The 56,996-nt window shown below is 64.9% G+C and carries 49 protein-coding genes and 1 tRNA gene (1 of these 50 running past the window's edge); 16 read left to right on the top strand and 34 right to left on the bottom strand.

Going from position 1 to position 56,996, the window contains the following annotated elements; genetic code table 11:
• The 4 genes from BMI01S_RS23185 to BMI01S_RS23170 all read right to left on the bottom strand — a co-directional run.
• Positions 1-2,604: the 5' portion of a ribonucleoside-diphosphate reductase subunit alpha gene (locus BMI01S_RS23185; protein ID WP_028231730.1), read on the bottom strand. Its footprint begins 384 nt before the window's first position; only the first 2,604 of its 2,988 coding nucleotides appear in the window; it begins with the start codon at positions 2,602-2,604; the stop codon falls past the left edge of the window.
• A 562-nt stretch (positions 2,605-3,166) separates the two neighbouring features.
• Positions 3,167-3,805, bottom strand: coding sequence for a 1,6-anhydro-N-acetylmuramyl-L-alanine amidase AmpD (ampD, locus tag BMI01S_RS23180; protein WP_042290715.1), 639 nt, complete (start codon positions 3,803-3,805; stop codon positions 3,167-3,169).
• A complete protein-coding gene (locus BMI01S_RS23175) occupies positions 3,802-4,110 on the bottom strand; it encodes a PP0621 family protein (protein ID WP_028231732.1) in 309 nt (102 codons plus the stop codon). The genes ampD and BMI01S_RS23175 overlap by 4 nt, the downstream gene beginning before the upstream one ends.
• Positions 4,111-4,132: 22 nt before the next feature.
• On the bottom strand, positions 4,133-5,062 hold the full coding sequence (locus BMI01S_RS23170; protein WP_028214042.1) for a cytochrome C assembly family protein: 930 nt from the start codon (positions 5,060-5,062) through the stop codon (positions 4,133-4,135).
• A 116-nt stretch (positions 5,063-5,178) separates the two neighbouring features.
• Between BMI01S_RS23170 and ffh the strand changes: the two genes are divergently transcribed.
• Together ffh and BMI01S_RS23160 are read left to right on the top strand one after the other, a co-directional pair.
• The gene (gene ffh / locus BMI01S_RS23165) at positions 5,179-6,546 is read left to right on the top strand and encodes a signal recognition particle protein (protein ID WP_028214043.1); all 1,368 of its coding nucleotides are present in this window, start codon (positions 5,179-5,181) and stop codon (positions 6,544-6,546) included.
• Between the two features lie 143 nt (positions 6,547-6,689).
• A complete protein-coding gene (locus BMI01S_RS23160; protein WP_028214044.1) occupies positions 6,690-7,241 on the top strand; it encodes a hypoxanthine-guanine phosphoribosyltransferase in 552 nt (183 codons plus the stop codon).
• A gap of 100 nt (positions 7,242-7,341) precedes the next feature.
• Here the strand turns inward: BMI01S_RS23160 and BMI01S_RS23155 are convergent, their stop codons facing one another.
• On the bottom strand, positions 7,342-7,941 hold the full coding sequence (locus BMI01S_RS23155) for a MarC family protein (protein WP_028214045.1): 600 nt from the start codon (positions 7,939-7,941) through the stop codon (positions 7,342-7,344).
• Positions 7,942-7,995: 54 nt separating this feature from the next.
• A complete protein-coding gene (locus BMI01S_RS23150; protein WP_028214046.1) occupies positions 7,996-9,732 on the bottom strand; it encodes a proline--tRNA ligase in 1,737 nt (578 codons plus the stop codon).
• A 269-nt stretch (positions 9,733-10,001) separates the two neighbouring features.
• Between BMI01S_RS23150 and BMI01S_RS23145 the strand changes: the two genes are divergently transcribed.
• Together BMI01S_RS23145 and BMI01S_RS23140 are read left to right on the top strand one after the other, a co-directional pair.
• A complete protein-coding gene (locus tag BMI01S_RS23145) occupies positions 10,002-10,682 on the top strand; it encodes an RNA pyrophosphohydrolase (RefSeq protein WP_028214047.1) in 681 nt (226 codons plus the stop codon).
• Between the two features lie 117 nt (positions 10,683-10,799).
• Positions 10,800-11,369, top strand: coding sequence for a CNP1-like family protein (locus BMI01S_RS23140; protein WP_028214048.1), 570 nt, complete (start codon positions 10,800-10,802; stop codon positions 11,367-11,369).
• A 101-nt stretch (positions 11,370-11,470) separates the two neighbouring features.
• On the opposite strand, the gene proB is transcribed toward BMI01S_RS23140, so the two are convergent.
• From proB to rplU, 4 genes are all read right to left on the bottom strand, one after another.
• Positions 11,471-12,589, bottom strand: coding sequence for a glutamate 5-kinase (gene proB / locus BMI01S_RS23135; protein WP_028231733.1), 1,119 nt, complete (start codon positions 12,587-12,589; stop codon positions 11,471-11,473).
• A gap of 85 nt (positions 12,590-12,674) precedes the next feature.
• Positions 12,675-13,778, bottom strand: a complete 1,104-nt coding sequence (gene cgtA, locus BMI01S_RS23130) for an Obg family GTPase CgtA (protein ID WP_028231734.1) — start codon at positions 13,776-13,778, stop codon at positions 12,675-12,677.
• A gap of 202 nt (positions 13,779-13,980) precedes the next feature.
• Positions 13,981-14,247: a 50S ribosomal protein L27 gene (gene rpmA, locus BMI01S_RS23125; protein WP_028214051.1), complete on the bottom strand. Its 267-nt coding sequence runs from the start codon at positions 14,245-14,247 to the stop codon at positions 13,981-13,983.
• A gap of 26 nt (positions 14,248-14,273) precedes the next feature.
• Positions 14,274-14,585 (bottom strand): 50S ribosomal protein L21, encoded by a 312-nt coding sequence (rplU, locus tag BMI01S_RS23120; protein ID WP_007180329.1) that lies wholly within the window; start codon positions 14,583-14,585, stop codon positions 14,274-14,276.
• Positions 14,586-14,868: 283 nt separating this feature from the next.
• On the opposite strand from rplU, the gene BMI01S_RS23115 reads away from it, so the two are divergent.
• From BMI01S_RS23115 to BMI01S_RS23075, 9 genes are all read left to right on the top strand, one after another.
• Entirely contained in the window at positions 14,869-15,861 is a 993-nt protein-coding gene (locus BMI01S_RS23115) for a polyprenyl synthetase family protein (RefSeq protein WP_028214052.1), read from the top strand.
• A 47-nt stretch (positions 15,862-15,908) separates the two neighbouring features.
• A tRNA-Pro gene (locus BMI01S_RS23110) sits at positions 15,909-15,985 on the top strand.
• Positions 15,986-16,187: 202 nt separating this feature from the next.
• The gene (locus tag BMI01S_RS23105) at positions 16,188-17,507 is read left to right on the top strand and encodes an HlyC/CorC family transporter (protein ID WP_028214053.1); all 1,320 of its coding nucleotides are present in this window, start codon (positions 16,188-16,190) and stop codon (positions 17,505-17,507) included.
• A 153-nt stretch (positions 17,508-17,660) separates the two neighbouring features.
• Positions 17,661-18,890, top strand: coding sequence for a GspE/PulE family protein (locus BMI01S_RS23100; RefSeq protein ID WP_036020427.1), 1,230 nt, complete (start codon positions 17,661-17,663; stop codon positions 18,888-18,890).
• Entirely contained in the window at positions 18,887-20,107 is a 1,221-nt protein-coding gene (locus BMI01S_RS23095) for a type II secretion system F family protein (protein ID WP_028231735.1), read from the top strand. The genes BMI01S_RS23100 and BMI01S_RS23095 overlap by 4 nt, the downstream gene beginning before the upstream one ends.
• Positions 20,108-20,135: 28 nt before the next feature.
• Positions 20,136-21,053, top strand: coding sequence for a prepilin peptidase (locus BMI01S_RS23090; RefSeq protein WP_036020416.1), 918 nt, complete (start codon positions 20,136-20,138; stop codon positions 21,051-21,053).
• A 4-nt stretch (positions 21,054-21,057) separates the two neighbouring features.
• The gene (gene coaE / locus BMI01S_RS23085; RefSeq protein WP_028214057.1) at positions 21,058-21,678 is read left to right on the top strand and encodes a dephospho-CoA kinase; all 621 of its coding nucleotides are present in this window, start codon (positions 21,058-21,060) and stop codon (positions 21,676-21,678) included.
• Between the two features lie 219 nt (positions 21,679-21,897).
• A complete protein-coding gene (zapD, locus tag BMI01S_RS23080; RefSeq protein ID WP_028214058.1) occupies positions 21,898-22,653 on the top strand; it encodes a cell division protein ZapD in 756 nt (251 codons plus the stop codon).
• 55 nt (positions 22,654-22,708) lie between these two features.
• A complete protein-coding gene (locus BMI01S_RS23075; protein ID WP_028214059.1) occupies positions 22,709-22,903 on the top strand; it encodes a DNA gyrase inhibitor YacG in 195 nt (64 codons plus the stop codon).
• A gap of 91 nt (positions 22,904-22,994) precedes the next feature.
• Here BMI01S_RS23075 and mutT read toward each other — a convergent pair whose 3' ends face one another.
• From mutT to secA, 4 genes are all read right to left on the bottom strand, one after another.
• Complete coding sequence (mutT, locus tag BMI01S_RS23070) at positions 22,995-23,435, bottom strand: 8-oxo-dGTP diphosphatase MutT (RefSeq protein ID WP_028214060.1); 441 nt, start codon at positions 23,433-23,435, stop codon at positions 22,995-22,997.
• On the bottom strand, positions 23,432-24,304 hold the full coding sequence (locus BMI01S_RS23065) for an ATP-binding protein (protein WP_028231736.1): 873 nt from the start codon (positions 24,302-24,304) through the stop codon (positions 23,432-23,434). The genes mutT and BMI01S_RS23065 overlap by 4 nt, the downstream gene beginning before the upstream one ends.
• A gap of 29 nt (positions 24,305-24,333) precedes the next feature.
• Entirely contained in the window at positions 24,334-25,575 is a 1,242-nt protein-coding gene (gene argJ / locus BMI01S_RS23060; RefSeq protein ID WP_028231737.1) for a bifunctional glutamate N-acetyltransferase/amino-acid acetyltransferase ArgJ, read from the bottom strand.
• A 121-nt stretch (positions 25,576-25,696) separates the two neighbouring features.
• Positions 25,697-28,501 carry a preprotein translocase subunit SecA gene (gene secA, locus BMI01S_RS23055; RefSeq protein WP_028214063.1) on the bottom strand — a complete coding sequence of 935 codons (2,805 nt, stop codon included), beginning with the start codon at positions 28,499-28,501 and terminating at the stop codon, positions 25,697-25,699.
• A gap of 394 nt (positions 28,502-28,895) precedes the next feature.
• On the opposite strand from secA, the gene BMI01S_RS23050 reads away from it, so the two are divergent.
• Positions 28,896-29,369, top strand: a complete 474-nt coding sequence (locus tag BMI01S_RS23050; protein WP_028214064.1) for a DciA family protein — start codon at positions 28,896-28,898, stop codon at positions 29,367-29,369.
• 89 nt (positions 29,370-29,458) lie between these two features.
• Here the strand turns inward: BMI01S_RS23050 and lpxC are convergent, their stop codons facing one another.
• The 18 genes from lpxC to coq7 all read right to left on the bottom strand — a co-directional run bounded on the left by lpxC (position 29,459) and on the right by coq7 (position 49,993).
• Positions 29,459-30,376 (bottom strand): UDP-3-O-acyl-N-acetylglucosamine deacetylase, encoded by a 918-nt coding sequence (gene lpxC, locus BMI01S_RS23045; protein ID WP_028214065.1) that lies wholly within the window; start codon positions 30,374-30,376, stop codon positions 29,459-29,461.
• A 256-nt stretch (positions 30,377-30,632) separates the two neighbouring features.
• Positions 30,633-31,142 (bottom strand): peroxiredoxin, encoded by a 510-nt coding sequence (locus tag BMI01S_RS23040; protein ID WP_028214066.1) that lies wholly within the window; start codon positions 31,140-31,142, stop codon positions 30,633-30,635.
• Positions 31,143-31,447: 305 nt separating this feature from the next.
• Complete coding sequence (gene ftsZ / locus BMI01S_RS23035; protein ID WP_028214067.1) at positions 31,448-32,650, bottom strand: cell division protein FtsZ; 1,203 nt, start codon at positions 32,648-32,650, stop codon at positions 31,448-31,450.
• Between the two features lie 140 nt (positions 32,651-32,790).
• Positions 32,791-34,023: a cell division protein FtsA gene (gene ftsA, locus BMI01S_RS23030; RefSeq protein WP_028207794.1), complete on the bottom strand. Its 1,233-nt coding sequence runs from the start codon at positions 34,021-34,023 to the stop codon at positions 32,791-32,793.
• Positions 34,024-34,050: 27 nt separating this feature from the next.
• On the bottom strand, positions 34,051-34,806 hold the full coding sequence (locus BMI01S_RS23025) for a cell division protein FtsQ/DivIB (RefSeq protein WP_028214068.1): 756 nt from the start codon (positions 34,804-34,806) through the stop codon (positions 34,051-34,053).
• A gap of 60 nt (positions 34,807-34,866) precedes the next feature.
• Positions 34,867-35,820: a D-alanine--D-alanine ligase gene (locus tag BMI01S_RS23020; RefSeq protein ID WP_028231738.1), complete on the bottom strand. Its 954-nt coding sequence runs from the start codon at positions 35,818-35,820 to the stop codon at positions 34,867-34,869.
• A 5-nt stretch (positions 35,821-35,825) separates the two neighbouring features.
• On the bottom strand, positions 35,826-37,220 hold the full coding sequence (gene murC / locus BMI01S_RS23015; RefSeq protein ID WP_028214070.1) for a UDP-N-acetylmuramate--L-alanine ligase: 1,395 nt from the start codon (positions 37,218-37,220) through the stop codon (positions 35,826-35,828).
• A complete protein-coding gene (murG, locus tag BMI01S_RS23010; RefSeq protein ID WP_028214071.1) occupies positions 37,217-38,320 on the bottom strand; it encodes an undecaprenyldiphospho-muramoylpentapeptide beta-N-acetylglucosaminyltransferase in 1,104 nt (367 codons plus the stop codon). The genes murC and murG overlap by 4 nt, the downstream gene beginning before the upstream one ends.
• Positions 38,317-39,594: a putative lipid II flippase FtsW gene (ftsW, locus tag BMI01S_RS23005; RefSeq protein ID WP_028214072.1), complete on the bottom strand. Its 1,278-nt coding sequence runs from the start codon at positions 39,592-39,594 to the stop codon at positions 38,317-38,319. The genes murG and ftsW overlap by 4 nt, the downstream gene beginning before the upstream one ends.
• Positions 39,591-41,108, bottom strand: a complete 1,518-nt coding sequence (gene murD, locus BMI01S_RS23000; protein ID WP_028231739.1) for a UDP-N-acetylmuramoyl-L-alanine--D-glutamate ligase — start codon at positions 41,106-41,108, stop codon at positions 39,591-39,593. The genes ftsW and murD overlap by 4 nt, the downstream gene beginning before the upstream one ends.
• 41 nt (positions 41,109-41,149) lie before the next feature.
• Positions 41,150-42,319: a phospho-N-acetylmuramoyl-pentapeptide-transferase gene (gene mraY / locus BMI01S_RS22995; RefSeq protein WP_028214074.1), complete on the bottom strand. Its 1,170-nt coding sequence runs from the start codon at positions 42,317-42,319 to the stop codon at positions 41,150-41,152.
• A 21-nt stretch (positions 42,320-42,340) separates the two neighbouring features.
• Positions 42,341-43,756: a UDP-N-acetylmuramoyl-tripeptide--D-alanyl-D-alanine ligase gene (locus BMI01S_RS22990; protein WP_028214075.1), complete on the bottom strand. Its 1,416-nt coding sequence runs from the start codon at positions 43,754-43,756 to the stop codon at positions 42,341-42,343.
• Positions 43,753-45,303, bottom strand: a complete 1,551-nt coding sequence (locus BMI01S_RS22985) for a UDP-N-acetylmuramoyl-L-alanyl-D-glutamate--2,6-diaminopimelate ligase (protein ID WP_028231740.1) — start codon at positions 45,301-45,303, stop codon at positions 43,753-43,755. The genes BMI01S_RS22990 and BMI01S_RS22985 overlap by 4 nt, the downstream gene beginning before the upstream one ends.
• A complete protein-coding gene (locus tag BMI01S_RS22980) occupies positions 45,300-47,186 on the bottom strand; it encodes a peptidoglycan D,D-transpeptidase FtsI family protein (protein WP_028231741.1) in 1,887 nt (628 codons plus the stop codon). Before BMI01S_RS22980 ends, BMI01S_RS22985 begins: the two co-directional genes overlap by 4 nt.
• Complete coding sequence (gene ftsL / locus BMI01S_RS22975; RefSeq protein ID WP_028214078.1) at positions 47,183-47,539, bottom strand: cell division protein FtsL; 357 nt, start codon at positions 47,537-47,539, stop codon at positions 47,183-47,185. The genes BMI01S_RS22980 and ftsL overlap by 4 nt, the downstream gene beginning before the upstream one ends.
• A complete protein-coding gene (rsmH, locus tag BMI01S_RS22970; protein ID WP_036020423.1) occupies positions 47,536-48,489 on the bottom strand; it encodes a 16S rRNA (cytosine(1402)-N(4))-methyltransferase RsmH in 954 nt (317 codons plus the stop codon). Before rsmH ends, ftsL begins: the two co-directional genes overlap by 4 nt.
• A gap of 16 nt (positions 48,490-48,505) precedes the next feature.
• Positions 48,506-48,934 (bottom strand): division/cell wall cluster transcriptional repressor MraZ, encoded by a 429-nt coding sequence (gene mraZ / locus BMI01S_RS22965; RefSeq protein ID WP_028214080.1) that lies wholly within the window; start codon positions 48,932-48,934, stop codon positions 48,506-48,508.
• A 396-nt stretch (positions 48,935-49,330) separates the two neighbouring features.
• The gene (gene coq7 / locus BMI01S_RS22960) at positions 49,331-49,993 is read right to left on the bottom strand and encodes a 2-polyprenyl-3-methyl-6-methoxy-1,4-benzoquinone monooxygenase (protein WP_028214081.1); all 663 of its coding nucleotides are present in this window, start codon (positions 49,991-49,993) and stop codon (positions 49,331-49,333) included.
• Positions 49,994-50,301: 308 nt separating this feature from the next.
• Here coq7 and BMI01S_RS22955 point away from each other — a divergent pair, with 308 nt between their 5' ends.
• The gene (locus tag BMI01S_RS22955) at positions 50,302-51,501 is read left to right on the top strand and encodes a porin (RefSeq protein ID WP_028214082.1); all 1,200 of its coding nucleotides are present in this window, start codon (positions 50,302-50,304) and stop codon (positions 51,499-51,501) included.
• A 149-nt stretch (positions 51,502-51,650) separates the two neighbouring features.
• Here the strand turns inward: BMI01S_RS22955 and BMI01S_RS22950 are convergent, their stop codons facing one another.
• Complete coding sequence (locus BMI01S_RS22950) at positions 51,651-53,324, bottom strand: long-chain fatty acid--CoA ligase (protein WP_028231742.1); 1,674 nt, start codon at positions 53,322-53,324, stop codon at positions 51,651-51,653.
• Between the two features lie 147 nt (positions 53,325-53,471).
• Positions 53,472-55,550, bottom strand: a complete 2,079-nt coding sequence (locus tag BMI01S_RS22945) for a molybdopterin-containing oxidoreductase family protein (RefSeq protein ID WP_028214084.1) — start codon at positions 55,548-55,550, stop codon at positions 53,472-53,474.
• A gap of 178 nt (positions 55,551-55,728) precedes the next feature.
• On the opposite strand from BMI01S_RS22945, the gene BMI01S_RS22940 reads away from it, so the two are divergent.
• Positions 55,729-56,922 carry a M20 aminoacylase family protein gene (locus BMI01S_RS22940; protein WP_028231743.1) on the top strand — a complete coding sequence of 398 codons (1,194 nt, stop codon included), beginning with the start codon at positions 55,729-55,731 and terminating at the stop codon, positions 56,920-56,922.
• Positions 56,923-56,996: the final 74 nt, after the last annotated feature.

The following is a 56,996-nucleotide window of genomic DNA, read 5'->3' as shown; positions in this document are numbered from 1 at the left end:
ACGCGAGGCCGCTTCGACGAGCCACGTCGGATCGACTTCGAACGCCGTCGCATACACAGCGCGTAGATCGGCCGGCACGCGGTCGATGCGCGAGAGCATGCCGTCGAAGTACTTGAGGTCGGCGACCATGACTTCGTCCCACAGGCCGCGTGCCTTCAGGTCGCGCACGAGGTAGTCGTTCACCACCGTGAATTCGCCCGAGAGGTTCGACTTCACATAGAGGTTCTGGAACGTCGGCTCGATGCAAGGCGACACGCCGATGATGTTCGAGATGGTCGCGGTCGGTGCGATCGCGATGCAGTTCGAGTTGCGCATGCCGTGCGTCGCGATGCGCTCGCGCAGCGAGGTCCAGTCCATCGACTCGCTCGAATCGACTTCGACGTAGCCGCCACGTGCTTCGGCGAGCAGCTTGAGCGTGTCCTGCGGGAGGATGCCGCGATCCCACAGCGAGCCGCGGTAGGTCGAGTAGCGGCCGCGCTCCTGCGCGAGTTCGGTCGACGCCCAGTACGCGTAGTAGCAGACGGCTTCCATCGAACGGTCGGCGAACTCCACGGCCTCTTGCGAAGCAAACGGCGTGCGCAGGACGTGCAGGCAATCCTGGAAGCCCATGATGCCCATGCCCACCGGGCGGTGCTTCAGGTTCGAGTTGCGCGCCTTCGACACCGCGTAGTAGTTGATGTCGATGACGTTGTCGAGCATGCGCATCGCCACGCTGATGGTGCGCTTGAGCTTGTCGTGGTCGAGCGTGAACGTGCCGTCGGCCTGCTCCACCATGTGCGCGACGAGGTTCACCGAGCCGAGGTTGCACACGGCGATTTCGCTGTCGCTGGTGTTCAGCGTGATTTCCGTGCACAGGTTCGACGAGTGGACGACACCCACGTGCTGCTGCGGCGAACGGATGTTGCACGGATCCTTGAACGTGATCCACGGGTGGCCCGTTTCGAACAGCATGCCGAGCATCTTGCGCCACAGTTGCGCGGCCGGCAGCTTCTTGAACAGCTTGATCTCGCCGCGCGCGACCTTCTCTTCGTAAGCCGTGTAAGCCTGTTCGAACTCGGCCCCGAACTTGTCGTGCAGGTCCGGGCAGGTCGAGGGCGAGAAGAGCGTCCAGTCGCCGCCTTCCATCACGCGCTTCATGAACAGATCGGGAATCCAGTTCGCCGTGTTCATGTCGTGGGTACGGCGGCGGTCGTCGCCGGTGTTCTTGCGCAGCTCGAGGAACTCCTCGATGTCGAGGTGCCACGACTCGAGGTAGGCGCACACCGCGCCCTTGCGCTTGCCGCCCTGGTTCACGGCCACGGCCGTGTCGTTCACGACTTTCAGGAACGGCACGACGCCTTGCGACTTGCCGTTGGTGCCCTTGATGTGCGAGCCGAGCGCGCGCACGCGCGTCCAGTCGTTGCCGAGACCACCGGCGAACTTCGAGAGCAGCGCGTTGTCCTTGAGCGCTTCGTAGATGCCGTCGAGGTCGTCGGCAACCGTCGTGAGGTAGCACGACGAAAGCTGCGAGCGGTGCGTGCCCGAGTTGAACAGCGTGGGCGTGGACGACATGAAGTCGAACGACGAGAGCACGTTGTAGAACTCGATCGCGCGCGCTTCGCGGTCGATCTCGTTGAGTGCGAGGCCCATTGCGACGCGCATGAAGAATGCCTGCGGCATTTCGATGCGCGTGCCGTGCACGTGCAGGAAGTAGCGGTCATACAGCGTCTGCAGGCCGAGGTAGCCGAACTGCAGGTCGCGATTCGCGTCGAGCGCGTTGCCGAGGCGCTTCAGATCGAACTGCTGGAGCTTGTCGTCGAGCAGGCCCGCTTCCACACCGCGCTTGATGAACTGCGGGAAGTAGTCGGCGTAGCGCATGGCCATTTCGGCTTGCGTCACTTCCTCTTCGAGAATTTCGCGACGGATCGTGTGCAGCAGGATGCGCGCGGTGACCTGGCTGTACGCCGGATCCTTTTCGATCATCGTGCGCGCAGCGAGGATGGCCGAGTCGTAGACCTGGCTCATCGGCACGCCGTCGTACAGATTCTTCACCGTCTCCGCGACGATCGGGTCGGCGTTGACGGCATCGCCCAGGCCATCGCACGACGAGACGATCAGCGCGCGCAGCGCGTTCATGTCGAGCGGGCGCGTGACGCCGTTGTCCGTGACGTTGATACCGGGCGCGGCGGTCGCTGCCGTTTCCGGCGCGTGTGCGCGCTCCTGGTTGCGCTTCTCGCGATACAGCACATAAGCGCGCGCGACGTTGTGCTCGCCGCCGCGCATCAGCGCGAGCTCGACCTGATCCTGGATGTCTTCGATATGGAACGTACCGCCGTTCGGACGGCTGCGCACGAGCGCACGCACGACGTTTTGAGTGAGCTGCTCGACGAGTTCGCGAACGCGCGCCGAAGCCGCGCCCTGGCCGCCATTCACAGCGAGGAAGGCCTTCGTCATCGCGATCGCGATCTTCGAAGGCTCGAACGCCACCACGCTACCGTTGCGGCGAATCACCTTGTGGTCGGCGAACTGCTGCGCGCTCGTCTGGCCGTCTTGCGGTTGGCCACCCAGTGCATGCGCGGCAGGCGCGCCTTCATACCGGGTCGAGACGTTATCGGTCGTTTGCATGTGCAAAGCTCCTGAGGTCCTGGAAAGGTGCGAAGAGAGTTCGCGGATTAAGACGGACGCCGACGGCGTGCCCCCGTGTGCACACTCGATCGGGCGGAGAAAAAAGACCAGCCTGGCGAGGCTGCCGGATGCGACAAGGCAGATGAAACACGGACTGCTGCGGTCTTCATCGTGGATGTCGCGATCATTGGCTGTACCTTCTCTCTCGATTACAGCCGGTGCGCCGGTTCTCTCGGCCGAAGGCACCGTACAAAGTTTCTCTTTTTTCTATGCCGGTAACGCGCGCGGCGCCTTGCTTCGTGTAGCGGGGCGCCGCGGTACAACACAACATATGGTGTGAGGCCTTGTTTCGGGTACCAAGTATAGTGGAAGATCTGAGGCGCTCAAATGGCTTTTTTTGCTGGTCCTATCTTGACAAGACCACAAGCCAAGCCGCGCGGGCCTTACCGCCGAATGGCCCTTCGAGTGGTCTGCGAGGAGAGCGCGAACAGCCCGCATTCGCGCGCGGGACATGCTTATTTCTTGTGCAGACAGAGGGAGGTTTGGCTTCGCTTCGCGCGAGTCATGAAGTCGCGTTCTGCGCGTCGTGCCCCTGGATATAGGGGAAGCTCGCTGCCCCGAGCTGCGTATCGCGTTGCAGGCGGGCCCAGTCGAAGTGCGGGCCTGGATCGGTCTTGCGCCCGGGCGCGATGTCCGAATGGCCAGCGAGCGCCTCGATCGGATAGCGCGCGACGAGCGCCTTCACGAGCGCCGCGAGCGTGACGTACTGCGCCGCCTCGAAGGCCGTCGTGTCACTGCCTTCGAGCTCGATGCCGATGGCGAAGTCGTTGCACCGCTCGCGCCCGAAGAAGCTCGATGCGCCCGCATGCCACGCACGCTCGTCGCAGGAGACGAACTGTTCGAGCGCGCCATCGCGATGGATGACGAAGTGCGCCGAGACGCGCACGCCGCGCAGATGCGCATCGAAGTACGGATGCGCGTCGCAGTCGAGGCGATTGAGAAAGAGATCGGCGATCTCGTTGCCGCCGAACACGTTGGGCGGAAGGCTGATGTTGTGGACGACGATGAGCGTCGGCACGGCGCCGGACGGACGCGCCTCGAAGTTCGGCGACGGCAGGTGGCGCGCGCCGGGCACCCAGCCTTGCGCATCCACTTCGTAAGCGGGCGATTGCGGCGAAGCCGTCGACGCAGCAGCGCTCATCGTGCGGGACGGTCCTGGGCGCTCGTGCGCGCGTCGTAAGCGCGTGCGTGCTCGGCGCTGCAGAACGAGCGCGTACCCACGTTCACCGACTCGCTACGCGGCGCGTGCACGCCGCACTCGGCGCAGCGCACCATCGGCTCGGGCAGCGCGCCCTTGCCGCTCGCGCGGGCAGCCGCGCCGCTGGCGCTGCGCGCGGCGCCCTGGCCCGGTTGCGAAGGACGCGCTTGCGTCTGCGCGCGGCGCAGCGCCTTGACGAACCACTGTCCCACCACGAACAGAAGGACGAGGAGAAGAATCTGTCTCATCGGAACACGCCACTCAAATGGCTCAAACCACGGGGCGGTGCAGCAGCACCTCGAAGACGAAACGGCTGCCCACATACGCGAGCAGCAAGGCGACGAACGACGCGATCACCCAGCGCAGCGCAGCGCGGCCGCGCCAGCCCGAGATCTTGCGCGCGGTGAGGAGCGCGCCGAACATCAGCCAGGAAAGAATCGCAAAGACGGTCTTGTGATCGAGCGAGAGCGGTCGGTCGATCAACTGCTCGCTGAACACGATGCCCGAGGCGAGCGTGGCGGTCAGCAGCACGAACCCCGCGCCGATCAGCCGGAACAGCAGCTTTTCCATCGTGAGAAGCGGCGGCAGCGTCTCGATCCAGTTCGACAGCCAGCCACCGCCACGCTGGCTCGCGTTGCGCTGGAAGCCGGCGCCCTTGAGCGCATGCAGGCGGCGCTCGACCGCCAGCATCAGCACCGCGTGCAACGCGGCAATCGCAAAGAGCCCATAGGCGACGTTCGCGATGACGAAGTGCAGCTTGAACATGGGCGCGGCCGCATAGGGCAGCACGCGCACGCCGCCGAACACGAGCGGCAGGATCGCCGCGAAAGCGGCCAAAGGCAGCAGCAGCAGACGCAGGCCGTCGAGCGCAAAGAAAAAGCTCTCGATCCAATAGATGCCCGCGCCCAGCCAGAACATCGCCGACAACGCGAACGCGAAGCCGAACACCATCTCGTTGGCGGGAAAGATCGTCATATGGAGCAGCACGCCGTGCGCGGCGAGCGCGACGAAGAGCAGCGCGCGGGAAACCGGGCCGAATGTCCGCGTGCGCAGGGCGTCAGCGCCCAAGCCGACCGTCACCGGTACGGGCGGCACGCTGCCGAGCAGCGGCTGGGCACCCGCGCGGCGCAGCGCGCGCCAGTCGGCGGCGCACAAACCGCCGTACAGGAGCACGGTGAGGGCATACAGTACAATATCCATGTTCGAAGTTTACTATAGGCCCCCTGGCCGCGCGGCAAACATCCCGAAGCGCGACGAAACGCGGCGCGCTGCTGTTTGACGCGCGCGGGCCGGGCCGCACTGCTCACCGCCTCCCCATGCTCGACAATCTCACTCAACGGATGGCGCGCGTCGTCAAGACGCTGCGCGGCGAAGCCCGGCTGACCGAAGCCAATACGCAGGAGATGCTGCGCGAGGTACGTCTCGCGCTGCTCGAAGCGGACGTGGCGCTGCCCGTCGTGCGCGAATTCATTGCCAAGGTGAAGGAAAAGGCGCTGGGCGAGGAAGTGATCGCCTCGCTCTCGCCGGGTCAGGCGCTCGTCGGCGTGGTGCAGCGCGAGCTGACTGCCGTGATCGGCGGCGACTACGAAGGCAAGGCCGCCGAACTCAACCTCGCCGTCACGCCGCCCGCGGTCATCCTGATGGCCGGTTTGCAGGGCGCCGGCAAAACCACCACGGTGGGCAAGCTCGCGAAGCTTCTGCGCGAGAAGTACAAGAAGAAGGTCCTCACCGTTTCGTGCGACGTCTACCGCCCCGCTGCTATCGCGCAGTTGAAGACGGTGACGGAACAGGTCGGCGCCGACTTCTTCCCCTCGCAGCCGGATCAGAAGCCCGTCGAGATCGCCACCGCGGCGGTCGACTGGGCGAAGCGCCACTATCACGACGTGCTGCTCGTCGACACGGCCGGCCGCCTCGGTATCGACGAGGCGATGATGAACGAGATCACCGCGCTGCACGCGTCGCTCAAGCCCGCCGAAACGCTCTTCGTCGTCGACGCCATGCTCGGCCAGGACGCGGTCAACACGGCCAAAGCGTTCAACGACGCCCTGCCGCTCACCGGCGTCGTGCTCACCAAGCTCGACGGCGACTCGCGCGGCGGCGCTGCGCTCTCCGTGCGTCACATCACGGGCAAGCCGATCAAGTTCGTCGGCGTCGCGGAAAAGCTCGACGGCCTCGAGGTGTTCTACCCCGAGCGCATGGCGAACCGCATTCTCGGCATGGGCGACATTCTCGCGCTCGTCGAGGAGGCGCAGCGCGGCGTGGACGTGCAGGCCGCGCAAAAGCTCGCCGACAAGGTCAAAAAAGGCGGCGACTTCGACCTCAACGACTTCCGCGCGCAGCTCTCGCAGATGAAGAACATGGGCGGCCTCTCGTCGCTGATGGACAAGCTGCCCGCGCAATTCCAGCAAGCCGCGGCGGGCGCCGACATGGGCCAGGCCGAGAAGCAGATGCGCCGCATGGAAGGCATCATCAACTCGATGACGCCCGCCGAGCGCGCCAAGCCCGAGCTCATCAAGGCGACGCGCAAGCGCCGCATCGCCGCGGGCGCGGGCGTGCAGGTTCAGGAAGTGAACCGCATGCTCAACCAGTACGAGCAGATGCGCACGATGATGAAGAAGTTGAAGGGCGGCAATTTGCAGAAGATGATGCGCGGCATGAAGGGCATGATGCCCGGCATGCGCTGATCCTGCGGGCCGCACGGCGCGCACGCGCGCGGCGGCTCCACTCGACGCGGCGCGTGATGGACAAAACTCGCGGGTATATGCTGTAGCGCGCGCCGCCGTTATTTTCCACACTTCAATGGCTACAGCCTCAGCCCGCCAGAATCATGAATCGCGAAGAAGCCCTGCACATTTTCCGCCACTCCGAAGAGATCGTTTCGGAGGGCGACGTCAATGCGTCGATCGGCCGGATGGCCGATGCCATCCGCGCCGAGATCAGCGAGGACTTCCCGCTCGTGCTGTCGGTGATGGGCGGCGCCGCCGTGTTCACGGGCATGCTGCTGCCGCACCTCGACTTTCCGCTCGAGTTCGACTACATCCACCTCACGCGCTACCGCAACGCCATCAAGGGCAGCGCCGAGATGCAATGGCGCGTGGCCCCGCGCGAGTCGGTGAAGGACCGCGTGGTGCTCGTGCTCGACGACATCCTCGACGAAGGCGAGACCATGGCCGCGATTCGCGACCGCATCATGGACATGGGCGCGAAGCGTTTCCTCTCGGCCGTGCTGTGCGAAAAGATCATCCCGAAGGCCAAGCCGCTGCATCCCGACTACTGCGGCTTTTCGGTGCCGGACCGCTATGTGTTCGGCTGCGGCATGGACGCCAAGGGCTACTGGCGCAACCTGCCCACTATCCGCGCGCTGACCGACGGCGCGTGACGCGGCGGCCGCTTCCGCAACGACCGGATCACCATGAAAAAAGCAGCCCACGGGCTGCTTTTTTGTTGACGCAGACATCTGCCGCAGGCGGCGTCAGACCTCAAAGGTGATGCACGAACTTGGCGATGCCCGCGAGGATCATCTCGACCGAGATCGCCACGAGCACGAGGCCCATCAGCCGCTCGAAGGCCGTCACCACGCGCTCGCCGAGCCACTGCTGGATGCGCTCCGCCATCACCAGCACGATTGCGCAGATCACCATGGTCACGACTAGCGCGGCAACCCATTCATAGAGCTTGCCGGGCGCCTGGGAGGTGAGCAGCATGACCGTGGCGAGCGCCGAAGGCCCGGCGAGCGCGGGAATCGCGAGCGGCACGATGAGCGGCTCGCCGCCCTTGTCGGCGCTGCCGAACGGGCCGCCCGGATGCGGAAAAATCATGCGCAGCGCGATGAGGAACAGCACGATGCCGCCGCCGATGCGCAGCGATGTGTCCGTGAGCCCCATCATGCGCAGGAAGCCGTTGCCGGCCACCATGAAGACGAGCAGGATCACGAACGCAATCCCGACCTCCCGCAGGATCACGATCGCGCGCCGCTGTCTGGCAACGCCGCGCAGGCAGCTGATGAAAAGCGGAATGTTGCCGAGCGGATCGGTGATGAGGAGCAGCAGGACCGTAGCGGACAGAAAACTGTACTCCACGCGCCCGTGCTCCCTTAACCGTATCTAGCCGAATTAGCCACGCGCGCGCGGCCGTTAAACCGCGAGTGCCGCGCGGATCTTCTGCGTCACCGTCTGCGCTGCCTCTTCGGCGGCAACCAGCGTCGCTTCGGTGTCGCGGCGGCCCTGATACTCGATCTTGCCGTCCTTCAGGCCGCGCTCGCCGATCACGAGACGATGCGGCACGCCGATCAGCTCCCAGTCGGCGAACATCACGCCCGGGCGCTCGCCGCGGTCGTCGAGGATCACGTCCACGCCCGCTTCGACGAGCTCGTTATAGACGCGCTCGGCATGCTCGCGCACGAGTTCGCTGCGGTCCATGCCCATCGGGCAGACGACGACCTGGAACGGTGCGATCGACTCAGGCCAGATGATGCCCTTCTCGTCGAAGTTCTGCTCGATGGCCGCACCGAGAATACGCGTGATGCCAATGCCGTAGCAGCCCATCTGCATCGGCGCGGGCTTGCCGTTCTCGGCGAGGAAGGTGGCGTTCAGCGCTTCCGAGTACTTCGTGCCGAGCTGGAACACATGGCCCACTTCGATGCCGCGGCAGATGTCGATCACGCCCTGGCCGTCCGGCGAAGGATCGCCCTTCTTCACGTTGCGGATGTCGGCGACGACCGGCTCCGGCAGGTCGCGGCCCCAGTTCACGCCCGTGGTGTGGAAGTCCACGACGTTGGAGCCCACCACGAAGTCGCTCATGTTCGCGACCGTGCGATCGGCGATCACCTTGACCGGCTTCTTCGTCTCGAGCGGGCCGAGGTAGCCCGGCGGCGTGCCGAACCACTCGACGATTTCCGCTTCGGTCGCGAAGCGGAAGCCGTTGAGACCTTCGAGCTTGCCGACCTTGATCTCGTTCAGATCGTGGTCGCCGCGCAGCATCAGCAGCCAGATCGTGGGCTCGGCGCCGTCGTTGTCCGTCGCCAGCACGATCGACTTGATCGTGCTTTCGAGCGCAATGCCGAGCATTTCGGCGACTGCCTCGCACTTCGCCGCGCCCGGCGTAGGGGTTTTCGTGAGCGCCTGGCTCGGCGCCGCGCGCTCGGCGATGAGCGGCAGCGCTTCGGCGGCTTCGACGTTGGCCGCGAAGTCCGAGGTCGGGCAGTAGGCGATGTCGTCCTCGCCGGTTTCGGCGATCACGTGGAATTCGTGCGAACCGCTGCCGCCGATCGAGCCGTTGTCGGCCGCGACCGCGCGGAACTGCAGGCCGAGGCGCGTGAAAATGCGCACGTAGGCGTCGTACATCTTCTGGTACGACGCCTTGAGACCTTCGACGTCCTTATCGAACGAATACGCGTCCTTCATGATGAACTCGCGCCCGCGCATCACGCCGAAACGGGGACGGATTTCGTCGCGGAACTTCGTCTGTACCTGATAGAAGTTCACCGGCAGCTGGCGATAGCTCTTGATCTGGCCACGCGCGATGTCGGTGACGACCTCCTCGTGCGTCGGGCCCATGACGAAGTCGCTTTGCTTGCGGTCCTTGAAGCGCAGCAGTTCCGGCCCGTATTGTTCCCAGCGACCCGATTCCTGCCACAACTCGGCCGGCTGCACGGCCGGCATGAGCAGTTCGATGGCGCCGGCGCGGTTCATTTCCTCGCGCACGATCTGCTCGACCTTGCGGATCGAACGCAGGCCGATCGGCAGATAGTTGTAGATGCCGCCGGCGACGCGGCGAATCATGCCCGCGCGAACCATCAGCTTGTGGCTGACGATTTCGGCGTCAGCGGGCGCTTCCTTCAGGGTGCCGATAAAGAAACGGGAGGCTTTCATTCAAATTATCCAAAAGCGGCGGCCCGGTGCAGACCGCCCGAAGAAGTGACCAACGGAGGAGTTCACGAATCCGCCATTATGACAACGCTGCCGTGCGCCGCGCCGATGACGGCAGCCAGAATGGAAGCCGATCGCGCCCGCACGCGCAATTTGCGTGGCCACCGGGCGTTCGATCAAGCGTTCCTGACGCCGGGTAACGGAGGCCGGGTGCGTGAGGACCGTTATCTGTTTATAATCAAAGCAATTTTAAAGGATTCGAAGGTGGTTGTATGCTGGATCGTGAGGGGTTTCGCCCGAACGTCGGCATCATCCTCTTGAACGCGCGAAACGAGGTGTTTTGGGGCAAGCGGGTTCGCGAACATTCCTGGCAGTTTCCGCAGGGGGGCATCAAGTACGGTGAGACCCCCATGCAGGCAATGTATCGGGAGTTGCACGAAGAAACCGGTCTGCATCCGGAGCACGTCAAGATCGTCGGTCGCACACGCGACTGGTTGCGTTATGAGGTGCCGGACAAGTTCATCAAGCGCGAAGTGCGCGGCCATTATCGCGGTCAGAAACAGATCTGGTTTCTGCTGCGCATGGTGGGGCGCGATTGCGATATCTGCCTGCGGGCAACGGAGCATCCCGAGTTCGATGCCTGGCGCTGGAACGAATACTGGGTGCCGCTCGAAGCGGTCATCGAATTCAAGCGCGACGTCTATCAGCTCGCGCTGACGGAGCTTTCGCGCTTCCTGCGCCGGCCCTCGCCGCGCCAGGAGCGGGTGGGCGCGCAGGCTCACGAGGTGCGCTACCCGCGCATCGTGACGTCGGCGCACGCGGACGCGGTGCACGCCGAGCCTTACGAGGCAGCCCAGGACGCCGCGGCGCACCGTACGCCGATCGAAAGCGATTGCGCGCCCGCGCAGAGTATCATCGAGCCTGCGCAGGACGAGCAGGGGCAAGGGGCTTGAGCCTACGCAAAGAACGCCCGAACCGGCGGGGCCGGCGCGCCATGCGCCTGGCCCCGCCGGTTCGCATTCGCGGCGCAGTTCGTTCGTGACGGGCGCCGTGCTTCGAGGAAAACCAATTTGAAACGATTTGCTCTTGCTGCGGCATGCGCCGCAGGCGGTGTGCTGCTTGTGTCAGGACTGGCGGCATGCTCCAGTTCAGGTCCCACGAACAAGGACGATAGCGCGTTCGTCTATCTGCTTGACCGCAAGGGCGAATGGCAGGAGAACAAGCTCGAAGGCTTGCCGACGCTGCCGCAGGCCGACGCGAAACTGTTGCCGTTCGACGTTTCCAACAACTCGCCGCTCAAATTCGCCGTCGATCCCGCTTCGCTCACGGTCGGAACGGACGGCGTCGTGCGCTACACGATCGTCATCACGAGCCCGTCGGGCGCGCGTAATGTGAACTACGAAGGGATTCGCTGCGACACCTACGAGTGGCGCCTCTACGCGAGCCTCGACGCCGATCACAACGGCTGGGACCAGACCGTCGCGAACAACTGGTCGCGCATCGAGAACGGCACGCTCAATGCGTACCGGTCGAGGCTTTATCAGGACTACTTCTGCGCGAACAAGATGCCGGTCGCCAAGGCGCCGGCCATCATCGAGAACCTGCGCTACGGCCGGACGCAGTCGACGCTGGTGCGATAAGCGACACGCCATTGCAGGCTGCATCCGCATAAAAAGAAGCCGCTGTTGCCCTGAGGCACAGCGGCTTTCTGCTTTTTGCGATGCGCGCCGAAGACTGGCGCTCAGACGAGCACGAGATTGTCGCGGTGGATGAGTTCGGGCTCGAGCATATAGCCGAGGATGCTCTCGATGTCGCCGCTCGGATGACGCTGGATGAGCTTCGTTTCCGCGCTGCTGTAATTGGTGAGCCCCCGCGCCACTTCCACGCCCGCGCCGTTCAGGCACGCGATCACCTCGCCTCTCGCGAATGCGCCCTGGACGCCGGTCACGCCGATCGGGAGCAGGCTCTTGCCGTCAGCGGTGAGCTTCTGGACGGCGCCGTCGTCGATGACCACATGTCCGCGCACCTGCAGGTGGTCGGCCATCCACTGCTTGCGCGCCGCCATGCGCGCCGTGCGTGCGATGAGCTGCGTGCCGATCGCCTCGCCGGAAGCCAGCCGCACGAGCACTTGCGCTTCACGGCCGCTCGCGATCACCGTGTTCGCGCCGCTATGCGCGGCGCGCTTGGCCGCGAGGATCTTGGTGAGCATGCCGCCGCGACCGATGCTCGACCCCGCGCCGCCCGCCATTGCCTCGAGCTCCGGCTTGCCGGCGTCGGCCTCCCGCACGAGCGTCGCCGCGGGATCCTTGCGCGGATCGGCCGTGTAAAGCCCGGTTTGATCAGTGAGGATGATGAGCGCATCGCCTTCGATCAGGTTCGCGACGAGCGCACCAAGCGTGTCGTTGTCGCCGAACTTGATTTCGTCGGTGACCACGGTGTCGTTCTCGTTGATGATCGGGACGACGCCCAGGCGCAGCAACGTCAGGAGCGTGGAGCGCGCATTCAGATACCGTTCGCGATCGGCCAGATCGGCGTGCGTGAGCAGGATCTGCGCGGTGCGAATGTCGTGCTCGGCAAAGCGGCTCTCGTACACCTGCGCGAGGCCCATCTGCCCGACCGCCGCGGCGGCCTGGAGCTCGTCGATCTCGCGCGGGCGCTTCGTCCAGCCAAGGCGCTGCATCCCTTCGGCGATCGCACCCGAACTCACGAGCACGACTTCCTTGCCCTGCTCACGCAGCGCCGCGATCTGCGCGGCCCAGCGGCCGATTGCCGCATGATCGAGCCCGCGCCCGTCGTTGGTGACGAGGCTCGAGCCGACTTTCACTACCAGACGCCGCGAATCGGCGATGACGGAACGCATACTGCGCGGTCTCCCAAATGACTGATGACGCGTGAAGCTTCCTTGGCGCGGCCGGCGCGGCTCGCGCGCCGGACCGTGCGGCGCATTACTCCTGCGGCTGCCCGGCGTTCGCGCCTGGTCCTTCACGGAAGCGCACGTCGGAAGCGAGGTCTTCCGCTTCGGCCGCGCGGCGCGCGTCCGAGTGCGCCGAGACGTAGTCGAACACCGCGTAGCACAGGTTCTCGCAGCCTTGGCCCGTGAGTGCCGAAATCTCGAACACGGGGCCGTCCCACTCGAAACGCTTCACGAAGTCGGCAATGCGTTCGGCACGCTCGTCTTCCGGCACCATGTCGAGCTTGTTCAGTACGAGCCAGCGCGGCTTCTGATAGAGCGTCTCGTCGTACTTGCGCAGCTCGCCGACGATCGCCTTCGCCTCCGCGACGGGATCGACGGTTTCGTCGAACGGCGCAAGATCGACCAGATGCAGCAGCAGGTTGGTGCGCTGCAGATGGCGCAGGAATTGGTGACCCAGCCCTGCGCCTTCCGCGGCGCCTTCGATCAGGCCCGGAATGTCGGCGATCACGAAGCTCTTGCTCGGCCCGACGCGCACCACGCCGAGATTCGGCGCGAGCGTCGTGAACGGATAATCGGCGATCTTGGGCTTCGCGTTCGACACCGAGGCGATGAACGTGGACTTTCCCGCGTTCGGCATGCCGAGCAGGCCGACGTCGGCCAGCACTTTCAGCTCGAGCTTGAGCATGCGGCGCTCGCCGGGCTTGCCATCGGTCTTCTGGCGCGGCGCGCGGTTCGTGGACGACTTGAAATGCAGGTTGCCGAGGCCGCCCGCGCCGCCCTTCGCGACCATGACCTGCTGCTCGTGCTCGGTCAGGTCGGCGATCAGCTCGCCCGTGTCCAGGTCGGTGATGACCGTGCCCACCGGCATGCGCAGCACGATGTCGTCGCCGCCCTTGCCGTAACAGTCCGAGCCGCGGCCGTTTTCACCGTTACGCGCCTGGTGCTTCTTCGTGTAGCGGTAGTCGATGAGGGTGTTGATGTTGCGGTCGGCCAGCGCGTAGACGCTGCCGCCGCGCCCGCCGTCGCCGCCGTCCGGGCCGCCGAAGGGGACGAACTTCTCGCGTCGCATCGACGCGCTGCCATCGCCCCCATCGCCGGCGATGACTTCGATCTTCGCTTCGTCAATGAACTTCATGCGTTACTCCGTCCCGTGTATGTCGGTATTTTGCCCGCCCCGGCCGAACTGGCCAACCTGGCCGAACGGCTGACGACGCCCGGAGCCCGAACCGGACCCTGAAAGATTCAAGATAAACAAAAAGGCCCCGCAAACTTCGCGGGGCCCTTCTTGCGTCGCGTCGCGTTTAAGCCCGCTCGCGAGCGGTCTAAAGCCTGGCGGCTCAGGCCGCTGCTGCCGGGACGACGTTGACCAGTTGCTTGTTGGCTGCGCCCTTGATCGTGAACGAGACGTGGCCGTCGACCAGCGCGTACAGCGTGTGGTCCTTGCCGATGCCGACGTTCAGGCCCGGGTGCATGCGCGTGCCGCGCTGGCGAACGATGATGCCGCCTGCGAGGATTGCCTGGCCACCGAACACCTTCACGCCAAGTCGTTTCGACTCTGAGTCGCGGCCGTTACGTGACGACCCGCCTGCCTTTTTGTGTGCCATTTGTTTGCTCCTTTACCTGCGTGCGCTTACGCGTTGATCGCGTCGATGCGCAGTTCGGTGTAGTTCTGGCGGTGGCCGCCATGCTTCTGGTAGTGCTTCCGGCGACGCATCTTGAAGATCGTCACTTTGGCGTGTCGGCCTTGCGACACAACGGTGGCCTTGACGGAAGCCCCACTGACCAGCGGCGTACCGAATTTAATCGATTCGCCTTCGCCCACTGCGAGAACCTGGTCGAGCGTGATTTCTGCGTCAATGTCAGCCGGTATCTGTTCTACTTTAAGTTTTTCGCCAACGGCAACCTTGTACTGCTTGCCGCCGGTTTTTATGACCGCGTACATTGAGAACCTCACTCTTCAGTAATTCCGAACACACTGCGCGCTCGGAAACCCTCGATTATACATAGAGTTAGCTGCGAGGTCAAAGCCAATGCTAGTTCGTCGCCCGGGCGCCGCAAATGCTGTCAGACCGGCGTCACACGTCATCCGCGCAGCATAGCGCCAGCACGCATGCACCCTGGCGGGCAGCGGCAAAATAGAGGGAGCCATCACCCGAACAGCAGGGGAGCGTCCGGCATGCGGTCGATTCGCCTTATAATCCGCGGCACTACCCATATTTGCCATCATGCCGTCCACCGCCACCCCATCCCCGAGCGCAGCCACCCTGCTAGCCCCCATCGTCAGCGACATGGAGCAGGTGAATCGTGTCATCCGGCAGAGCCTGGCGTCCGAGGTGATGCTGATCAACCAGATCTCCGAGTACATCATCGGCGCGGGCGGCAAGCGGCTGCGTCCGGCACTCCTGCTGCTCGTGGCAGGCGCGCTCGGCGATCGCGGCACGCAACGCCATGTGCTCGCGGCGGTCGTCGAGTTCATTCACACGGCCACGCTGCTGCACGACGACGTCGTGGACGAATCGGACCTGCGCCGCGGCCGTCAGACAGCGAATGCGCTGTTCGGCAACGCCGCGAGCGTGCTGGTGGGCGATTACCTGTATTCGCGCTCGTTCGAGATGATGGTGGGCGTCGGCAAGATGCGCGTGATGGAAATTCTCTCGGCGGCCACGACGATCATCTCCGAAGGCGAAGTCCTGCAGCTCCTCAACATGCACGACGCCGACGTGGACACCGACCGCTACATGCAGGTGATCCGCTACAAGACCGCCAAGCTTTTCGAAGCCGCGGCGCAGCTCGGCGCCGTGCTGTCGGGAGCGGATACGCGCACCGAGGAAGCGGCGGCCGAGTACGGTCGGCGCATCGGCACGGCGTTCCAGATCATGGACGACTGGCTCGACTATACGGGCACGCCCGAATCGATGGGCAAGAACGCCGGTGACGATCTGCGTGAAGGCAAGCCCACGTTGCCGCTCATCTGGCTGATCGAGCACGGCACCGCGGCGGAAGCGGCGCTCGCGCGCGAAGCGATCGAGCAAGGCGGCACGACGCGCTTCGACGAAATCTTCGCGGCCATCACGCGCTCGGGCGCGCTCGAGCACACGCTGCAATGCGCGCGCGCCGAGGCACAGGCCGCCGCCGCTGCAATTTCGGCGTTCCCCCCTTCCATTTACAAAGATAGCCTGCTAGAATTATGTTCTTACTCGACGACGCGCCAGTCTTGAACAAGACAAAGCGGGCCGTAGAGTCTAGTAGGAAACTGCAGCAAATTCGGGGTGTAGCTTAGCCTGGTAGAGCGCTACGTTCGGGACGTAGAGGCCGGAGGTTCGAATCCTCTCACCCCGACCAGAATTTCAGAAAAACCGCGCATGCATTGCGCGGTTTTTTTTCGCCTGCACCTCCTTGCATGCGCCCGCGGCGGGCCACGCGCGCGGAACGATCAACGCGATCAACGGGCTCATCCGTTCGGCCAGTGGTCCCGGAACTGCGCTGGAACTGCGGTACCCCTCTGTTATAGTTTCCCCATCCGCTCCCCTCCCTTTCTCGACGCGTGGACCACCTTCCCTTATGGGCGCAGATTTGCGCCGTCTTCGTCCTGCTCATCTGCTCCAGCTTCTTCTCCATCTCCGAAACGGCGATGATGGCGCTCAATCGCCATCGGCTCAAACACCTCGCCAATCAAAGCGCACTCGGCGCAAAGACCACGCAGAAACTGCTCGCGCGCACGGACCTGCTGCTCTCGGTGATCCTGATCGGCAACAATCTCTTCAACACGATCATCCCGGTTCTCACGACCTCGATCGCCCTGCACACGTTCGGCCACAACAGCCTCGTGCTCTCGATCGCAACGGGCATCGTCGCGTTTCTCATCATCGTGTTCGCGGAAATCACGCCGAAAATTGTGGGCGCAACCTTCCCGGAAAAAATCGCGCTGCCGGCGAGCCTCCTGATCGCGCCGCTCATGCGTGTGACGAAGCCACTCATCTGGTTCGTCAATATGTTCGCCAACACGATCCTGCGCGTGCTGCATATCAATACGCGTAAAGCGCATGACCAGCGGCTCTCCACCGAGGAGATTCGCACCATCGTGCTCGAGTCAGGCAGCTTCATGCCCACCAAGCACCGCAGCATCCTGCTGAACCTGTTCGATCTGGAAAACATCACCGTCGACGACGTGATGATCCCGCGCCGTCGCATCGAAGCACTCAACTACGACTCGCCGCTCGACGAGATCCTGCATCAACTCGAAACCTGCTATCACAACAAGCTGATCGTCTATCAAGGCGATATCGACCGCGTGCTCGGCGTGCTCCATGTGCGCAAGACGCTCGCCGCACTGCACAACCAGGACTTCGAGCGCGAGACCTTGCGCGAACTGCTCACCGAGCCGTATTTCGTGCCCACCGGCACACCGGTGTTCCAGCAGCTTCAATACTTCCAGGAAAGCCGTCACCGCATCGCGCTCGTCGTGAACGAATATGGCGAGATGGAAGGGCTCGTGACGCCCGAAGACATCATCGAAGAGCTGATCGGCGAGTTCACTACGTCGATGCCGCGCAGCGGCACCGGGCGCGGCGGCTGGAACGACGAAGGCGAATGCATCGTGCCGGGCAGCATGCCTTTGCGCGAACTCAATCGCTGGCTCCATATCACGCTGCCCACCGACGGTCCGAAGACGCTCAACGGGTTGATTCTCGAAGTTCTCCAGGAGATTCCGGAAGGTGACGTGTGCCTGCAGATCGGCGATGTCAAGCTCGAAGTGCTGCGCAGCGACGACCAGGCCGTGCGCACGGTCAAGCTGTTCAAGCCCGGCGCGAAGCCGCGCGAGCGCACGCTGCAAAGGGCAAAGAAGCTGCTCCCGGGACGCTAGCCGTTCGGCCAGGTGGCGGCGTAGCGCGGCGCGAGCGATGATGAAACCATCATTTGTTCGAGGTGGCTTCGCGCCGGCAATTCGATGCTTTCTAGTCCTTATCATGCTGACGGCACGCCGGAGCGCTTCGCCGCCATGACTTCGGAAGGCGCCATGAGCGGCGGCGCGGCGCATCGCCTGCCCGTGCCAGCTTCGGCACCGCCTTCCGATGATGCACCGGCCGTTCGCCTGCTCTCGGAAACGCTTCGCGAAGCCGCGCGGCGCAACGCCTCCGATTTGCACATCGAGCCGATGGAGCACGGCTGGCGCGTACGTCTGCGCATCGACGGCGTACTGCACGAAATGGCGAGGCCGCCTGCGCATTTGCGCGATGCGTTCGTCACGCGCATCAAGGTGCTCGCGCGCATGGACATCGCCGAGCGGCGCATTCCGCAGGATGGCAGACTGCGTCTCGCGCCCGCCCCGGCGTCGCAAGCCGCCGAGGACTATCGCGTGAATTCGCTGCCCACGCTTCACGGCGAGAAACTCGTGCTGCGCAGGCTCGAAGCACTTCCTGCGAATCTCTCTCTTGCCGACCTGGGGCTCGACGAGGCTCAGCGACGCACAGTTGCCGATGCGATCGGGGCGCCGCATGGTCTCGTGCTCGTAACGGGCCCGACCGGCAGCGGCAAAACGCTCTCGCTGTACTGCTTCCTGCAGCGGCTCAACGGCATCGCGCGCAATCTCTGTTCGGTGGAAGACCCCGCAGAAATACAGCTTGCGGGCATCAACCAGATCAACGTGCGCGAGAAGGCCGGGCTCACCTTTGCGGTGGCACTGCGCGCGCTGCTGCGCCAGGATCCCGACGTCATCATGATCGGCGAGATTCGCGACGAGGAAACGGCCAGCGTGGCAGTGAAGGCCGCGCAAACCGGCCATCTCGTGCTCTCGACGGTGCATACAAACGACGCAAGCACAGCCTGTGCGCGGCTGATCGACATCGGCGTTGAGCCGTATAACCTGGCGGGCGCGCTCCGGCTCGTCACGGCGCAGCGTCTCGTTCGTCGGCTCTGTCCACAGTGCCGCATGTGCGGCGAAGCGTCGGCGGATGCGCTGAGTGCGGCGGGATACGATGCGCGCGGCGGTGACATGACGCAGCCGTATGTTGCGCGCGGCTGCGAGGCCTGCCACGGTATCGGTTATCGGGGGCGCGTGGGCATTCACGAAGTCTTGCCGATATCCGAGGCCATTCGCGACCTGATCGCCGCAGGGCGCGGCGCGCACGAGATCGCACGCGAAGCACGTAGAAGCGGCGTGGCGACGTTGCGCGACGCGGCGCTGGCACGCGTGCGCGACGGCACCACGAGTCTCGAGGAAGCGCTCGCCGCCACGGAAGCGCCATGAGCGCCGCGCACAACCATCGCAGCCCGTCAGAGTGGCGCTTCGCGTGGCGCGGCCTCGATGCATCGGGCGCGACGAAGCGAGGCACCTTGATCGCGCTCGACGCCGCAACTGCGCGCGTCGCGCTCAAGCGCGAACGCATCACGGTTCTCGCGATCGAGCGCAGGGCGAGCGCACCCGCGCCCAAGGCGAGTCATGCGGACGTCACGCGCTTCACACGTCAGCTCGCGAGCCTTCTGCGTGCGGGCCTGCCCCTCGCAAATGCGCTCGACCTGCTCGCGCAGACGGCGGGTCCGCACGGCATGCCACGCATCGCCGCCGCGCTCGCACGCGACATTACGACCGGCCTGAGGTTTGCAGACTCGCTCGCGCAACATCCAGCGCGCTTCAACCCACTCTACTGTCAGCTCGTTGCCGTTGGCGAAGCCTCGGGGGCGCTCGCGGCCGTACTCGCTCGTCTCGCCGACGACCGGGAGCGCGCCGCTGCGCAGCGCGCCAAGGTCCGCGCAGCGCTCACTTACCCCGTGTCGGTGCTGCTGCTCGCGTTCGTCATCACCGCGGCGTTGCTGGTCTGGGTGGTGCCTACCTTCAAGCAGATCTTCGACGGTTTCGGCGCCTCGCTGCCCGCGCCCACGCAGTTCGTGCTGATGCTCTCGGCTGGCGCAGCGCGCTGGAGCCTGCCGGCCGCCATCGCCGCGACGACAGCGACACTCGCCGTGCAAGCGGGCCTGCGCCGCTCGGAAGCCGCACGCATCGCGTTCGGGCGCACGGTGCTGAAGCTGCCGCTATGCGGCGCGCTGCTCACCACGTTGTGTGCGGCCCGCTGGAGCCGCGCGCTCGGCACCCTGCTCGCCGCCGGCACGCCGCTCACCGACGCCTTCGATTCACTCGCGCACGCAAGCGGTAACGCGTTCTTCGATCGGGCGAGCGCGGGCATCAGCACGCGCCTGCGCCACGGCGAGCGGCTCGCCGCCGCCATGCGCGCGGCGGGATGCTTTCCGCCCGACGTCGTCCAGCCCGTCGCGGTCGCTGAGGAATCGGGCGCGCTCGACGCCATGTTGCTCGATGTAGCCTCGCTCGCCGACCGCCAGGTCGACGAAAAAATAGCGCTCGTGTCGAGCCTCTGCGAGCCCCTCATCATCGTCGTGCTCGGCGCACTGGTCGGTGGGCTCGTCGTCGCGATGTATCTTCCCATCATTCAACTGGGCAACGTGGTGTAGCATCGCTGCCAGATTCCTGCTCCTTCCCATGCCCGTCCCACTTATTTCCGCGCCCGACACCGCAACGCCCTTCGCCGCCGCTCTCGGCGGCCTGCCCTTTGGCGTGCTCATGAGCTTCGCCATTGCATTCGGACTCGTCATCGGCAGCTTTCTCAACGTCGTCGTGCACCGGCTGCCGATCATGCTCGAGCGCGCCTGGCGCGCCGATGTGGCCGAAGCGACCGGCACCCCGGGCCCGCTTTTCGAAGACGACGGGCTGCCTGCGCGGTATAACCTCTGGCTGCCTCGCAGTGCCTGCCCGCACTGCGGCCACGTGTTGCGTGCCTGGGAAAACATTCCGGTCATCAGCTGGCTCGCGCTGCGCGGGCGCTGCTCGCATTGCCACGCTGGCGTGAGCGTGCGCTACCCGCTAATCGAACTGGCGAGCGCGGCATGCGCAGCCGGCGCGTTGCTCGCCTTCGGGCCCACGGGCAAGGCGCTCGCCGCCTTCATGCTGTGCGCGGGGCTCATCGCGGCGAGCGCCATCGATCTCGAACACCAGATGCTGTACGACGAGATCACGCAACCCCTGTTGTGGGCCGGGCTCCTCGTCAACTTCACCGGCACCTTCGCGGGGCTACGTGAAGCGGTGATCGGCGCAGTCGCCGGTTATCTGGCGCTCTGGTGCGTCTATTGGCTCTTCAAGCTGCTGCGCGGTGTGGAGGGCATGGGCCACGGCGACTTCAAACTGCTCGCTGCGCTCGGCGCATGGCTCGGCTGGAGCGCACTGCCGCAGATCGTCGTGATCGCCGCGGTGGCTGGCGCGCTCGTCGGCATTGCCGCGACGTTGATCGGGCGCATGCGTTTCGAGGAACCGTTGCCTTTCGGCCCGTATCTCGCCGCGGGCGCGATCATCACACTGTTTGTCGGAACACCGCTCTATGGCGTTTTTGCGTGGGGGACATGATCCAATGTTCGCGGTCGGATTGACGGGTGGCATCGGCAGCGGCAAATCCACCGTTGCCGATTGCTTTGCGGCGCGCGGTGTAACGATCGTCGACACCGACCTGATCGCGCATCGCATTACCGCACCGCAGGGCGTAGCGATGGCGCAGATCGCCACAGACTTCGGCGCCGAATTCGTCGCGGCCGACGGCTCCATGGACCGTGCGCGCATGCGCGCACTCGTGTTCGGCGACGAGTCCGCGCGCAAGCGGCTCGAAGCCATCACGCATCCGCTGATCCGTTCGGAAACCGAACGCGAAACGCGCGACGCCAAGGGGCCTTATGTCATTGTGGTCGTGCCCTTGCTCGTCGAATCCGGCACATGGAAGACACGCGTCGATCGCGTGCTCACCGTCGATTGCAGCGTGGAAACGCAGATCGCGCGCGTCATGCGCCGCAATGGCTTCACGCGCGACCAGGTGCTCGCGATCATCGCGCGCCAGGCCACGCGCGAGGCGCGCCTTGCGGCCGCCCACGACGTGGTCGTGAATGACACCGGCACAACGCTCGAAACGCTTGCCCACGATGTCGACGCATTGCATCAGTCGTATCTCAAGCTCGCTGCGCAAAAGCGCGGCAATGCGTAAAGCAGACCGACCAGAAGCGCTCGCGCACTCACGGTTTCCCCCCAGAACTCAGGCTAGGCGCGCGAGTCGACACGCATCCCGATGCGGCGCGACTACCAGCACCCCGGCGAGAATCCGGGACATATCGGCAGAACGCCGTGCCGGCGCGATTGCGACCGTAGTCCCACGGCATTAGAATGTCCTGCAATCCGTCACCTACCACGCCCGAGGCGAGCGCGCTTGATTCTTTACGAGTATCCCTTCAACGAGCGAATCCGGACGCTGCTGCGCCTCGAGGACCTGTTCGAGCGCTTCACGTTTTTCCTGACCCAGGAGGATCCGAGGGAACATCACGTCGCGCTCACGACGCTCTTCGAAATCGCCGAAGTCGCAGGCCGCGCCGACCTCAAGTCGGACCTCATGAAGGAGCTCGAAAGGCAGCGCCAAACGCTAGCGCCCTTCCGCGGCAATCCTGGCATCGAGCAGAATGCGCTCGAAACCGTGCTCGGTGAAATCGAGCAAACACTCGCCGGTCTCACGCAGATGCAAGGCAAGACGGGCCAGCATCTGATGGACAACGAGTGGCTCACGAGCATCCGCAGCCGCGCGATCATTCCCGGCGGCACGTGCAAGTTCGACCTGCCGTCGTATTACGCGTGGCAACAGTTGCATGCCGACCAGCGCCGTCAGGACATTGCCAAGTGGGTCACGCCGCTCCTGCCGCTGCGCGACGCCGCCGCCATCGTGTTGCGCCTCGCGCGCGAGTCGGGCCAGGCATCGAAGGTCATGGCGATGCAGGGCAGCTATCAGCAAATGCTGTCGGGCCGTGCGTATCAGCTCATGCAGGTACGCGTGGCACCGGAATTGCGCGTGATTCCCGAGGCGAGCGCTAACAAGTACATGCTCTGGGTGCGCTTCACCGTGCAGGACGGCGATTTGCGTCCCCGGGCCGTCGATCAGGACGTGCCGTTCCAGCTCACGCTCTGCAGCCTGTGAAGTCCGCCGCATCGTCACTGTCACGTTCGATCAAACGCAACCACAGTTCTATCGCATGACCACTGTCGTCAAATGCCCCAGTTGCGGCAAGGAAGTCCGTTGGGTGCCGGAAAGCCGCTTCCGCCCATTCTGCTCCGAGCGTTGCAAGCAAATGGATCTCGGCGCGTGGGCGGCCGAAAAATACCGAATCGGCGGCGCCGACGACGAGACGCCGCCTGAAGATGCACCGCCCACGGATACGCGTCAATAAGCGGCGAGAAACGCTTGCGACAACCGATAAAAAAGGCCGCTGTGCGACATGCACAGCGGCCTTTTGCATCGTCATGGCCCGTCAGTCAGTATCATTCCGCCGCGAGCCACTCCAGCACAGGAATCGTCGCGGGCAATAGCGGCTCGACGCTCGCCGGCAGCGACTGCCACACGAACGCCTGACCTTCGCGACCATGTGGCTCGCCGGTCCACTCGGTCACCTTGCAGAAGAAGAGGCGCACATAGGCGTGCGGGTAATCGTGTTCGAGCGTGTGCCACAGGTGACACGCCTTCACGTCGATCCCCAGTTCCTCGTGCAGCTCGCGAGCAAGCGCGGCCTCGACAGTCTCGCCCGCCTCCAGTTTTCCACCCGGAAACTCCCAGTAGCCTGCGTACGGCTTGCCTTCGGGCCGCTGCGCAAGCAGGTAGCGGCCATCGGGCTGCACCAGCACACCCACTGCGACTTCCGTCACCGGGCGCGTGTTCACGCCTGTCCCTGCGCCGTCTTTTGCTGCGTTGGCTTCGGCGCTCATGCTTCTTGCGCCTTCTTGCCCGACCAGTCGCGCGCGAACTGCCATGCCACGCGGCCCGAGCGCGAACCACGCTCCAGCGCCCAGACGAGCGCGTCGCCACGCGCCGATTCGACTTCGGCGTCGTCGCAGCCGAAATGGCGCAGCCAGTGGCCGACGATCGTCAGATAGTCGTCCTGCTTGAACGGATAGAAGCTCACCCAAAGGCCGAAGCGCTCGGATAGCGAGATTTTTTCTTCGACGACCTCACCCGGATGAATCTCGCCGTCGGGCATGTGCTTGTACGTCTCGTTGTCGCTCATGTACTCGGGCAGCAGATGGCGGCGGTTCGAGGTCGCGTAGATCAGCACGTTGTCCGACTGCGCCGCGACTGAGCCGTCCAGCGCCACTTTCAGCGCCTTATAGCCCGACTCACCTTCTTCGAACGAGAGGTCGTCGCAGAACACGATGAAGCGCTCGGGGCGCGTCGAGATCAGATCGACGATATCGCCGAGGTCGTGCAGATCGTCCTTGTCGACTTCGATCAGGCGCAGTCCGTCCCGCGCATGCGCGTTCAGGCATGCCTTGATCAGCGACGACTTGCCGGTGCCGCGCGCGCCCGTGAGCAGCACGTTGTTCGCGGGCTTCTTCTGCACGAACTGGCGCGTGTTGCGCTCGATGAGGTCTTTCTGGCGGTCGATGTTCTGCAGGTCGTCGAGCGAGATCGGCGAGATGGCAGGCACCGGCTGCAAAAAGCCGCGCCCCTGGCGCTTGCGCCAGCGGAACGCGACGGCCGCGTTCCAGTCGACGTTGGGCGCCGAGGGCGGAAGCACGGCTTCGAGGCGGCCGAGCAGCGCTTCGGCGCGGGTCAGAAACTTTTCGAGCTTGTCCATGGGGTGAGGGCTTGAATCAGGGACCGAATTTAAGAACGATAGTCGGCGTTGATGCTCACGTAATCGTGCGAGAGGTCACAGGTCCAGATGGTGGCCTGCGCGTCGCCGCGGCCGAGCAGCACGCGAATCAGGATCTCGCTCTTTTTCATGACGCGCTGGCCGTCCTCTTCGCGGTACGCCGGATTGCGGCCGCCCGCCTTGGCGACGAGCACGTCGTCGAGATAGAGGTCGATCTTGTCGACGTCGAGGTCGGTCACGCCTGCATAGCCGATCGCCGCCAGGATACGGCCGAGGTTGGGGTCCGAGGCGTAGAACGCGGTCTTCACGAGCGGCGAATGACCGATGGCATATGCGATCTGACGGCACTCGGCCACGTCCTTGCCGCCTTCCACCTGCACCGTCATGAACTTGGTCGCGCCTTCGCCGTCGCGCACGATGAGTTGCGAGAGCTCCTGGGCAACGGCCGTCGCGGCGTCGCGCAGCGCGGCATACGCGGGCGAGTCCGTCGAGCTGATCGCAGGCAGGGTTGCCTTGCCCGAGGCGATCAGGATGAACGAGTCGTTGGTCGAGGTGTCGCCGTCGATGGTGACGCAGTTGAACGAGCGATCGGCCACGTACTTCACGAGTTCGTCGAGCACCGGCTGCGCGACGTTGGCGTCGAAGGCGAGGAAGCCGAGCATGGTCGCCATGTTCGGCTTGATCATGCCGGCTCCCTTGCTGATGCCCGTGAACGTGATCGTGTGGCCGTCGATCGCGACCTGGCGCGACACCGCCTTCGGCAGCGTGTCGGTCGTCATGATGGCCTGCGCGGCGTCGTACCAGTTCGCGGCCTTGCGGTTCTCAAGCGCGGCGGGCAGACCGGCCTTCAGGCGGTCGATAGGCAGCGGCTCGAGAATCACGCCGGTCGAGAACGGCAGCACCTGCGAGGGCTCGAGGCCCGCGAGGCGCGCCAGTTCATCGCAGGTTTCGCGCGCGTGCGCGAGGCCCGGCTCGCCCGTGCCGGCGTTCGCGTTGCCGGTGTTCACCACCAGCGCGCGGATGCCCTTGCCGCCCGCGCGCACCTTCGCGAGATGTTCGCGGCACACCGTCACGGGCGCGGCACAAAACCGGTTCAGCGTGAATACGCCGGCCACGCTCGCGCCTTCGTCGACGGAAATCACCAGCACGTCCTTGCGGTCAGGCTTGCGGATGTTGGCTTGCGCCCAGCCGAGCGTCACGCCGGCGACCGGATGAAGTTGAGCGGGATCAATCGAGGGGAAATTGACAGCCATGGTGGAGACTCGTCGAAAAGGCGATGCCGGCGAAGGCGCTGAAGGCCTGGCCGGCATCGGGATTCAAAACGCAAGGCCCGTCCATAGGAGCGGGCCGCCGGAATCTACGATCAAGCCTGCGTCACGTGATCTTGCCGTGACACAGCTTGTATTTTTTGCCGCTGCCGCACGGGCACGGATCGTTGCGGCCCACTTTCGGCAGGTCGTTGCCGACCGGCGGCGTATGGCTCATGGCCGCGCCCACCATGGCGGCGGCGGCATCGGCCGCGACCGGTGCGGCAGCCGCGGGAGCCGGTGCGGTGTCGGCTTCGGCAAACTCCGCGTGGCGGAACTCGACGTTCTCGAGATGATGGCCCTGCTCTTCGATCTGCTCGGCCGCCTCTTCGAGCTGCTGCGGCGACTGGATCTGCACGTTCATGACGATACGCGTGACTTCGAGCTTCACGGCTTCGAGCATCGCGGCGAACAGTTCGAACGCCTCGCGCTTGTACTCCTGCTTCGGGTTCTTCTGCGCATAGCCGCGCAGATGGATGCCCTGACGCAGGTGGTCGAGCGCCGCGAGGTGTTCGCGCCAGCTGCGGTCTAGTGTCTGGAGCATGACCGAGCGCTCGAACGCGCTGAACGATTCGCGGCCCACGAGCGCGACCTTCTGCTCGTACGCTTCGTCGGCGGCCGCGATTACGGCTTCGAGAATCTCGTCGGCGTCGATCGACGACGACTCGTTGATCATCTCCTGGATCGCGAGGTCGAGCTGCCATTCGTTGCGCAGCACTTCTTCGAGCTCCGGCACGTCCCACTGCTCTTCGATGCTGCCATGCGGCACGAACTGGCGCACGATGTCGGTGATCACGCCATGACGCATCGCGCCGATCGTTTCGGTGATGTCATGCGCTTCGAGCAATTCGTTGCGCTGCTGGTAGATCACCTTGCGCTGGTCGTTCGACACGTCGTCGTATTCGAGCAGCTGCTTGCGGATGTCGAAGTTGCGCGCTTCGACCTTGCGCTGCGCCGACTCGATCGAACGCGTGACGATGCCCGCCTCGATCGCCTCGCCCTCCGGCATCTTCAGGCGGTCCATGATCGCGCGCACGCGGTCGCCCGCGAAAATGCGCAGGAGCGGGTCTTCGAGCGAGAGATAGAAGCGCGACGAGCCCGGGTCGCCCTGACGGCCCGCACGGCCGCGCAGCTGGTTGTCGATCCGGCGCGACTCGTGACGCTCGGTGCCGATGATGTGCAGGCCGCCCGCGGCCTTCACCCGATCGTGCAGCGTCTGCCACTCGTCGTTCAGTTGCTGGATGCGGCGCGCCTTTTCGTCGGCGGGGATGGCGTCGTCGGCTTCGATGAACGCCGACTGCTTTTCGACGTTGCCGCCCAGCACGATGTCGGTGCCGCGGCCCGCCATGTTGGTCGCGATGGTGACGCGCTGCGGACGGCCCGCTTCGGCGACGATCGCCGCTTCACGCGCGTGCTGCTTTGCGTTGAGCACTTCGTGCGGCAGACCGGCCTTCGTGAGCAGGTTCGAGAGCAGCTCGGAGTTTTCGATCGACGTCGTGCCGACGAGCACCGGCTGACCGCGCTCGTAGCATTCGCGGATGTCGCGGATCACGGCGTCGTAGCGTTCCTTCGCCGTCTTGTAGATCTGGTCCTGCTTGTCGATCCGCTTCGGCGTGCGGTTCGTCGGGATCACGACGGTTTCGAGGCCGTAGATCTCGTTGAATTCGTACGCTTCGGTGTCGGCCGTACCCGTCATGCCCGAGAGCTTCGCGTACATGCGGAAGTAGTTCTGGAACGTGATCGAAGCGAGCGTCTGGTTCTCGCTCTGGATCTTCACGTGCTCCTTCGCTTCCACGGCCTGATGCAGGCCGTCCGACCAGCGGCGGCCGGCCATCAGACGGCCGGTGAACTCGTCGACGATGATGACTTCGCCGTTCTGCACCACGTAGTGCTGGTCCTTGTGGAACAGCGTATGGGCGCGCAGCGCGGCGTACACGTGGTGCATCAGCGTGATGTTCTGCGGCGCGTAGAGGCTTTCGCCCTGGCCGATCAGGCCCCACTCGGCGAGCATGCGCTCGGCCTTCTCGTGGCCCGATTCGGTGAGGAACACCTGGCGCGCCTTTTCGTCGAGCGTGTAGTCGCCCGGCTTTTCGACGCCCGTGCCGTCGGCCTTCTCTTCGCCGATCTGCTGTTCGAGCAGCGGCGGCAGCGCGTTCATGCGCACGTAGAGTTCGGTGTGGTCTTCGGCCTGGCCCGAGATGATGAGCGGCGTACGCGCTTCGTCGATCAGGATCGAGTCCACCTCGTCGACCACGGCGAAGTTCAGCGCACGCTGCACGCGCGCCTCGGTCTCGTAGACCATGTTGTCGCGCAGGTAGTCGAAGCCGAACTCGTTGTTCGTGCCATACGTGATGTCCGCAGCGTAAGCCTGCTGCTTCATCGCGTGGTCCATCTGCGACAGGTTGATGCCGACAGTCAGACCGAGGAAGTTGTAGAGGCGGCCCATCCACTCGGCGTCGCGCTGCGCGAGGTAGTCGTTCACGGTCACGACGTGGACGCCGCGGCCGGACAGCGCATTCAGGTACGCGGCGAGTGTCGCGACGAGCGTCTTGCCTTCGCCGGTGCGCATTTCGGCGATCTTGCCGTAGTGCAGCACCATGCCGCCGATCAGCTGCACGTCGAAGTGGCGCATCTTGAGCACGCGCTTGCTCGCCTCGCGGCAAACGGCGAATGCCTCGGGCAGCAGCTCGTCGAGCGACGTCCCATTGGCCACGCGCTCACGAAACTCGACCGTCTTCGCGCGCAGCTGCTCGTCGGTGTACTGCTCGATCTTCGGTTCGAGCGCGTTGATCGCCACGACCGTCTTCTGATATTGCTTGATCAGGCGCTGATTGCGGCTGCCAAAGATTTTCTGTAAGAAACCGGTGGTCATCGGATCGGTGTCTGCGTCGCGGCTTCGGCCGGGATTCCTGACGGCGGGCTGATCGCGCACCGTACACGCTGCACGCGCGACGGGCACCCTGCACCCGGACCGGAAGGACCTCGGCGGCTTAAGCCCAAAAATGGTGGATTCGAATCGGGCATTTTAGCACGCGCCCCCTCACCCGCCTGTGTCAGCGCGAAGATGGCTGTGGCGCGCGCAATGCCCGCACGGACGGCCTTCCCGCCTTGTGGCGAGGGGCCGTGAAACGAACCTGGCCAAATGGCCGGAACGCGCGTGGCTGGGCGTTGCGCAAGCTACAATGGCGGCATCGGAGCCCCGCGACGCGATTAGCGGTGCCGAGCTCACCTGACGCTGCCTGCGCACTCGTCCATCCTTCTGCCACATGAGCCGTTTCTCGCCGTTTTCAAGGTCCAGGGGACCGTACGCCCCGCAGCCGCTAGCCGAAGTGCTGAGCCGCACGGACGCGTTCGCGCCCTTGCGCGCCGGCGTCGAGCAGATCGCGGCGATTCAGCGCGATCTGAACGCGCTGCTGCCCGACTATCTGGCCGCAAGCGTTGAGCCCGGTTTCATCAAGGACCGCACACTGGCCCTGTTCGCCGCGCACAATGCGCTCGCGGCCCGTCTGCGCCATCTCGAACCGCGGCTCGTGGCCGACCTGCAGGCGCGCGGCTGGCCGCTGGACAGCGTGCGCATCCGCGTGCGACCGCAGGCCGTGAAGGACCCCGCTCCGCCCAAGCAGGCGCGCATGACGCCGGCCGGCGCGGCCGCGCTCCAGGCGCTCAGCGAAACGCTGGAGCCCTCGCCGCTGCAAGCCGCGCTGGCGAGGATGGCGGCCCGCCACACGAAAAGGCGCTGATCCGGCGCACGCGAATCACATCGCGGCGCGCCAAATGACAAGGGGCGGCATCTAGCCGCCCCTTCTCGCTGGCAAGTCCCGAAAGACGCTCAGGCGAATGCCGTCTGCGCCTCGTAGCCGAAGCCGCGCGGCGCCTTTTGCGGATCGTCGAACGTGACGATTTCGTACGCGTCCTCGTGCGCGAGCAGCTCGCGCAGCAGCGCGTTGTTCAGGCCGTGGCCCGACTTGTACGCATCGTAAGCCGCCAGCAGCGGATGACCCACCACGTAGAGGTCGCCGATCGCGTCGAGCATCTTGTGCTTCACGAACTCGTCGTCGTAGCGCAGACCGTCGTTGTTGAGGATGCGGTACTCGTCCAGCACGATCGCGTTATCCATGCTGCCGCCGCGCGCGAGGCCCAGCTCGCGCATCATCTCGACTTCGTGCGCGAAGCCGAACGTGCGGGCGCGCGCGATCTCGCGCACATACGAGGTGTTCGCGAAGTCGACTTCGAGCGCCTGGCCCGTTTTGTCGACGGCCGGATGGCGGAAGTCGATCGTGAACTTGAGCTTGAAGCCGAAAAACGGCTCGAGGCGCGCAAACTTGTCGCCGTCGCGAATCTCGACCGGTTTCTTGACCTTGATGAACTTCTTGGGAGCGTTCTGCTCTTCGATGCCCGCCGACTGGATGAGGAACACGAACGAAGCCGCACTGCCGTCCATGATCGGAATTTCCTCGGCGGTCACGTCGACGTAAAGGTTGTCGATCCCAAGGCCCGCACAGGCGGACATGAGGTGCTCGATCGTCGAGACGCGCGCACCGTCTTTCTGCAGCACCGAGGCGAGGCGCGTGTCGCCGATCGCCATTGCCGATGCGGGGATGTCCACGGGCGTCGGCAAATCCACGCGCGAAAACACGATGCCCGTGTCCGGCGCCGCCGGACGGAGCGTCAGGTCAACCTTGCGGCCCGAATGCAGGCCGATGCCGACTGTCTTCACGATCGACTTGATGGTTCGCTGCTTCAACATGGTCATTCTGCTCATTGAAAATCCCAATCGGGACTTTTTAATTCATAGTGCGGATTATACCCTAGTTGCGGCCAGCCCGTCGTACTCCCGGGCGTGACAAACTGTTTCCCCGGATTACCCCGTCGGGATGAAGGGCGGGCCGATACCCGGAACGGAGGCGTTCCCGGATGATCGGCCCGCTCGGCTCACGTAATCGCCTGTCACATTTGCTTCGCTTTTCACGTTGCGTGCGGGCAACGCGAAGCAGCGAACGCCTTCATGCGCGGGTCAACGTGGCCAGTATGCTCGCGGCATCGCTCACTTCGAACTTGCCGGGTGCTTCGACGTTCAGCGTCTTGACCACGCCGTCGTCGACCACCATCGCATAGCGCTGGGAGCGGATCCCCATGCCACGCGCCGACAAATCCTGCTCCAGTCCGAGTGCACGAGTCAACGCCGCGCTGCCGTCGGCCATCATGCGTACCTTGCCCGAGGTACGCTGATCGCGTCCCCACGCGCCCATCACGAACGCGTCGTTGACGGACACGCACCAGATTTCGTCGACACCGGCCGCGCGCAGCGCGTCGTAGTGCTCGACATAGCCCGGCACGTGCTTCGCGGAGCACGTCGGCGTGAATGCGCCCGGCAATCCGAAGATCACCACGCGCTTGCCCGCCGCTTCCTTGCGCACGTCGAAGCTGTTCGGCCCCAGCGTGCAACCCTCGCGCGCGTCTTCGACGAACTCGAAGAGCGTCGCGTCGGGCAGCGTTTCACCTTGCTTGATCATGACTCGTCCTTCGCAACGATGCGCAAGCGTCGTGCGCTGGCGTGCGGTTGGCCGCCCCACGGATGGGCCGCCCCATGCAATGTCGGGCAACGATGTACCGCAAGATTACACAGGTTCGTTGGGCGACACCGCGCCCCTCCCCCACGCCTTTTGCGTAGCGGGCAACCGTCCCTGCCGCGCATCCTCGCGGATGCGGCCTTGCTGTCCTTGCTCGCCTTCATTGCTACGCCTCGCGCATGACATCCGTCTGCCGGCTGAGCGCAATCCGTGCGCCCGGCCGCAGTCAGACTCGCTCGCGTGACGACTCAGTCCGCCTGCTTGCGCAGGAACGCCGGGATGTCGTACGTGTCGACGCCCTTTTCCTGCAGCGCCTGCACGTGCGAAGCCGCGGTGTCGCGCGACGTGCGCCATACAGCCGGCGTATCGAGCGCGCCGTAGTCGGCCGTGTTGCCGTGGCCGCCATGCTGAGGCGCGTACGCACCCGCCGGAGCCGGAATCGGATGATTGTCCGTGCCCGTGCGCAGCAGTTGCATCGGCGCGGCCTGTTGCTTCTTCGCAGCGCGGCCGAGGCCCGTTGCCACCACCGTCACGCGCAGTGCGTCGCCCATCGCGTCGTCGTACACGGCGCCGAAGATCACCGTGGCGTCTTCCGCAGCATAGCTCTTGATGGTGTTCATGACTTCGCGCGTTTCCGACAGGCGCAGCGAGCGGCTCGACGTGATGTTGACCAGCACGCCGCGCGCGCCCGACAGATCGACGCCTTCGAGCAGCGGGCTCGCCACGGCCTGTTCCGCCGCGAGGCGCGCGCGATCGACGCCGGCAACCGTCGCCGTGCCCATCATCGCCTTGCCCTGCTCGCCCATCACCGTCTTCACGTCTTCGAAGTCGACGTTCACGAGGCCGTCGACGTTGATGATTTCGGCGATGCCTGCAACTGCGTTGTTCAGAACGTCGTCCGCGCACTGGAAGCACTTGTCCATCTCGGCGTCATCGCCCATCACGTCGAACAGCTTGTCGTTCAGGACGACGATCAGCGAGTCGACGTGATCCTCCAGTTGCTGCGAGCCGGCTTCCGCCACGCGCATGCGCTTGCCGCCTTCGAACTCGAACGGCTTGCTCACCACGCCAACGGTGAGAATGCCCATTTCCTTGGCGATCTGCGCGACGACCGGGGCCGCGCCCGTGCCGGTGCCGCCGCCCATGCCGGCGGTGATGAAGACCATGTGCGCGCCGCGCAGTCCGTCGGCGATGCGCTCACGCGCTTCCTCAGCGGCCGCGCGGCCCATTTCCGGCTTCGCGCCCGCGCCCAGGCCCGTGTTGCCGAGCTGAATCACGGTCGATGCGCGCGAGCGCGAGAGCGCCTGTGCGTCCGTGTTCATCACGATGAAATCGACGCCTTGCACGCCGCGGTTGATCATGTGCTGCACGGCATTGCCGCCAGCACCACCAACGCCTACCACCTTGATGATGGTGCCGTTGGTTTCCGTTTCCAGCATCTGGAATTCCATGTTGCCTCCGTCAAGAAAAAGATTCCGCTCCTCGGCCGTTATCCAGCGGAAGATCGGGCAACCCTCCACTGCGCGCCAGCCGCCGTCACCAGCGCGATTTTTTGAAGCTCGTACTTCGCCTTCGGTACTGCGTCGGTCTATCAGAAGCTGCCGAGGAACCAGTCCTTCATGCGGGAGAAGACCTGCCCCATCGACCCCGACTGCACTGCAACCTTGCGCCCGCGCATGCGCTGCGAGCGGCCTTCCACGAGCAGGCCCATCGCCGTCGAGTAGCGCGGATTGCGCACCACGTCGGCAAGACCGCCCGCGTACTCCGGCACGCCAATGCGCACCGGCTTCAGGAAAATGTCCTCGCCCAGCTCCACCATGCCCGGCATCATCGCGGCGCCGCCCGTCAGCACGACGCCCGAGCTGAGCAGTTCTTCGTAGCCCGACTCGCGCACCACCTGCTGAACGAGCGAGAAGAGCTCTTCCACGCGCGGCTCGATCACGGCTGCGAGCGCCTGACGCGACAGCGTGCGCGGACCGCGCTCGCCAAGCCCCGGCACTTCGATCATCTCGTCCGGATCGGCGAGCGCCTGCTTCGCGATGCCGTAGCTCACCTTGATGTCTTCCGCGTCGGGCGTCGGCGTGCGCAGCGCCATGGCGATGTCGCTCGTCACCTGGTCGCCCGCGATCGGAATCACCGCGGTATGTCGAATCGCGCCTTCGCTGAAGATCGCGATGTCGGTGGTGCCGCCGCCGACGTCGACGAGCACCACGCCCAGTTCCTTCTCGTCCTCGGTCAGCACCGCCAGCGACGACGCGAGCGGCTGCAGGATGAGGTCGTTCACTTCGAGCCCGCAGCGGCGCACGCACTTCACGATGTTCTGCGCCGCGCTCACCGCACCCGTCACGATGTGCACCTTCACTTCGAGGCGAATGCCGCTCATGCCGATCGGCTCGCGCACATCCTCCTGGCCGTCGATGATGAATTCCTGCGTGAGGATGTGCAGCACCTGCTGATCGGTCGGGATGTTGATCGCCTTCGCCGTTTCGATCACGCGAGCGACGTCCGCCTGCGTGACTTCCTTCTCCTTGATGGCAACCATGCCGCTCGAGTTGAAGCTGCGAATGTGGCTGCCCGCAATGCCGGTGAATACGTTAGTGATCTTGCAGTCGGCCATGAGTTCCGCTTCTTCGAGCGCTCGCTGGATAGACTGCACCGTGGCCTCGATGTTCACCACCACGCCCTTCTTGAGACCTTTCGATTCGCTCTGGCCGAGGCCGATCACTTCGTAGTGGCCTTCGCCCTTTAGTTCGGCGACGACGGCCACCACCTTCGACGTCCCGATGTCGAGGCTGACCAGCAGATCCTTATAGTCTTTACTCATATCGTGCTCGTTGCGTGTGATGTCCTGTTACTTCTTGCCCGGAGCGGGCGTGTCACTGATGAAGCGCATCCCCGCTGCGCGTATCGCAAACCCGTTCGGATAACGCAGGTCCGCGTATTCGATCTCGTTGCCCCAACGTTGCGTGACCGCCGACCATGCCGCGATGAGGCGATGCGAGCGCTCGTTGAGCGTTTCGGCGTTGCGCTCGCGGCCGAGTTCCACCTGCATGCCGTTCGAGAGCTTCACCGTCCACGCGTAGCGAGGCGAGAGCGTCACTTCGTCGGGCGTGAGTCCGAGCGGCGCAAACCACTTCGCGATGTCGCGATAGCGCGCGACCACTTCGGGCGCCGTGCCCTCGGGGCCGTCGAACGCGGGCAGTTCTCCGTCCAGCTCGCCCTGGTTCGCCGTGAAGAGCTCGCCGTCCGTGCTCACGAGTTGATCGCTGCCCCACGTGCCCAACGGTTTGTACTCTTCGAGCGTGACAGCCAGCGCATTGGGCCACACCCGGCGCACGCTCGCGTGGCGCACCCACGGCATCTGCTCGAACGCGGCGCGCGCCGCATCGAGATCGACCGTGAAGAAGTTGCCCCTCAGCCGGCCGACCACACTCGCACGCACGGTGGGCGAATTGATGTGCTCGGTGTCGCCGTCGATGCGGATCTCGCGAAGCGCGAAGTTGGGGCGCTGCACGAGCCAGTAGCAGCCGGCCGCCAGCAGCGCGAGCGCGAGCAGCGCGTTCAACGCGTTCGCGGCAAGGTTGAGCTGGCGTACGTTATTCCACATGTCGAGATTGTCGGTTCAATGCAGGTTCGGCAATTCGTCGGTCAGAGATTCATCAGGGCTTCAATCTTTCAGCGTGAGGGCCAGCACGCGCACCACGAGGTCGCGATATTCGATGCCCACCGCACGCGCGGCCTTCGGCGGCAACGAGTGGTCGGTCATGCCTGGCGCCGTGTTCACTTCGAGGAAATACGCGTTGCCTGTGCCATCCATCATGAAATCGGCGCGGCCCCAGTCGGTGCAGCCGAGCACGTCGAACGCGCGGCGCGCGAGCTTCTTGAGTTCCGCTTCCTTCTCGGGCGCCACGCCGCAGGGAATCAGATACTGCGTCGTGTCGAGGATGTACTTCGCGTCGTAGTCGTAGAACTCGCCCGCCGGCACGATCTTGATGATCGGCAGGTCGAGGTCGCCCGCGATACACGCGGTGTACTCGCCGCCGCCTTCGATGCTCTTCTCCACCAGCACGATCTTGTCGAACTTCGCGGCTTCTTCGAGCGCCGGCACGAGTTGGCTTTCCGCCTTCACCTTGATCACGGCGACGCTGGAGCCTTCGCTCGCGGGCTTCACGAAGAGCGGCAGGCCCAGCTTCGCCAGGATCTGCGGCGCGCGCGCCGCGTAGTCGTCGCCACGCAGGACGGCTTCGAACGGCGGCGTCGGAATGCCGAGTTGCTGCCACACGAGCTTGCTGCGGAACTTGTCGAGCCCCAGCGCCGAGCCCAGCACGCCGGTGCCCGTATAGCGGATGCCGTAGAAGTCGAGCGCGCCCTGGATCTGGCCGTTCTCGCCGTAGCCGCCGTGCAGCGCGTTGAATGCGCGCACGAAGCCCTCGTCCTTCAACGCCGAAAGCGGTCGCTCGGAGGGATCGAACGGATGCGCGTCGATGCCTGCGCTCTGCAGCGCCAGAAGCACCAGCGCGCCCGATTTGAGCGACACCTCGCGCTCGGCGGACACGCCGCCGAACAACACCGCCACCTTGCCGAACTGCTTCGGATCGAATTTGGGATCGATACTGCTCATGTCACTCACGCCTTCTGTTCCTGGGCTGCGATCCGACCCGGCACGCCGCCGATCGAACCCGCGCCCATCGTAATCACCACATCGCCGTCGCGCACCACTGCCGCGAGCGCCTCCGGCACTTCATCCACGGTCTCGACGAACACCGGCTCGACCTTGCCCGCCACGCGAATCGCACGGGCGAGCGCGCGGCCGTCCGCGGCGACGATCGGCGCTTCGCCGGCCGCATAGACATCGGTCAGCACGAGCGCATCGACGGTCGAAAGTACGCGCACGAAGTCTTCGAAACAATCACGCGTGCGCGTGTAGCGGTGCGGCTGGAACGCGAGCACGAGACGCCGCTCGGGAAACGCACCGCGCGCGGCCGCAATCGTCGCCGCCATCTCCACCGGGTGGTGGCCGTAGTCGTCGATCAACGTGTAGGTGCCGCCGCCGTTGACCGGGACTTCGCCGTAGCGCTGGAAGCGCCGCCCCACGCCGTTGAATTCCGCGAGCGCGCGCTGGATGTCGGCGTCTTTCACTTCGAGTTCGGTTGCGATGGCGATCGCCGCCAGCGCGTTCTGCACGTTGTGCGTGCCCGGCAGATTCAGCACGACGTCGAGCGATGGCGCGTCCTCGCGCATCACCGTGAAGTACATCTTGCCGTCGCGCGCGATCACGTTCACGGCGCGCACCTGCGCGTCGGACGCGAAGCCGTAGCGGATGATCGGCTTCGAGACGAACGGCAGAATCTCCTTCACGTTCGGGTCGTCCACGCACAGCACCGCGATGCCATAGAACGGCAGACGGTGCGTGAATTCGATGAACGCCTGCTTCAGGCGCGCGAAGTCGTGCCCGTAGGTGTCCATATGATCGGCGTCGATGTTCGTAATGACTTCGATCACCGGGAAGAGGTTCAGGAACGAAGCGTCCGACTCGTCGGCTTCCGCCACGATGAAGTCGCCCGTGCCGAGGCGCGCGTTCGCGCCCGCGCTGATGAGACGGCCGCCGATCACGAAGGTCGGGTCGAGCCCGCCCGCGGCCAGCACGCTCGCCACGAGCGACGTCGTGGTGGTCTTGCCGTGTGTGCCCGCAATCGCGATGCCCTGCTTCAGGCGCATCAGCTCCGCGAGCATCACGGCGCGCGGCACGATCGGAATGCGGCGATGGCGCGCCGCGAGCACTTCGGGGTTGTCGCTGCGCACCGCGGTTGAGACGACCACGGCGTTCGCGCCTTCGATGTTCTCTTCGGCGTGGCCGATCGCGATGCGCGCGCCGAGCGCGGCGAGTCGATCGGTGACGCCGTTCTTCGCGAGGTCCGAGCCGCTCACCTGGTAGCCGAGGTTGACGAGCACTTCGGCGATGCCGCTCATGCCCGCGCCGCCGATGCCGACGAAATGGATATGTTTGACGATGTGTTTCATTGCTTTCCTCCCGCACTTACGCCCGCCACGGCCGCACAGATGCGCGCGACCTGATCGGCGGCGTCGGGTTTCGCGAGCGCGCGGGCGCGCCCAGCCATTTCCGCCAGCGATGTTCTGGTCTGATGCCGCAACCAGTCGGCGAGACCTTCCGCCGTCAGGTCGCGTTGCTGCACCACGAGTGCTGCGTCCTTGTCGGCAAGGAACGCGGCGTTGGTGGTCTGGTGGTCGTCCACGGCGTACGGGAACGGCACGAAGCATGCCGCCACGCCCACGGCCGCGATCTCGGCCACCGTCATTGCGCCCGAACGGCAGACCACGAGATCCGCGTTGCGGTAGGCGCTCGCCATGTCGTCGATGAACGGTACGAGCTGCACCGTGTCACCGGGTTCGAGTCCGGCGTCGATATAGTTTTGACGCAAGGCGTCGATGTGCTTCGCGCCCGCCTGATGCACGATCTGCGGACGCTCTTGCGGCGCGAGCAGCGACAGCGCGCGCGGCACGACTTCGTTGAGCGCCGTCGCGCCGAGGCTACCGCCTACGACGAGCACGCGCAGCGGACCGCTGCGCGCGGCGTAGCGCGCCTGCGGCTCGTCGACGTGTTCGAGCGCCTCGCGGATCGGGTTGCCGGTCCACTCGGCGTTCGGCAGCGCGCCGGGGAACGCTACGAGTACGCGCTTCGCGAGCTTGGCAAGCACCTTGTTCGCGAGTCCCGCGATCGAGTTCTGCTCATGCAGCACGAGCGGACGGCCCGACAGCGCACTCATCACGCCCGCCGGGAACGTGATGTAGCCGCCCATGCCGAGCACCACATCGGGCTTCACGCGACGCAGCGCCGCGAGACTCTGCGTACACGCGCGCAGCAGATTGAGCGGCAGCATCAGCTTGGTCTTGATGCCCTTGCCGCGCACGCCGCCAAAGCGCACGTATTCCATCGCGATACCGTGTTTGGGCACGAGCGTCGCTTCCATGCCTGCGGGATTGCCGAGCCATACCACGCGCCAGCCCCACTGCTCCATGCGATGCGCGACGGCGAGCCCCGGGAACACGTGCCCCCCTGTGCCGCCGGCCATCACCATGAGCGTGCGCGTTGCAGCCGTCATACCTTCCCTCCGCGCATCAGGACCCGGTTCTCGTAATCGACGCGCAACAACAGCGCAACCGCGACGCAGTTGAGCAAAATGCCCGAGCCGCCGTAGCTGACGAGCGGCAGCGTAAGCCCCTTGGTCGGCAGGAGACCCAGGTTCACGCCCATGTTGATGAAGGCCTGCGCGCCGAACCACACACCGAGCCCCTTGGCGACGAGACCCGCGAACGTGCGGTCGAGCGCGAGCGCCTGGCGGCCGATTTCGAACGCGCGCCGCACGATCCAGTAGAAGAGCAGGATCACGACCATCACGCCCACAAAACCGAGTTCCTCGCCGATCACGGCGAGAATGAAGTCGGTGTGCGCTTCCGGCAGATAGTTGAGCTTCTCGACACTGCCGCCGAGCCCCACGCCGAACCACTCGCCGCGTCCGAAGGCGATCAACGAGTGCGTGAGCTGATAGGCCTTGCCCTGGGCATAGCGGTCGTCCCACGGATCGAGGTATGCGAAGATCCGCTCGCGACGCCACGGCGACGCCCATACGAGCAGCGTGAAGGTGCCCACGGCCGTGGCCACGAGGCCGCCGAACAGCTTGCCGTTCACGCCGCCGAGAAACAGCACGCCCATCGCGGTCGCGGCGATCACCATGAACGCGCCCATGTCGGGCTCGAGCAGCAGCAGCGCGCCGACGACGCCCACGGCGAACGCCATCGGCAAAAAGCCCTTCGCGAAGCTGTGCATGTATTCCTGCTTGCGCACCGTGTAGTTCGCCGCATAGACCGTCACGGCGAGCTTCATGATTTCCGACGGCTGCATGTTCGTGATACCGAGCGGAATCCAGCGCCGCGCGCCATTCACGCCCTTGCCGATGTGCGGAATGAGCACGACCACGAGCATCGCGAGCGCGATGAGGAAGAGCTTCGGCGCGTAGCGGTCCCACGTGGAAACGGGAATGCGAAACGCGATCAGCGCCGCGATCGTGGCGATCACGAGCGAGACGATGTGGCGCACGAGAAACGCCCAGTCGCGGTAAGAGGCGTACTTCGGCGAATCGGGCATGGCGATCGACGCCGAGTAGACCATCACCACGCCAAGGCCGAGCAGCGCGATCACGGCCCACAGCAGCGAGTGGTCGTAGTCGAGCATGCGCGAGCGGCCGGGGCGCACGCCGTTGACGACGCTCGACAGGCCACCCGAGCGCGCACCGCCGCCCGACGAACCGCTCGCCTTGGCGTCTGCCTGAGCGCCTGGGCGCGAGAGGCGCGTCCCGAATCGTTCGGACCAGCTCATATCATCGTCCCCCGCTCTGCGGCGATTTCTTCCACGGTGTCGTGGAATACCGCCGCACGATGGGCGTAGCCCTTGAACATGTCGAAGCTCGCGCAGGCCGGCGAAAGCAGCACCACGTCGCCCGGTTGCGCGAGTGCCGTGGCGGCGCGCGTGGCTTCCTCGAGCGTCGCGTGGTCGCTCATCGCGATGCCCGTGGCTTCGAGCGCCGCGCGGATCTTCGGCGCGTCGCGTCCGATCAGCATCACGGCGCGGCACCAGCGCGCCACGGGCTCAGCCAGTGGATCGAAGTCCTGGCCCTTGCCGTCGCCGCCCGCGATCAGCACGGCGCGCTGCGCGAGGCCGTCGAGCGCGGCAACCGTTGCGCCCACGTTCGTGCCCTTGCTGTCGTCCACATAGTCCACACCGTCGATCGACGCGATCAGCTCCACGCGATGCGGCTCGCCGCGATACTCGCGCAAGCCGTGCAGCAGCGGCGCGGGCGGCAGATCGATCGCGCGCGTGAGCGCGAACGCCGCGAGCGCGTTCGCTGCGTTGTGCAGGCCGCGAATGCGCAGCGCGTCGGCGGGCATGAGGCGCTTCATGCCGAGATGCACGGGCGCGGCTTCCTGTTGTTTGCGTCGGCGCGGCGAGACAGGCTCGTCGTTCGCGTCGAGATCGTGTGCCTGGACGAGCCATTGCATGCCGTTCTCGCGCGAGAGACCCAGGTCGCCTTCGTTTTGCGGCTCGTTCAGGCCGAAGGTCACGATCTTCGCGCCGGTGCTTCCCTTCACGCTTGCGAGCGACATGACCCGTGCGTCGTCGCGGTTGAGCACGCGCGTCGTGCGCGGCCCGAAGATACGGCCCTTCGCGGCCGCATAGGCATCAAGGCCGCCGTGCCAGTCGAGATGGTCCTGCGTGATGTTGAGGACCGCCGCAGCATCGGGCTCGAACGTATGCGCCGTCTCCAGCTGGAAGCTCGACAGCTCGAGCACCCACACGTCCGGCAGCGCGGTGTTGTCGATCGCTTCGGCGAGCTTGTCGAGCATGGCCGGGCTGATGTTGCCCGCCACCGCCACGCGCTTGCCCGCGCGCTCGCAGAGCATGCCCGTGAGGCTCGTGGTGGTCGTCTTGCCGTTCGTGCCCGTGATGGCGAGCACCTTCGGCGCATAGCCGCTCTCGCCGAGATGACGCAGCGCCTGCGCGAAGAGCTCGAGCTCGCCCCACACTTCGATGCCGCGCTCGCGCGCCGCCGCGATCAGCGGCACGAGATCTTCGGCGAGCGGCGAAAGGCCTGGGCTGATGGCGACGAGTTCGACGCCCTCGAGCAGCGCGGGCGTGAACGGACCGCCCACGAAGTCGGCATCGATGCCGCGCACCGCGAGTTCGGGGAGATTGGGCGGCGCTTCGCGCGTGTCGGCAATGCGCAGGCGGCAACCATGCCGCGCGCACCAGCGCGCCATCGCGAGACCCGATTCCCCGAGTCCCAGCACGAGCACCATCGGCTTTTGCCGATCCCGAAACTTCTCGCCGAACATCGCTTGCTTTCCTTCCTTGTCTGGTGACTTGGTGTAGTGGCTCAACGCAGCTTGAGCGTGGACAGACCGATCAGACACAGCATCAGCGTGATGACCCAGAAACGCACGACGACCTGCGTTTCTTTCCAGCCGGTCAATTCGAAATGGTGATGCAGGGGCGCCATCTTGAAAATGCGGCGCCCTTCTCCGTAACGCTTTTTCGTGTACTTGAACCAGGTGACCTGCAGCATCACGGAGAGCGTCTCCGCAACGAAGATGCCGCCCATGATGAAGAGCACGATTTCCTGACGCACGATCACCGCGATGGTGCCGAGCGCGCCGCCGAGCGCGAGCGCGCCCACGTCGCCCATGAACACCTGCGCGGGATACGTGTTGAACCAGAGGAACGCGAGCCCTGCCCCGCCCATTGCCGAGCAGAAGATGAGCAGTTCGCCCGCGCCCGGAATGTGCGGAAAGAGCAGATATTTCGAGTAGACCGAGCTGCCCATCACGTACGCGAACACGCCGAGCGACGCGCCGACCAGCACGACCGGCATGATGACGAGGCCGTCGAGACCGTCGGTGAGGTTCACGGCGTTGCTCGCGCCGACGATCACGAAGTACGTGAGCGCGATGAAGCCCCAAACGCCGAGCGGATAGCTGATCGACTTGAGGAACGGCAGCAAGAGGTCGGCGCGCGCGGGCAGACCCATGGAAAGACCGCTCCTCACCCACGCCATGAAGAGATCGAACACGCGCACATTGCTCGCCTCGGAAACGCTGAACGCGAGATACACGGCCGCGAAGAGGCCGATCACCGACTGCCAGAAGTACTTCTCGCGCGAAGACATGCCGCGCGGATCCTTGTAGACGACCTTGCGATAGTCGTCGACCCAGCCGATCGCGCCAAAGCCGAACGTAACGAGCATCACGATCCAGATGAAGCGGTTCGTGAGGTCGCCCCACAGCAGCGTGGAAACCGCGATGCCAAGCAGAATGAGCACGCCGCCCATGGTGGGCGTGCCGGACTTCACGAGGTGAGTCTGCGGGCCGTCCGTCCGCACGGCCTGGCCGACCTTCATCGCGGTGAGCTTGCGGATCACCCACGGGCCGAGAAAGAGCCCGATCGCCATCGCGGTGATGGTGGCCATCACCGCACGGAACGTCAGATAACTGAACACGCGCAAGAAGCTTGCGTCATTCTGCAGCCATTGCGCCAGCGCCAGTAGCATGCCTTGTATTCCTTTTGTATTTCAGTGCGCACCGGACTTCACGTCCGGCGCAGGGTTTTGCGGATTGGTTAGAGCCGCCACGACTCGCTCCATCTGCATGAAGCGCGAGCCTTTCACGAGAATCGTCGCGCCGGCGCCGTAACCGCCGGCCGCGAGCGCGCGCACGAGTTCGGCGACGTCTGCCGAATGCAGCGCCCGCGCGCCGAACGCCGCCGCGCTATCACGCGCCGCGTCGCCGAGCGTGTAGAGCGCATCGATGCCGCGTTCGTTCGCATAAGCGCCCACCTCACGGTGAAACGCGGGACCGTCGTCGCCGACTTCGCCCATATCGCCCAGCACGAGCACACGCGGCGACGCATGCGAAGCGAGCACGTCGATCGCCGCACGCACCGAATCGGGGTTCGCGTTGTAGGTGTCGTCGATCACCGTTGCGCCCGCGAGTTCCCCGAGCGCCGCGCGCTTCACCTGCAAGCGGCCCTTCACGGGCTCGAACGCCTCCAGTCCGCGCCCGATCGCCTCCAGCGGCACGCCCGCCGCAAGCGCCGCCGCCGTGGCCGCGAGCGCGTTGTGCGCGTTGTGTGCGCCAAGCACCTTCAACTCCACTTCGAGCTGGCCTTCCGGCGTCGCGATCGCGAGACGCCTTGCACCAACGAGCTTGCCCGTGACCGCCGCCTCGACCGCGTTCGCCTCCGTATGCAGCGCGAAGTCGAGAATGCGCGAACCCGTGGCCGCGACGCGCCAGATGCTCGCGTAGGCGTCGTTGGCGGGAAACACCGCGACGCCCGTGGGCTTGAGCGCGTGAATCACGCTCGCATGTTCGAGCGCGACGGCTTCCACCGTCGCCATGAATTCCTGATGCTCGCGCTGCGCGTTGTTCACCACCGCGACGGTCGGCTCGGCAAATCTCGCGAGCAGCTCGGTCTCGCCCGGATGATTCATGCCGAGTTCGACCACCGCCAGCCGATGAGCGCCGCTCAAGCGCAGCAACGTTAACGGCACGCCGATGTCATTGTTGAGGTTTCCGGCCGTTGCAAGACGCGAATTTTCTCCAACGGCCGCCTCGAAAATCGACGCGATCATTTCCTTGACCGTCGTCTTGCCGTTGCTGCCCGTCACGGCCACGAGCGGCATCGAGAATCGCCGGCGCCAGCCGAGCGCGAGCGCGCCGAGCGCCGTGCGCGTGTCGTCCACGCGCAGCGCGGGAATGCGCCAGTCGCCGGGACTGCGTGCGACGAGGACCGCGCTCACGTGACGGTTGGCGACCTCGCCGAGAAAGTCGTGGGCGTCGAAACGGTCGCCTTTGAGCGCGACGAAGAGATCGCCGGGGCCCGCCGAGCGGCTATCGGTAGCAATGCGCTCGAACGTCGCGTTCTCGTCGCCGAGTACGCTCGCGCCGGGAATCAGCGCCGCGGCGTCGCGCAGGGAAAGCATCGTCATTCACCACCTCCGCGCCCGTGCGTGGCACGGGCTGCGAGAGCAAGCCGCGCATGGTCCTGATCGGAGAACGCGCGCTTCTTGCCCATGATTTCCTGGGTCGCCTCATGGCCCTTGCCGGCCAGCACGACGACGTCTTCGCGCGCCGCGCCGCGCACCGCCTGCAGGATCGCGCTCGCGCGGTCCTCGATGCGGCGCGCCTTCGCGGCGTCGCGCATGCCTAGCACGATCTGGTCGATGATCGCGGCGGGCGATTCGCTGCGCGGGTTGTCGCTCGTCACGACGACCTGGTCGGCGAGGCGTTCCGCGATCGCACCCATGAGCGGGCGCTTGGTCGCGTCACGATCGCCGCCGCAGCCGAACATGCAGAGGAGCTGGCCGCCGCGCGCGGCAGCGATTGGGCGCAGCGCTTCGAGGGTTTTTTCGAGGGCGTCCGGCGTATGCGCATAGTCGATCACCACGAGCGGCTCGTCGTGATCGGCGCGCCCGCCAAGGCGCTCCATGCGGCCGTTCACCGGCTGCAGCTTCGAAATCTCGTTGAGCGCCGCCACGAGCGGCACGTTCGCCGCGAGCAGCGCACCGAGCACGCCAAGCAGATTGCTCACGTTGAAGAGGCCGAGAACATGGACCTCGACCTGCGCCTCGCCCCAGTCCGACGTTTCCAGATGGAACGCCGTGCCCGTAGCCGTCGCGCGTACGTCGTTCGCGCGCAGCCAGGCGTCGGCGACGGGCGCGTCGGCGGCAGGCGTATCGACGCCGTATGCAATCGTGCGCGCCTTGCCGCGCGTGGCGGCGATCAGGCGGCGGCCCGCAGCGTCGTCGGCGTTGATGATTGCCGCGCGCAGGCCCGGCCATGCGAACAGACGCGCCTTCGCAGCCTCGTAGGCCTCGAACGTGAGGTGATAGTCGAGATGGTCCTGCGTGAGATTCGTGAAGACGGCGATGTCGAACGACGTGCCGTTCACGCGACCCTGGTGCAGCGCGTGCGAGGAGACTTCCATCGCAATCGCCTGTGCGCCATCGGTACGCAGTTGACCGAGGCTGCGCTGCAGTTGCGGCGCATCGGGCGTGGTGAAGCCCGTGTGCACGAGCTGGCCGGGAAAGCCGCTGCCCAGGGTTCCGACGATCGCGCACTTCTGGCCGATGCCCGTGAGCGCCGAAGCGATCCACTGGCTGCACGAAGTCTTGCCGTTCGTCCCAGTCACACCGACCATCAGCATCGCATCGCTCGGGTCGCCGTACCATCCGCTCGCGATCTCGCCCGCGAGCAGGTCGAGCTGCGGCACGGCGAGCGCGATGGACACATCTGGCTTCTGGCCCACATAGCCTTCCGGCTGAAACAGCACGGCTGCCGCGCCACGCTCGATCGCGTTGGCGATATGCGCGCGGTTGTCCGCGCCTTCCACGGCATAGGCGACGAACACGTCGCCCGGCTCGAGCGAGCGTGTGTCGGCATGCAGGCCGGCTGTGGGCGCGACGTGCGCGCGCAGCCATGCGAGCGCGTCCGCGATCTGCCGGTGCGCGGGATGCTGGGTGCGCGTGGCGCTCATCGAACGACTCCGGGTCGATTTCTGGTGTTGTCAGCGACGGTCATGTGCCGCGCGGCGACGGTGGACTTGTTGGCAGGCGGATTCGCGGCATGCTTCGGGGGCGCGTTGGCAGCGGCCGGCGCGGAAGCGGCCGCGACGCCGTTGTCTTCGACGACGAGTTGCTTCACCGGCATGTCGGGCGGCACGTTGAGCGTGCGCAGCGTGTCGCCGACGATGCCCGAGAACACCGGACCCGAGACCGCGCCGCCGAAGTGGCTGCCCGCGGTCGGCTCGTCGACCGATACGGCGACGACAATGCGCGGATTCGGCATCGGCGCCATGCCGATGAACGAGGCGCGGTACTTCGAGCGGTCGTATCCGTGCGGGCCGTGCTTGTATGCCGTGCCGGACTTGCCGCCCACGCGGTAGCCGGGCACGGCGGCGTCGGGAGACGTGCCGTCCTTCGACACCACGCTTTCCAGCATCGTGCGCACCTCGCGCGCCGTGGTCGGCGCGAAGACCTGGGTGCCCTGCACCGGCTGGGTGTCGCCGGGGTGGCGGAAGATCGTGACGGGCAGGATCTGGCCGTCGTGGGCGATCGCCGTGTACGCGCGCGCGAGCTGGAAGAGCGAAACGGAGAGGCCGTAGCCGTAGGACATCGTCGCCTGTTCGATACGGCGCCAGCTTTTCCACGGACGCAGGCGGCCCGCCGCCGCGCCGGGGAACCCGACTTTCGGCGCCTGTCCGAGACCGATACTGGTGTACATGTCCCACATTTCTTCGGGCTTGAGCGTCATCGCGATCTTCGTCGCGCCAATGTTGCTCGACTTCTGGATCACGCCACCGACCGTGAGGACGCCGAATGCGGAGTCGTCGGTGATGGTCGCGCCGTCGAGCGTGAAGTGGCCCGGGCCCGTATCCACCAGTGTACTCGGCGAGACGCGGTGCAGATCGAGCGCGAGCGACACCGTGAGCGGCTTCATGATCGAGCCGGGCTCGAACACGTCGGTGAGCACGCGGTTGCGCAATTGCTCGCCCGTGAGGTGCGAGCGGTCGTTCGGGTTGTAGGTCGGATAGTTGACGAGCGCGAGCACCTCGCCCGTGCGCACGTCCACGACCATGGCCGCGCCGGCCTTGGCCTTGAACCGCTCCACGGCGGCCTTGAGGTTCGAATAGGCGATGTACTGGATCTTGCTGTCGATGGACAGTTCGACGTCCTTGCCATCGTGGGGCACGACCGTTTCGTCGACGTCTTCGACGATATGGCCCAAACGGTCCTTGATGACGTGACGTATGCCCGGCATGCCAGCGAGAACCTTTTGGTCGGCAAGCTCGACGCCTTCCTGGCCCTCGTCCTCGACGTTGGTGAAGCCGATCAGGTGAGCGGCGACGTCGCCCTCGGGGTAAAAGCGCTTGTATTCGTTGCGCTGATAGACGCCGGGAATGTCGAGCGCCGTGACCTTCTGCGCGACGTCGAGCGGCACCTGTCGCTTCACATAGACGAACGTCTTGTCTTCCGAGAGCTTGGCACGCAGCTCTTTCGTGCTCATGCCGAGCAGCGTGCCGAGCTGGTTGAGCTTGTCGGCGCCGAGATCGTCGGGCACGGCTTCGGGAATCGCCCAAATTGCGCGCACGGGCAGGCTCGTGGCAAGCACGAGTCCGTTACGGTCGAGAATCTTGCCGCGCGTGGCCGGCAGCTCGATCGTGCGCTGATAGCGGCTTTCGCCCTGCTTCTGATAGAAGGCGTTGCCCGGGCCCTGAATCCAGAACGCGCGCGCGGCCAGCGCGACGAACGCCATGAACAGCAGGAAGACGACGAGCTTCGAGCGCCACATCGGCAGGCGCACGGAGAGAATGGGGTTCGCGCTGAAGGCCACGCTCTTGCGGCGATTGTCCTTTTTCATCGCGTGCCTCCGCGGCGGGCAGGCGTGGGTGCACCGCCCTGCGGGGGCGCGGAGGTCGGCACCGGAGCGTCGACGGCCGCCGACGCGCCCGGCGCGAGCGTCAGATATTGCGTGCGTCCGGTCGTGACGGGCTGCATCTTGAGCGAGTCGGTGGCGATCTGTTCGATGCGCGAGGTTCTCGACAGCGCGCTTTGCTGATATTGAAGCTGTGCGTAGTCCTGCTGGAGCTGATGCTCCTGCGACTGCGCGCGTTGCAGCTGAATGAAGATCTGGCGCTGCTGATTGGTCGCGTTCACGACCGATAGCGCGCACCCCATCACGACGATCAGCAGGAAGATGTTCAGGCGATTCATGGCGTGACGCGCTCCGCGATGCGCATCACGGCCGAGCGGGCGCGCGGGTTCGCGGCGACTTCCTCGTCGCTCGCGAACACGCGGCCGAGCAGCCTGAGCGGCGGGCTCGGCAGGTCGACGGCGCGGATCGGCAGGCGGCGGTCCACCGCCGGCGCGCTCGCGTGCGCCTGCATGAATCGCTTGACGATCCGGTCCTCGAGCGAATGAAAGCTGATGACCACCAGCCGCCCCCCCTGTTCCAGCAACGACAGCGCTGCTTCTAGAACGACCTGCAGCTCCGCAAGCTCTTGATTGACGTGAATCCGTATAGCCTGAAAGGTGCGGGTTGCCGGGTCCTTACCCTTCTCACGGGTTTTGACGACGTTAGCCACGATTTGGGCAAGCTCGCCCGTGCTGTCGAGAGGCCCGAGACGGTCGGACTCTGCCCGGCGAGCAACAAGCGCCTTTGCAATCTGAAAAGCAAACCGTTCTTCCCCATAATCCCGAATTACCTCCGTCAGTTCCTGCAACGTGGCCCGAGCGAGCCAGTCAGCGGCGGACTCGCCGCGCGTCGGGTCCATCCGCATGTCGAGCGGACCATCGGCGCGGAAACTGAAACCGCGCTGCGGATCGTCGAACTGCGGCGACGACACGCCAAGGTCCAGCAACACCCCCGACACACGCCCTACCCCGCGCGACGCGAGCTCGTCGCGCAGCGAAGCAAAACTCTCATGCACGATCGAAAACCGCGCGTCGCCAATGGTTTGCGCCGTCGCGATCGCCTGCGGATCCTTGTCGAACGCGATCAGGCGCCCGGCTTCACCGAGACGCCCGAGGATCGCGCGGCTGTGGCCGCCACGGCCGAACGTGCCGTCTACATAGACGCCGTCCGCGCGCGTGATCAACGCGTTCACCGCTTCGTCAAGCAGCACCGTGCGATGCTGCAGTCCCGGTCCCATCGCAGATGCCATAGCTTTTTAACCGCGATCAGAACGTGAAATTTTTCAAGGCGTCGGGCATGCCCTGAGCCATCGCCGCCTGTTCCTTGGCGGCGTAGGTCTGTGCATCCCACAACTCAAAATGACTACCCATGCCGAGCAGCATGACTTCCTTTTCCATTCCTGCTGCCAGACGCAATTCAGGTGAGACGAGCACACGGCCCGCGCTGTCGACATCGACGTCGGACGCATTGCCGAGAAAGATGCGGCGCCACCAGTGCGCATCCATCGGCAAGGCGGCGACCTTCGCACGGAACACTTCCCATTCGGGGCGCGGAAATAGCAACAGGCAGCCGTCCGGGTGCTTGGTGATCGTCACCCGGCCTTCTGCCTGTTGTTGCAGCGCGTCCCGATAGCGCGACGGAATCGACATCCGCCCTTTCGCATCGAGTGTCAGCGCCGACGCCCCCTGGAACAATTTGCTCCCCCTAATGCGGCGCTTTTCGCCGCCCGCCTAAATCTCAGAAAATCTACCCGAATACGCGCTTGAAATCACACAAAAATACACTTTCTCACACTGTCTCCCACTTTAGAGTAACGACCAACGAGGGTCAAGGGAGGCTCAACGTTTTTTGACGAAATTTATCCGCTAGAACAAGGACTTAGCGGCACTTGTTGAAGTCGGCGCAGAAGCCAAAAACCGTTATGAATGAACGAGCTAACGAAGGTTCTGAAGGTGATACGTGAAAAGCGCGGCGATAATCGGCCTATGGCGGGGACGGGCGGGGATTAGCGGGGATGAAAAACGTAAGACTGAAAGCTCTGAAAGGCTGATTGCATCCGGCCGGCACCCATTGCCGGCCGGTAGGTGGAATCAAACGTAGTAAGCAGTGCGCGTCATGATTTTGGATGCTACACGCATGAGGGAACGCACAGGAAGCGGCAATTCGGCTCCCCCGAGATCGATGGCCGATTTTGCGTGTGAGATTTCGTCGGCGCGCATCTGCTCGACGATCGCGCGAGACTCGAGGTCGGCGGGCGGCAGGCTGTCGAGATGGCTGTCCAGGTGATGCTCGACCTGACGTTCGGTTTCGGCCATGAAGCCGAGGCTCACCTTGTCGCCGAGACGTCCAGCGGCAAACCCGATTGCGAGTGCGCCCGCGTACCAGAGCGGATTGAGCAGGCTCGGACGCGAGTCCAGCGCCTGGAGACGGCGCGAGGTCCACGCCAGATGGTCCTCTTCCTCGCGCGAGGCTTGGTCGAAGGCGGCCTTGAGCGAGGGAGAGCGCGCCGAGAGTTTCTGGGCCTGATACAGCGCCTGGGCGCACACTTCGCCCACGTGATTGACGCGCATGAGGCCGGCCGCATGCGCGCGTTCGGCGGGCGTGAGTTCGCTGCCGACGGGCACCGCTTCGCCCGCGGGCGTGACTTCGACGGTGACGGGCGAAGGCTGCGGCATCGGGCGCGTCATGCGCGACACGCCGGCCATCGAGCGCAGGCCCCGGTCGAATTCGGTAATCAGATCATCTAGCGTCATTCAGCCTCCCTTCGTTTCGTCTGCGAGCCGGAGTCGTTCGCTCGCCCCGCAATGCTTCCGGACCACTACACAAACTCACGGAGCCCCGTCAATCCGTGGTAGCGCATATGGTTAGCAGCATATTTTAGGCCATGTTGTGTAAACGAAACAGGTACTTAGATGCGCCCTGCTTTTCCTTTGTGGCTATTAACCCTTTTGTTACATTACGTGCAACTTCTCGCGAAGTTGGAAGGACGGGACCCCACGCTAGACAAAAAACTGGTTCCGCGACAAGACGCAAAAGATTCGCAAACACTGGAGATCATTCAATGAAGAAGTCGCTTCTCGCGCTGGCTGCGCTGGGCGCGTTCGCGGGCGTGGCTCACGCTCAGAGCAGCGTCACGCTGTACGGCATCATCGACGAAGGTTTCAACATCAACACCAACTACGGTGGCAAGCATCTGTACAACCTGTCGAGCGGCGTTCTGCAAGGCAGCCGCTTCGGCCTGCGCGGCGCTGAAGACCTCGGCGGCGGCCTGAAGGCAGTCTTCGTGCTCGAAAACGGCTTTGACGTGAATACCGGCGCGCTCGGCCAGGGTGGCCTGATGTTCGGCCGTCAGGCTTACGTTGGCCTGAGCAGCTCGCAGTTCGGCACCGTCACGCTGGGTCGCCAGTACGACTCCGTCGTCGACTACGTCGGTCCCCTCGGAGCAGGCGAGCAGTGGGGCGGCTACATCGTCGCTCACCCCGATGACCTCGACAACTTCAACAACGCCTACCGCACGAACAACACTGTCAAGTTCACCAGCGTGGACTACGCTGGCCTGAAGTTCGGCGGCACGTACAGCTTCGGCGGCCAGGCGGGCAACTTCACTGGCAACCAGATCTGGTCGCTCGGCGCGGGCTACAGCAACGGTCCGCTGACCCTCGGTGTCGGCTACCTTAACGCGCGCACGCCGGCAGCATCGGGCGGCCTGTTCAACAACGGCCCCACCCCGACCACGCCGCCGGCAGCAGCACTTACAGCCGGTAAGAATCCGGTGTATTCCGGCTTCCAGACGGCCAACACGTACCAGGTCATCGGTGCAGGCGGCGCGTACACGTTCGGCGCAGCAACGTTCGGCCTCACGTACTCGAATGTCAGCTTCCGCAACCTCGGCGCGGTCACGATTACCGGCGTACCGGCTTACCAGCGCGGCGCGAACGCCAACTTCAACAACGTCGAAGCGAGCTTCAAGTACCAGTTCACCCCGGCGTGGCTGGCTGGCTTTGCGTTCGACTATACGGACGGCAGCAGCGTCAGCCTGGCGAACGGCACGAGCAACGGCGGCGCGAAGTACTTCCAGTACGCGCTGGGCACGGACTACTTCCTGTCGAAGCGCACGGACGTCTACCTGGTCGGCGTGTACCAGCACGCTACGGGTACGAACTCGAACGACCGCGCAGCTGTCGCCTCGATCAACAACCTGACCGCTTCGACGAGCAACAACGTCTTCACGGCTCGCGTCGCTATCCGTCACAAGTTCTAAGAAGAACAGTCGCTGTAATCTCGAAGGCGCCTCCGGGCGCCTTTTTTCTTTGCGGCGCTGGTTTGTTGCCGGCGCAACGCGGGTGAAAGAAAAGCGGCCTGCCCACGAAGGACAGGCCGCTTTTCGTCAGCTTCGGCGATGCCCGTCGTTCAAGCGCGCCCGTCGCGCAGTTCGCGACGCAGAATCTTGCCGACATTGCTCTTCGGCAGGTCATTGCGGAACTCGATGATCTTCGGCCGCTTGTAGCCGGTGAGCTGGGTCTTGCAGTACTCGAACACTTCCTTGTCGGTTAGCGCCGGATCCTTCTTGACGATATAGAGCTTCACGGCTTCGCCCGAATGCTGGTCCGGCACGCCGACCGCCGCCACTTCGAACACCCCGGGCAGTTTCGCGACCACATCCTCGACTTCGTTCGGATAGACGTTGAAGCCCGAGACGAGAATCATGTCCTTCTTGCGGTCGACGAGCTTGATATAGCCGCGCGCATTCACGAGGCCGACGTCGCCCGACTTGAAGTAGCCGTCCGGCGTCATGACCTTTGCCGTTTCTTCCGGGCGCTCCCAGTAGCCCGCCATCACCTGTGGCCCGCGAATGCAGATCTCGCCCGCCTCGCCGAGCGGCAGCTCGTTGCCTGCGTCATCGCGGATCGAGATTTCGGTGGAAGGCAGCGGCAAGCCGATCGTGCCGGTGTATTCCGTGGCCGTGACCGGATTGCAGGTGACCGACGGCGAGGTTTCGGAAAGCCCATAGCCCTCGACAATCGGCGTATGCGTGCGCTCGTACCAGCGCTTCGCGACAGCCTCCTGCACCGCCATGCCGCCGCCGTTCGCGACGAGCAGATGGGTGAAATCGAGCTTGTCGAACTCCGGGTGGTTGAGGATTGCGTTGTAGAGCGTATTGACCGCGGGGAACGTCGTGATCGAGTAGCCGTGCAGCTCCTTGATCATGCCGCCGATGTCGCGCGGATTCGGAATCAGGATCGCCAGACCGCCCGTGCGGATCGACAGCAGCCCGCAGACGGTCAGCGCGAACACGTGATAAAGCGGCAGTGCGGCGACTGTCACGGCCTGGGCGCCGGACGGCAGCTTCGCCAGTGCGGGCGCGGTCCATGCCGCCGACTGCAGTACGTTGGCGATCAGGTTGCGATGAAGCAGCGTCGCGCCCTTGGCCACGCCGGTTGTCCCGCCCGTGTACTGCAGAAAGGCGACGTCGTCGGGCGTCTGCTCGACGCGCCTGAAGCCCGTGCGCGCGCCGGCCGCGAGCGCGTCGTTGAAACGCACGTAGCCCGGCAGATTCCAGGCCGGCACCATCTTCTTCACGCGCCGCACGACGAAGTTGACGATGAAACCCTTCGCCCCGAGGAGGTCGCCCATCGACGCCACCAGCACGTGCTTCACCCGCGTATTGGCGAGGACCGCGCTCAAGGTTCCGGCAAAATTCTCGAGGATGACGATGGCTTCGGCACTGCTGTCTTTCAACTGATGTTCGAGTTCACGCGGCGTATAAAGCGGGTTGACGTTCACGACGACGTACCCGGCGCGCAGCACCGCGGCCAGCGCCACCGGGTACTGGAGCACATTGGGCATCATGAGCGCGACGCGCGCGCCGCGTTCGATGCCGCGCGACTGGAACCACGCGGCCAGACGTTGCGAGAGTTGGTCCAGCTCACCATAGGTGATCGTCTTGCCCATGCACGCGAAAGCGGGCTTGGCACGGAACTCACTGAAGCTCTCTTCGAGCAGCGACGTGATGGACGGGTAACGGCTCGCGTCGATTTCCGCGGGAACGCCGGGCGGGTACGATTTCAGCCAGACTTTTTCCATGCGGCGTCTCCTCCTTGATTTTTCGAATGGTCGTGCTAAAAAGCGGATCGTAGCATGGCGATTCCGCTTTTTTGTCAGTGAATCAGCGAGTTAGAAAGGCCCCTCCAACACGCGTTGAAGGGCGGCTGGCCAGGTTGTGAGGCACCCTCAGGCGCGTTCGACTTCGACCAGGCAGTCATAGAAGGTCGCCGAGCCGCCAAGGTCGGTAAGCGCCTGGCTCGTCACCTCATTGGCGTTGCGGCCGTCCGGCGCCAGCTTCTTCCACCAGATCGACAGGCCCACCACGAGGCCGCGGCGAGCCCGGTCGGTGACGCGCGCACGCGCGCGCATCGAGCCTCGGTCGTTGAACACGCGGACCTCGTCGCCATCGACAATCTCGCGGCGCGCGGCGTCGGCCGGATGGAGATCGACGTGCGGCTCGCCTTCGGTCGCGCGCAGGCTCTCGACGTTCACGAAGGTGCTGTTCAGGAAATTTCGCGCAGGCGGCGAGATCATCGCGAGCGGATAGCGTGCAGCGAGTTCGGGCGCGCCGTCTGCCGACTCGTACGGCGGCAGGTAGTCGGGCAGCGGGTCGAGCCCAGCCCTCGCAAGCGCCTCGCTATGGAACTCGCACTTGCCCGTGGGCGTGCGAAAGCCGCCGTTCGCAAACGGCGCTTCCGGGATATTGAGCTTCAGCCACCCCTCGCGCTTGAGCGTCGCCCAGTCCGCACCGCCAAGCGCGGGATCGCTCCAGTCGAATGCATGGGCCGCCACGTCTTCGTCGCTTTCGAAGAGCGCCGGCTCGGTCAAGCCCATCGCGCGCGCGATCGAGCGGAAGATTTCGGTATTGGGCCGCGCCTCGCCAACCGGCTCGATGGCGGGCAGGTTCGCCATCACGTGCGTGTGGCCGTAGGATTTGTGGACGTCGAGGTGCTCGAGCTGGGTCGTTGCCGGCAGCAACAGATCGGCGTAATCGGCCGTATCGGTCTGGAACTGCTCGAGCACGATCGTAAATAAATCTTCGCGCGCAAAGCCCGCCGCGACTTTCGCCGACTCCGGCGCGACCGCGACCGGGTTCGAGTTATAGACGACGATCGCCTCGATCTTCGGGCCGAACGCGGCGTCGCCCTTGTGCGTGAGCGCGTCACCGATCTGGTTCATGTTCACGATACGCGGTTGGTGCTGCGGCCAGCCGGGGATCAGATCGGGGCGCTGGAGCGCGTTCCCGTCGACAGGCGCCCATCCGGACGACGAAAGCAGCACACCGCCCGCGCGCTCGCGCCAGGCGCCTGTCAATGCGGGCAGGCACGCGATCGCGCGCACGGCGTTGCCGCCGCCGCGCACTCGTTGCAGGCCGTAGTTCATGCGGATCGCGGCCTTGCGCGTCGAGGCGTAGAGGCGCGCGAGTTCGACGACGATCTGCTCCTCGATGCCGCAGATCCCGGCGACGCGCGCGGGTGTGTAGGTCAGCGCACGCGCCTTCAGCGCCTCGAAGCCATGCGTGTGGGCAGCGATGTAGGCGTGGTCGAGCCGGTCCTCCTTGATGAGCACATGCATCATGCCGAGCGCCAGTGCACCGTCGGTGCCGGGCTTGACCGCTATGTGCTGATGACACTTCTCGGCCGTCAGCGAACGGTATGGGTCGATCGCGATCAGCTTGGCACCCTTGCGCTTCGCCTCCTGTGCGTGGGTCCAGAAGTGGAGGTTAGACGCGATTGGGTTCGCCCCCCAAATCAGGATCACCTCACTTTCCGAGAAGTGCTCGGTGAGCATTCCGATGCTCGAACCGAACGTATAGCGCAACCCGGCCGCGCCGGCTGCCGCGCAGATCGTGCGGTCGAGGCGCGATGCGCCAAGCTTGTGGAAGAAGCGCTGCGCGATGCTGTCGCCCTGAACCAGTCCCATGGTGCCCGCATAGCTGTACGGCAGAATGGCTTCGGGCGCGCGTCGAGCGATTTCGCCGAGACGCGCCGCAGCGATCCGGCTGGCCTCGTCCCAGCTGATCGGCTCGAAGCCGCCCTCCCCTTTGCGCCCGACGCGCTTCATCGGCTGTGTCAGTCGCTTCGGATGATGGACGCGCTCTGCGTAGCGGCTGACCTTCGTGCAGAGGACGCCCTGCGTCGGCGGATGATCGGGATCGCCGCTCACCTTGATCGCCCGGCCGTTTTCGACCGTGACGCGCATCGCGCAGGTATCGGGGCAGTCGTGCGGACAAACGGCGCGGGCAAATTCGGCTGGGGCGTTCATCGGGAATCCGTGGGTGAGGCGTTATGGCGTATTGGCGATTTTATTATGCCCGTGGCCTGCGCCTTACTCGCCCCTGTGGGTTGGCGCGAAAAAAAAGGTTGGGCGTAGAATGGTCCGTCTAGACCCGGCCTCTTAAGGAGACAAAGGCCGGGCGCCCACTTTTTGAGCACCGTCAGCCATGAAACTGATTCCGGAAATCCAGGCCGCCCAAGGGGAAATTCAGAGCCTCCGACGAACGATCCACGCCCATCCCGAACTGCGCTACGAAGAGACCCAGACATCAGACCTCGTTGCATCGAAGCTCGCCGAATGGGGCATCGAAGTGCACCGGGGCATGGGGCAGACCGGTGTCGTCGGCGTGCTAAAGCGCGGCACCGGCAAGCGCATGATCGGATTGCGCGCCGATATGGACGCTCTGCCGATCCAGGAACTCAACACCTTCGATCATCGCTCGCGCAATGACGGCAAGATGCATGCGTGCGGCCATGACGGCCACACGGCAATGCTGCTCGGCGCGGCGCAATATCTCGTTCGGCACGGGCAGTTCGACGGCACGATCGTCTTCATCTTTCAGCCCGCCGAAGAAGGCGGCGCCGGTGCCAAGGCCATGATCGAGGACGGACTCTTCGAGCAATTTCCCGTGGATGCCGTCTTCGGCATTCACAACTGGCCCGGCATGCCGACCGGCTACTTCGGCGTGACCGAAGGGCCGATCATGGCTTCCAGCAACGAATTCCGCATTGAAATCAGGGGTGTGGGCGCGCATGCCGCGCTACCGCACAATGGGCGGGATCCTGTGTTCACGGCTGTCCAGATCGCGAACGGCCTGCAAAGTATCATCACGCGCAACAAGAAGCCGCTCGATACGGCCGTGCTGTCGATCACGCAGATCCATGCCGGCGATGCGGTCAACGTCGTGCCGAATACGGCGTGGATCGCAGGAACGGTGCGCACCTTCACGACAGAAACGCTGGATCTAATCGAGTCGCGTCTGCGCAAGATCGCGGAGAGCACAGCAGAAGCGTATGACTGTTCCGTCGACATCAGTTTCCACCGAAACTATCCGCCAACGGTGAACAGCAGTGCGGAGACGCGATTCGCCGCGGAGGTCATGCGTGAGTTGGTCGGCGCAGATCGTGTCGACTCGAGCGTCGAGCCGACCATGGGTGCAGAAGACTTTTCATTCATGCTGCTGGAAAAGCCGGGATGTTACGCGTTTCTCGGCAATGGTGAAGGAGACCACCGTGAAGTAGGACACGGTGCTGGCCCCTGCATGCTGCACAACGCGAGCTATGACTTCAACGATGAACTGCTGCCGGTGGGATCATCGTTCTGGGTGCATCTTGCGACGAAGTTCCTGGCTCAGCAGTGAGATAGTGCTTCAACGCGAAAAGCCGTCCAGGGGACGGCTTTTTTGTTTTCCGGCTGCTGCTTTTGCGCACGCCC

This window comes from Paraburkholderia mimosarum LMG 23256 = NBRC 106338 (genome assembly GCF_000739815.1).
Lineage (GTDB): Bacteria > Pseudomonadota > Gammaproteobacteria > Burkholderiales > Burkholderiaceae > Paraburkholderia > Paraburkholderia mimosarum.
Note: the sequence above shows the minus strand (reverse complement) of the source record. Positions and strands in the feature narration are given on the sequence as shown.

What these genes read in the sequence shown, in the direction of transcription:
- coaE (WP_028214057.1), top strand. Translation starts at nt 21,058, where the DNA reads ATGTTCGCGGTCGGATTGACGGGTGGCATCGGCAGCGGCAAATCCACC.
- argJ (WP_028231737.1), bottom strand. Translation starts at nt 25,575, where the DNA reads ATGGCTGTCAATTTCCCCTCGATTGATCCCGCTCAACTTCATCCGGTC.
- mraY (WP_028214074.1), bottom strand. Translation starts at nt 42,319, where the DNA reads ATGCTACTGGCGCTGGCGCAATGGCTGCAGAATGACGCAAGCTTCTTG.
- BMI01S_RS23090 (WP_036020416.1), top strand. Translation starts at nt 20,136, where the DNA reads ATGCCCGTCCCACTTATTTCCGCGCCCGACACCGCAACGCCCTTCGCC.
- ftsZ (WP_028214067.1), bottom strand. Translation starts at nt 32,650, where the DNA reads ATGGAATTCCAGATGCTGGAAACGGAAACCAACGGCACCATCATCAAG.
- BMI01S_RS23050 (WP_028214064.1), top strand. Translation starts at nt 28,896, where the DNA reads ATGAGCCGTTTCTCGCCGTTTTCAAGGTCCAGGGGACCGTACGCCCCG.
- murC (WP_028214070.1), bottom strand. Translation starts at nt 37,220, where the DNA reads ATGAAACACATCGTCAAACATATCCATTTCGTCGGCATCGGCGGCGCG.
- BMI01S_RS22945 (WP_028214084.1), bottom strand. Translation starts at nt 55,550, where the DNA reads ATGAACGCCCCAGCCGAATTTGCCCGCGCCGTTTGTCCGCACGACTGC.
- BMI01S_RS23040 (WP_028214066.1), bottom strand. Translation starts at nt 31,142, where the DNA reads ATGATCAAGCAAGGTGAAACGCTGCCCGACGCGACGCTCTTCGAGTTC.
- murD (WP_028231739.1), bottom strand. Translation starts at nt 41,108, where the DNA reads ATGTTCGGCGAGAAGTTTCGGGATCGGCAAAAGCCGATGGTGCTCGTG.
- BMI01S_RS23160 (WP_028214044.1), top strand. Translation starts at nt 6,690, where the DNA reads ATGAATCGCGAAGAAGCCCTGCACATTTTCCGCCACTCCGAAGAGATC.
- rplU (WP_007180329.1), bottom strand. Translation starts at nt 14,585, where the DNA reads ATGTACGCGGTCATAAAAACCGGCGGCAAGCAGTACAAGGTTGCCGTT.
- BMI01S_RS23020 (WP_028231738.1), bottom strand. Translation starts at nt 35,820, where the DNA reads ATGAGCAGTATCGATCCCAAATTCGATCCGAAGCAGTTCGGCAAGGTG.
- ftsW (WP_028214072.1), bottom strand. Translation starts at nt 39,594, where the DNA reads ATGAGCTGGTCCGAACGATTCGGGACGCGCCTCTCGCGCCCAGGCGCT.
- BMI01S_RS22955 (WP_028214082.1), top strand. Translation starts at nt 50,302, where the DNA reads ATGAAGAAGTCGCTTCTCGCGCTGGCTGCGCTGGGCGCGTTCGCGGGC.
- BMI01S_RS22985 (WP_028231740.1), bottom strand. Translation starts at nt 45,303, where the DNA reads ATGAGCGCCACGCGCACCCAGCATCCCGCGCACCGGCAGATCGCGGAC.
- coq7 (WP_028214081.1), bottom strand. Translation starts at nt 49,993, where the DNA reads ATGACGCTAGATGATCTGATTACCGAATTCGACCGGGGCCTGCGCTCG.
- lpxC (WP_028214065.1), bottom strand. Translation starts at nt 30,376, where the DNA reads ATGTTGAAGCAGCGAACCATCAAGTCGATCGTGAAGACAGTCGGCATC.
- BMI01S_RS22990 (WP_028214075.1), bottom strand. Translation starts at nt 43,756, where the DNA reads ATGACGATGCTTTCCCTGCGCGACGCCGCGGCGCTGATTCCCGGCGCG.
- BMI01S_RS23075 (WP_028214059.1), top strand. Translation starts at nt 22,709, where the DNA reads ATGACCACTGTCGTCAAATGCCCCAGTTGCGGCAAGGAAGTCCGTTGG.
- rsmH (WP_036020423.1), bottom strand. Translation starts at nt 48,489, where the DNA reads ATGGCATCTGCGATGGGACCGGGACTGCAGCATCGCACGGTGCTGCTT.
- BMI01S_RS23065 (WP_028231736.1), bottom strand. Translation starts at nt 24,304, where the DNA reads ATGGACAAGCTCGAAAAGTTTCTGACCCGCGCCGAAGCGCTGCTCGGC.
- BMI01S_RS23025 (WP_028214068.1), bottom strand. Translation starts at nt 34,806, where the DNA reads ATGTGGAATAACGTACGCCAGCTCAACCTTGCCGCGAACGCGTTGAAC.
- BMI01S_RS22950 (WP_028231742.1), bottom strand. Translation starts at nt 53,324, where the DNA reads ATGGAAAAAGTCTGGCTGAAATCGTACCCGCCCGGCGTTCCCGCGGAA.
- BMI01S_RS23170 (WP_028214042.1), bottom strand. Translation starts at nt 5,062, where the DNA reads ATGGATATTGTACTGTATGCCCTCACCGTGCTCCTGTACGGCGGTTTG.
- BMI01S_RS23150 (WP_028214046.1), bottom strand. Translation starts at nt 9,732, where the DNA reads ATGAAAGCCTCCCGTTTCTTTATCGGCACCCTGAAGGAAGCGCCCGCT.
- BMI01S_RS23175 (WP_028231732.1), bottom strand. Translation starts at nt 4,110, where the DNA reads ATGAGACAGATTCTTCTCCTCGTCCTTCTGTTCGTGGTGGGACAGTGG.
- ampD (WP_042290715.1), bottom strand. Translation starts at nt 3,805, where the DNA reads ATGAGCGCTGCTGCGTCGACGGCTTCGCCGCAATCGCCCGCTTACGAA.
- rpmA (WP_028214051.1), bottom strand. Translation starts at nt 14,247, where the DNA reads ATGGCACACAAAAAGGCAGGCGGGTCGTCACGTAACGGCCGCGACTCA.
- ffh (WP_028214043.1), top strand. Translation starts at nt 5,179, where the DNA reads ATGCTCGACAATCTCACTCAACGGATGGCGCGCGTCGTCAAGACGCTG.
- secA (WP_028214063.1), bottom strand. Translation starts at nt 28,501, where the DNA reads ATGACCACCGGTTTCTTACAGAAAATCTTTGGCAGCCGCAATCAGCGC.
- ftsA (WP_028207794.1), bottom strand. Translation starts at nt 34,023, where the DNA reads ATGAGTAAAGACTATAAGGATCTGCTGGTCAGCCTCGACATCGGGACG.
- cgtA (WP_028231734.1), bottom strand. Translation starts at nt 13,778, where the DNA reads ATGAAGTTCATTGACGAAGCGAAGATCGAAGTCATCGCCGGCGATGGG.
- BMI01S_RS22980 (WP_028231741.1), bottom strand. Translation starts at nt 47,186, where the DNA reads ATGAAAAAGGACAATCGCCGCAAGAGCGTGGCCTTCAGCGCGAACCCC.
- proB (WP_028231733.1), bottom strand. Translation starts at nt 12,589, where the DNA reads ATGCGTTCCGTCATCGCCGATTCGCGGCGTCTGGTAGTGAAAGTCGGC.
- ftsL (WP_028214078.1), bottom strand. Translation starts at nt 47,539, where the DNA reads ATGAATCGCCTGAACATCTTCCTGCTGATCGTCGTGATGGGGTGCGCG.
- BMI01S_RS23145 (WP_028214047.1), top strand. Translation starts at nt 10,002, where the DNA reads ATGCTGGATCGTGAGGGGTTTCGCCCGAACGTCGGCATCATCCTCTTG.
- murG (WP_028214071.1), bottom strand. Translation starts at nt 38,320, where the DNA reads ATGACGGCTGCAACGCGCACGCTCATGGTGATGGCCGGCGGCACAGGG.
- BMI01S_RS23100 (WP_036020427.1), top strand. Translation starts at nt 17,661, where the DNA reads ATGAGCGGCGGCGCGGCGCATCGCCTGCCCGTGCCAGCTTCGGCACCG.
- BMI01S_RS23095 (WP_028231735.1), top strand. Translation starts at nt 18,887, where the DNA reads ATGAGCGCCGCGCACAACCATCGCAGCCCGTCAGAGTGGCGCTTCGCG.
- BMI01S_RS22940 (WP_028231743.1), top strand. Translation starts at nt 55,729, where the DNA reads ATGAAACTGATTCCGGAAATCCAGGCCGCCCAAGGGGAAATTCAGAGC.
- mutT (WP_028214060.1), bottom strand. Translation starts at nt 23,435, where the DNA reads ATGAGCGCCGAAGCCAACGCAGCAAAAGACGGCGCAGGGACAGGCGTG.
- BMI01S_RS23115 (WP_028214052.1), top strand. Translation starts at nt 14,869, where the DNA reads ATGCCGTCCACCGCCACCCCATCCCCGAGCGCAGCCACCCTGCTAGCC.